Here is a 57671-nt window from a genome sequence, read left to right on the forward strand (position 1 = left end):
ACTTGGTCATCGACAAATCTAAGGAAATCACTTGAATACCCGCTAATATCTCCAAAATGATGCACACATTTTTTTCCCACTACTTCAGAGACCATCCAGCCACATGCATAGGATCCAAGATTTGGAGTCAACATTTTCTCTGTTAATTCTTTGCGAAGTAATTTGGATGATGTTAATGCCTGATCCCAAATAAATAGGTCCTCTGTTGTAGAATATAAACCGTAAGAACCTAATGGAAATGACATATCTGCATACGCCGAATGTATGGGCTCTTCCCAAAATGAATAACCAGAAGCTAAACCTGAAACTAGCTTCACCCCATTATCACAGCCTGTATGATCCATACCTAATGGGTAACATATATGCTGCTGTATGTAATCTTCATAAGACATGTCTGAAACTTTTTCAATAATAGCCGTTAACAACGCATACGCTGAATTTGAATAGCCAAATTTACTACCAGGTTCAAACTCTAATTCCCTTTCTTTAAAGGAATCAATAAGCTGATCTAATGTTGATGGCAATCTCATTGTGCGAAACCAAAAATCAGGCGCATTAGTATAATTAGGTATTCCGGAACTATTCGTTAAACAATGAAATATCGTTATTTGTTGACCATTCGGATAATCATGTAGATATTTTCCTACCCCATCATCTATATTCAATTTTTGCCTTTCATGCAATTGAAATATAGCCATCGCCGTAAATGCTTTCGTAAGTGACCCTATACGAAATTTAGTTGTTGGTACATTTCGGATGCTATGCTCCCAATTCGCCATACCAAACCCTCTGTTTAAAAGAATATTCCCATTAGATGCAATTAATAAAGTACCATTCAAATACCCGTTTCGATTAAAAGAATCTACCCAATTATTTAACCGTTCTTCTAATAGCATGTGCGTTTCTCCTTACTAGAATGAATAATCATACTTTAAATTTTTTACCTGATAAGTTGCCAAATCCGCATATTTTGAAAGTTGTATTGTAGAAACCCTTCCTTCATTTTGTTGTGATTTCTTTATACTTCAATGAAAAACCTCCGAATCCAACTCGTACTGTAATTTCTACGAGAAGATTAGGAGGTGTTAAAATCGTTCATATCTTTCTTTCTATTCATATATTATCCTCTAGTAAGCGTTGACCTTCTATTATAAGTATCGTAGTCATAGGAATGCGTATGATTTCCTTCATTTATTTTAATTCGAATGGACATTCCTTCTCCTACATTGGTATTGATAGAAAACTGACCATTAAAAGCCTGTACCCTATCTTGCATCCCCCTGATTCCCATTGAATCAGAAACAATAATGCCATCCATTTTGCAGCCTACACCATCGTCTGAATAAATAATTTCAAAGCCATCTGCTGTTTCTAACAAATGAATTTCGACAGTATTGGCATACGAATGTTTTAATGCATTGTTTAACAACTCTTGAAAAAGCCGATAAATCATTAAGTTTAAACGCTCATCTTCTAAATAGAGACGATCTATTGTGTAAACTAAAACAAAATCCGCACGTTTATGAACTTTTTGAATAAGCTTTTCAAGAGCAGCATTTAAGCCTAGTGTATCTAATAATGGTGGCTTCAAATTTTCACAGTAGCCTCTTAAATCATTCAACGATGCAATCATATGATCATGAATCTTAGTAAGGTTCACCTGAATATCCGTTGTCCTCTTCGCATGAATACATACATCCATTTCTCGAGCAATATGTAGCTGCTCTTGTAAAACCGTATCATGAAGCTCTTGCGCTAATTGATATTTTTCTTGTTCAAAGCGTAGCCAAAGAAGTTTATTGAGCCATGGTAGCTGACTTTTATCAGCCTCTTTCATATGCTTTAACTGTTCTAATAGATCTTCCACCATTTTCGTGTTTTCAATAAAATTATTTACATATAAAAGTAATAATTCAAGCCATAATAACTCCTCATCCTTTAAATAAATCGATTTATTATGGTCTACGACTAGTATTCTTTTATAATTTACATCTTGGTGGATAAAAGCTATATAAAAATGCTCCGTTTTCTTTACATCCCCCATGCGGAGATTCTCAAGTAATATTTCGTCCATTTGATTTTGAGTATATTCTTTTGATGTACTTGTGGAAGTAACTTGATGTGTTTGCAAATCATAGGTTAATACGTAAACATGTTTAATCTCAAGGTGTAAAGCAATTTCTTGAACAAATTTATCCAGCAAATCTTCAATCTTCACGACCCTACCAATACTATCAACTGTCGTATACAATCGATGGATATAATCCCCCTTTGTTGAAAAAAGAATTTTTCGCATATGATAATCTATTTTCTCTTTAATATAGAAAAGTGCTATTAATGATAAGAAAGCAAAAAAGAATACTTCCGCCATTCTTGAAATAGACAAATCTGTAATTACATACAGACCTACTAATAACCAAATCGTAAAAACAAATGAAAAATTAAAGTAATAGCGTAAACGGGTAATAAAGTATTCCATATCAAATATACGTTCAGTGAGCTGTGTACATATAAAGCTGAAAGGTATTATTACTAAAAAGAGGGAACAAATATCTGCAGAGAGTATTTGTTTATGAAAGATAACTTCTGGTAACGCGTATAGAAAAAGAAAAGGTATAAACGGAATGATTATACTGCTCAATAATATTTTTAATTGTGGTACTTTATATTTAAAATACCCCGAAATCATAATCCCAAGAATGATAATAAGTAATAAGAAAAATGCTCCTAAGATTACATTTGAAAGGACAACATGAATGGCGTTATTTCTAATACCATAAATGCTTAAAAATACTACCGAAAGAGGGAATATATATAGTATCTTTATGTTTTTTATAAACAACCATTTTATCTTTAAAAAATCAAAATAAAGCCTTAAAAAATGTATTAAAAGCACAGGACATAGCAACATACTACTACGATTTACAATGATCCCTACATTATTTAATATCCCAGACGCACCTATACTTACATATGCTAATGACACTGTTAAGATAAATAGAATTAATAGATTTAATAGCGGTGTTTCCTTCTGTTTAATATGCAAATATACAGAAAGTATTAACGATAGGAAATAATAGACAGTAGGTACAACGAATACATAATAAAATTGTTGGGGAATATCGAATGTTTTTATTTGTACATGTACTATATCACCATTAGGTTTCTCTATAGTTAATTTATTTGCTGAGCGTATTACGAATTCATACTTAACATTGGAAATATTTCTTATATCTTTTCCATCTACTTTTAATACTATATCTCCAGGCACTATTTGATGCTTGTTAGCCCAATCCTTATAGTAAGGATTTGTTACTATCCAATTTCCGCCTTTTTCTTCTATCTCAATATTTATAAAAGGCTTACTATGAGATGTAAATAATAAATAAACCCCTATTATTACATAAATGCCCACAGCAAGCCAAAACCATCTAGAATTAGTAGACCTTAGTTCCACAAACGATTTTCTAAACACAGTTCTTCATCAAACGAGTCTAAAATTGCCTTCTGCTCAAGCTCAGTAACACCAACTAGAGAAGCTTTTTTTTCTTTTAACAAAGTTACCATCGACGGATTTTGCTCTAAAAATTGAATCATTTTAATCATAAAATCTCCTCATTTCATTAGTTTTTTTATACCTTTTACACACAGTTACATCATTTAAAGTATTGAATATATCCAAACTTCCATTACCAATTCTTTTCCAAGGAATTAATAACTATTAATGTAACTACAACTTCATTGTACCATTATTTTACATGCATTCAACGATATTTTCTATAAATCGCTAAAAAATAATAGATTATGTAGCATTTTCACATAATGTACTAATTTTCGCAATACTTCGTTATAACGATATTATAAATTTCTACCATTCCAATTTTAAAGTTGGAATAAGCCAATGTTATATAAATATCTTTAATAAAGGGAAACTGCTTTTAAGGATATTCCTTAAAATCCCCAAATCCCTCTCCCTTTCTAACTTTTCGATTTATAAATTACAATGCCTTAAATTTCCTTATAAAATCTTGATATTTATTATTTATAGTTTCATTAACAAAGGTTTTTTCAACAATAGCCATTTGTTGAAAGAACAAAATAACAATGAAAAGGATGATTATATGAAGCAAAAGCTTTCACCCATCTCTGCCAAAGAGCGGATTGAAACACTTGATGTATTGAGGGGGTTCGCATTATTAGGAATCATATTAGCCAATATTGTTTGGCTCCTTTATCCGGCCTATATGCAGGAAGATCTAAGTTTTAAAAATGAATGGACTTCTTTTTGGAATCAAGCCGATTATACCGTTCATACTATTATTACTATGTTTGTCGATGGAAAATTTGTCATGCTGTTCTCTATGTTGTTCGGTTTTGGGATGGTCATTATGCAGGAAAGAGCCGCCGCAAAGCAACTAAACTTCTGGGGAATTTATTTTAGACGACTTATTGCGCTCTTTATTTTTGGTTGTATCCATGCTTATTTCATTTGGTTCGGAGATATTTTAACAGATTATGCAATCTTAGGGTTATTACTCCTTTTCATGCATAAGTTAAAACCTAATGTTATGTTAATCATTAGCGTAACTTTATATAGCTTATATTTTGGATTATTTACGTTAGGAGCTCTATCCTCCGATTCTACGATGATGTCAATGACCATGTCAGAGGAAAGTCGTCAGCTTATGCAATTTACGATAGATGCCCATCAAAATGGAAGTATTCAAGAATTATTAAATGCTAATTTTATGGAAAGAACTTATTATACAATGCGTAATGGATTATATGTTCTTTCTCTAGGCAACCCTATACTTTATTTATTTACAAATCTTCCGTACTTACTAATGTTCTTATTCGGAGCGGCTGTTGCGAAGAAAAAATGGCTTCACCGTTTTGAAGAATATCGAAAAGGCTTTTTCATTACGTGGTTGCTTACATTGATTTTTGGTGGAACATTGTGCTGGATCTTACCTTTCCTTTTCGAAAATTTTTCTGCTGTTCAATATATTAGCTCACCATTCCTAACCATCTTTTATGCTATTAGCTTGATCTTTATTTATCACACGGTGAAAGGGAAGAAAGCTTTACAGTGGTTAGCGTTCCCTGGAAGAATGGCATTCACAAACTATATCGGCCAATCTATCATTTGTACATTGTTATTTGGACCATTTGCATTTGGCGTATACGGAAAACTCCACTTAACGACAGCTATCATCATTGCGATTGTCATTTTTATTTTCCAAGTGATTTTTAGTAAGCTTTGGTTATCCAAATTCCGCTTCGGGCCACTTGAATATGTTTGGAGGTCATTCACTTATTTAGGTATTAAAAAGGAATCTAAAAATGCATAGTTTAGGTGATCATCAACTGCAATTAAGTTAGTTCTCGATAATGAACTTAGGGGCTGTTAATTGTTAATTGACAGCCCCTCTTTGCTTTTCTAAGTTCTACCCTAATGATTTTCCGGCTCTTTTTGCCTTTTATCCTTCCATGCTGGCACCTTAAAGGCAATCCCGTCAGTAGAATTCATTAGCATAATTTATTTAGTTTTTACTTTAGCAACCATCGAAATAAAATAATCAGCTAAAAACTAAAAGTATATTCCCCCATATCCCTCGGCTATTAGAAACCCTACTTTTTAGTCGATAAGACGAGCGTATAATTGGGGCGTCAATCTTTGGTAAATGAAAATGTTGATATAGTTCTGTTACATGATAGTAATCTATTACTTTTTCAAAATCATCTACTAGTTCATGAATGTTAATAATGTTGACATTTTCGCTCTTCCAATAAGCTCAATCTCTTTGTTTAAATACTCATCGCTAAAACAAAATTAATAGAAAATAGTCTCGTTATGACATGAAAAGTCATGGGAGTCTATTTTCTATTTGTACATGGGCTTCGTTTTACTTTTCTAAACTGACGTCTACTTTTTTGAGAATGATCCAGTCCTTAATCCCATCTTCTACTTGAATATTGCTCATAAAAATTATCAATATCTGCTTGGCTTAATATTTTCATATCATTAAAAAGACTATTAAGAATATCTTCAGCAATCTCTACATCTTCTACACAACCTGTATTTTTTGCCAGAAGTTCTAACGCTACTTTTATTATATATCCTCTGTCTGCTTCAGAAAGAGTACTATCATTATAAACTTGAATTATTATTTTTTTTATTAGTTCTTTGTTCTTTTTGTTTTCAATGTAATCTTCCACTTCATTTTTGAATTGATTATTGTAGTAGTTTTTGTAGTAGTTCTTTAAAGAATTTCTAATTTTGTCAATTTCATTTTGATAATCTATTTTCATAATTTAATAACACCTTCCCTTTTTATGAATAGCATAGGCACTTTTAGGTATTTCACCTTGTATTAGAACCTCAGCTGCTTTCTTTGCAAACTTATAGCTCTACTTCGTTTATCCCGATTTTAGGTAATACTTTCAACTCTCTTCTCATAACTTATACCTCATCTACAAATTATTTTCTAGAAAATTTTTTTGTTCTACATTGGTTATATATCCATTGCTCCCTACGTACTCCAACATTTCTCTTATTCCATCATTATATATTGAGAACCAAATTTCCTTTGTACGTCTCGTATATCTATCTCCACAGATTTCTAAAATTTCCATACAACCACTATTCCAAAGCAAAAGGCAGAGACTAATCTTTGGTCTCTGCCACGTTGGGAAATATTTTAAAAAACAAAACCTATCTAAAATGGAGAATAAAACCCAAACTATCCTTGACAATGGGTATACTTTAATTTTTATGTAACCAAAGTATTATTTTGCCGAAATATGTAATTTATACAGATAAATTCAAAACGTTTTACTTATAGACTGATCAAGAACCCCATCGCTCACATAAAAAAGAATGTTTTCAGCTATTTCTCCTAGAGAAAATACAAGAATTTTTGCCAAAAAACCACATCAAAATCTATGAAAAAAAGGGTTACTTTACTCAATCTGCACTATCGCATTTGAATAAAGTAACCGGTAGGTGCGCATTTTACACTCTAATAGCTGGGTTGTTCAAGAGCATTGCCAGAAACCAGCAATGATCTCTCCTGTTTCATTATGCCTATATAGATATAAAGCACCGTACATAAACACATAATCCATATTATCACTATTGCCTTCCTCCTCTATTTGCAGAAAAAAGGAATAATTATCATTTTCTAGCTCTTCATAATAATAACTTTTGGATTGAATAAGACGTGGTTCTCCCAAAACTTTAATAAATAAAAAATTATTCTCTTGGTTTTCCGAATAATCGAGTTCATACCTAAATCTAAAATACTTTTATCAATATTGCTTCCAATTTCGGAGTATTTATGCTCTATAACCCTTACTTCAATTGAAGGATAAATATTATTTTCCAATAAAGTATCAAAATTCTTTTGAATAATAATAGAAAGCATAACATCCTCTTTTTCTGGGTGAACTAGAGTTGCATAAAACCTGTAATCATCAGGTATTTGGTCTTCAATCAATTTTGGAGGATTACCACCTATTCTACCTCTCACATGATCATCAAAAGGAATGCATTGAGCAAACAATTAAAATCCACCTTTTCATTTTATTAGAAGTACCTTTTACATAACCCTGTTCTTTAGCAAAATTAATTGCATCCTCCCTAAATTTCTTCGATAATTCAGAAGCATATCGTTTCGCATGGAACAAGGTCTGTTTCTCCTGTGAACGCTTTTTCTTGTTTGTATTCGGTTAGTTTTAGTTTTTCTCTGCCATATATCTAGTTCTCTTTTCCAGACTTCTTTCCCTTCTTCATCATAGGAACTTACCGGTATGTCAATGGTCGGTGATAATACTATAACTACCTGTACTTATTAGTTTGTATGTAGTGTTCCCATACCTTATAAATTTTGTTGCTTAGACATCATAGCAAGGACAAAATGGAAAGGATGAAACAATTCCATTTCTAACAAAAACACACATAAAGCAGGCTTCTATACCTTCGTTTATGTGTGTTTTTTAAAGATAATTTTAACCTAATCTACTTTCTTACTTTTTCAATTCATTTTTATTTGTACAATCATGTTTTAAATCTTCTGTACTATTGCTCAATTGCTCGATAAAATTCAAGAAATGGATTGTGAGTAGCTACAACTATATTTTCTTTATCAAGAAATTTCCTCATTACATTTATTATTTCCTTTTTTAATTCGTTTGGAACTTCATCAACTCTTTGTTTGATAACTAGACGAAATACACGCATGGAATCCTTATTAGGAGATAACTTTGGAATTGAAAAAATATATCCTAGTTACTTTTTTTCATCTATCAACTTCATGGGGAGAATACCAGATAATCAAAAACCAAAGTGCTTTTTGTAAACATCCTTTATTATTATTTCCTCTGTAATAGCTTTAAAATCTACTGATTTGTGATAACTACTGCTATCGGCAATATACTTTTGTTCTTCAAAGGGTGCGGGAAATGGAATACTATTGATATAAGTATAGTTTAACCCCTTTTTCAACTCATCCATTTTTTCCTTAGTTACTTTTTTTGAAAAACTAGCCACTAAAAAAGAACCGAACATATCATAGACTATATCTGCATAATCTGATGGAAGTATTATCGCAGATATTTTCTTAGAAACAACTCTAATAGAAACTTCCTTTACCCCATTAATTATTTTGGGTTTTGTATCCGGTCGAAATTTATTTTCTTCTGTATTAAACGGAGTTTCATAAAAAAATTTATGTAACTCTGAGTCGAATACTACAAAACTAAGTGTGAAACTATAATCAATTTTATCATCCTTCAAAAGTTTATTGGGAATGAGAATGTTTTCTCTTATATAATCGAAAACATACTCACTAATTTTATACGATACCCTTGGTCTAGCGAGCAGTTCATTCGGCTCATGGCTAAAAAGCCTACTAATTTTATATGTCATAATTTTTTCCTTTCTGTAAATAGGGTTACTCACTCATATTTTTGAGCATGGAGTATTGTTTTTCATTTTTAGCTTCTTTAAATCGTTCACACCATTCAGATAATCATCAACAGGACCAAGGTGTTTATGTCCTAAATTTCCAGCAGGAACTTTTCCATGCTTATCTAAATGTGCTGTGATTTTATCAGTTTCTAATCTACGCATTTCTGCAGTTGTTATATTCTTAAAATGTTCTTGACTAAATTTTACATCATCGAAATTGGAATATGCTTTTCTTAATTGGCTTGTTAAACGAGTTGATGTACCTTTAGGGATTACATGTGTAGTACCGTTTGGTGATACTACTTTAATTGGGTTTTTAGTTACCCGATTTTGATTTTCATTTCCAATTCCATATTTGAATGTTTTTCCATTTATATCTATTTGATATAGAGCACTATTAGCTGTGTTAGTAAGTGAATTCCCATGCAAACCTAGCACATCTATCCAGCTATTTGTATCTTTCACATAGCTGTAAAGAGCCATACCGCCAGCCAAGCCAATCGGGTCTATTTGTATATAAATCCCCATTTGCGGTGAATAATACCTAAATCTATTATAATATAATCCTGTTTCTATATCTTCAAATTGTCCTTGAAACCTGAACGGTATAAAATCCTTTTCTCCTGTAAACTCTTTAACTCTACCATAAATATCAAGCTCTGCTGACCAGACTTTGTCTCCAATTTCGTTGTAAGCTTCAACTGGAGTACCTAGGTAATCTGTTATGATACTAAAGTTACCTTCATTTGTAATTTTAGCCGATGGTATGAACCCATCATTAAATACCCATGTGACCAGATTATCTGGAATTTCGAATTTGCTTTGTGAAGAACTCTCAACTAGGTTCTCTAGTTTACCTGAATTATTCTGGAAAGAATACTCATGCAGAATCGTATTACCATCCCAGACAAATCTCGTTGTTTTTTCATCGGAACGCTTTTCTATTCGTCTGCCTAGTGAGTCGTATTTAAAAGTAACTTCTTTTAAAACTGATTGGTTCTGTGAATAGCATACAACTTTCGACATCATGCCATTGCCATTATATTCGAATTTCCACGTATCACCATTCTTCTCAGTTTTCTGAATCAGACTACCTTCATCATCATAAGAGAAGGTTGCCTCTCTCGTTTCAAGCAATCTGCTGCCGGCACCATAGACACGATCTGTCTTTTCTTTTGTTTCATACAAATTCCCGACAGCATCAACACTGCGGTGTAAGAAATCAAATTGACCGCCTTGATTAGACAAAACGAGATTACTAAAATCATCATAACCATAGGTAACTTTTACACCCGTTAACTCGTTTACCATGCTTCGTAATTGATGGTTGACATCCCAATTATAAACGCGTCTTCGTGTGTCACGGTTTTGACTACTTATTCGGTGGTGTGTTGGTCGCCCCGTCGTATCATACTGCCATTTGCTAATGACATTCCCTGGTAATATTCTTTCAATCTCTTGACCAAGTTCATTATATTGCATTGATGCTGTCCAGTTTTTTTGCTCTAAGCGAGAAGCCGTGATTTGTGACACATTGCCCATTTCATTATGAGCAACATCGATTTTGGCACCTAAGCTACTCGTAATCTGTGAACGGTTGCCTAATTCATCATAAATAATCGCAATCCAATGGTCATTCTGCCACTCCTTAATCACTTGCCCTGACGGGTCTCGTTCCAGCTTTACGGTCACATGCTCATTCTCAGTCTCCATTAACAAGCCATTCTTGTCATAACCAAACGTTTCCCAAGTGTCATCAGAATAATCAGCTCGAATAATATTCCCTAGACCATCATGCTGGTACGCTGTCCAACGATTACCTGGACGTTGAATTCTCTGAACCAATCCTGCCAAACTTCGCTCATAGGTTCTTTCCATCTCATCAAAGCCAATTTCCTTGATGATATTCCCTTTCGCATCACGTTCAAACTGATATGCTTCTCCTTTTTCATTAATGACAGCGGTTAACTGCTCCTCTGTATCATAGGTGAATTTGACCTTTTTCCCACCTTGTTCTCGGGATATTAAACTGCCAAGAATGGTGTAATCAAAGGCTACTTGCGTATGGTTATCTTTCGCAAAAACAATATCTTCATAGGCATCGTACTTTAATTGAACGTCGTTACCATCTGAAAGATTTGCTCGTACAAGGCGATTCAAATTATCGTAATGGAATTTCTCTGTTGCCCCCAAGGGATTTGTCGTTGCTGTACAATTCCCACGAAGGTCATACGTCCAGGTTGAACTCGTCCCGTCTGGCAATGTCACTCGACTTAAGTTCAAATCAGCATCATAAGCTAAGCTTACCATATGGCCTTGCGCATTTGTCACCGTTTTAATTAAACATTTCTCATTATAGGAAAATTCAGTCTTCGTGCCATCTTCTAAAACATTTGCCTGTAATGTACTGTCTTCATTATAGATCCATTGACGACTTCCCCCCTCTGCGTTAACAGCCTGAATCAGCCTATCCCTCTCATCATACTGAGAGGAGAAGGTACTGCCATCTACAAGAGTAATCGTCACTGGATTTGCCCACTCATCATAGCTATATGACGTGACACGACCATCTTCATCTACTTCTTGCAGTAATTCAAAGTCCCCATTATATTCATAGCTAACTTCACTACCATCTGGATGAACAATTTTCGTACAGAGATTATCTTCGTTGAAATAATAATAACTCTTATGACCTAAGCTATTCGTAATTTCATTATAGCCATTGTGATACGAAAGCTCCCCTGCAAGGACATTGCCATCTCCCCATGTTTTGATGACTCTTGCACCTGTAGTTGGACCATCGTAGCGCCAGAAGAAGCTATTTTTATTACGATCTGTTTTTTGCATCATTAAGTGATTCACATATTTTATATGCGTACTTTGTCCTAACGCATCTTGGATTTCGATTAAATCTTGTCCATCATTGTAATCATAGCGGACTAAGACTTCACGACTCATCTGGTTGCGTAAGGCTACTTCTGTCATTCTGCCTACCTCATTAGTAGTAACTTCGAGCACTCTTCCCACACTGTCCGTTACTTGGGATAGGAAACCTTTAAGGTTATACGCAAATTGAATATGATGCGCTTGCTCATTTCTTACTTCTTTTAATCGGTATTTTGTTTCTGTTATTTGTTCAAATACATAAATCAATCTTGTATCATGCTCAAACAAATGATACTCCTCGCCTGTATTGGTTAAAGTCATTCTTTCTCGTTTGTTAAAATACGGCAATTTTATTGGTAAAATTGGAAATCCTACTGCGCGACCATCCGTTACTACAATCCCAATCAGGTCATCTTCTTCAAAAATCTCTAAGGCTAGATCGTATGTAAAGTGCATACCATGACCTGTTAAGCCAATGCGACTACTATCACTGTACCAAGCGCGCTCCCATGAAAGGGGGATCGGTCCAGGTAGTTCAAAGTCGATGCCTTCATAAATCATACGCCCTGTAATTAAATCAACAGGCTCAAATCCTCTTTTACAGAATTTTTTACTTAACCCTTGTGTACAATTAAATTTCTTTAAGACTCCATGATTAAATTTCGTTAGCCCGGCTTTGGCCACAGCTTTCATTCCGTCTACTGCCTTCGACACAGCGAGCAATTCATCCATCGATGAGATGACTTTATCTGCGGCCGTCTTCACACCCTTAGATGCTTTGTTGGCTAGTTCCGCTAGTCCCTTTACTGCATCTAACGTTTTAGATATTTTCGGATAAGCTGCCTTCATCCCTTTTGCTACAGCTTTTGAAGCATCTATTACCTTATCTGCTCCTTTTGCAACATCACCAGCTTTATCTAAGAGTTTTGCCCCTTTTTTGACCTTGTAGGCAGCTTTAGCGGCATCACCAACTAACGGGACTGCACCTACTAAGTTCATGGCTGCATCCATGTAATTCCCTCTTGCCAAGCTAATTCCTGCATTCGCAATATCCGCAAATGTACCGATGACAGGAATAAACCCAGCGATATCCAGCGCTGTACTTACACCATCTAATAAACTACTAAACCAGCCTTCCTTCTCTTTCTTCTCTTCTGCCTTTTGCGGGAAAATTAAGTCAACTTTACTCATAGCTTCGATCGCTTCTTCATTTAACTTCGGTGGTTGACTCTGCTTTTCTATACCTTCTTGCTCAATGAGCGTACTAATTAATTGGGTGTCAGCGGCCATAATCACGTGACTTTGTTCCTTCGCTGATATCGCGATCCATTCTTCCGCCTCTACGGCTAGCTCCTTCATTCCACTAATTTCAAGTGTTTCATCGGCCGCAAGCATAATGGTACTGTTACTTTGAAATGTTACGCCATCCCCATCATCCATCTTTAAGTCCAATACGCCATCTACTGCACTAAAGGTAATATCACCGACGCCTAATGTTACATCTTTCCCAACATTGGTCGCCAATGATTTAACGGTAGTGTCCGCCATTTTCTTCGCCTGCTTTTGTCCACCCTCTGGTGTGGCAGGATTAACACGCACGGAGCTGATTACGATGGCTTCTTCTTCAACTGCACTTGGAAAATGCAATTGAGCACGTGCACCTATTTGGGGCATTAAATACATAACACCATTGGCATCTGCTGAATAGGCAAACCAATGTGCTTCTCCTTGATCCTGGCTTTTATCTATATCTAAATGAATTTTAACGGTGTTTTGCGTAACATCAATGATCTTTCCTGTAAATGCTGCACCAATGAGATCTAGATTGCGTACTAACCGCTGACGAATACTTTTCTCTGGTTGGGCAGTATATTGAAACTTCAGCACCCCTCCCTCAAGAAGGGTTTCCCTAGCCGTTACGATATAGGAACTTCCCTTGAATTGCACCAACGTGCCCAACTCATGGGGTTCCGTACTTTCAAACTCACAAAATGTATAATCGGCTTCACTCACTTCCGTCCCATCGTTTTCTGTAATCAGACGATACGCATCGACGTCCATACGTACTATAGAGGGCAGATGGTCGATCGTTATGCTTTTCCTACTTTGAGGTGTACCAAGCCAAAATCGAGCACCTTTTCCTTTTAAATCAGGAAAAACAACGGCGTGCAAACGGGAGGCCATTCTTTTAATAAATTCCCAATCTGTTTCTAAGTATTGAATCGCAATACTACCAATGGCTTGACCGTTAGAAGCTTGATCGATGTAATCCCCATTAGGATAGGCTTTCACGATGTTATTTATTAACTGCACATACGTCATATTGGCATCTTGAAAAGAACGTGAGCGCTTCGCAATATCCATATTTGCTGTAAATGATACAGCCTCAACGGAGACATAGTGCACCCCTTGAGCTGCCTGCAACTCCGCGTTTTCTATTCTTCCTGAGAACAATACGGCACTGTCTCGTCCAAATTTCACAACTATTTCATCCGTATGATTGACTCGTTGAATATACTTTTGCGCTTGCTCCTCAGCAATCATTCCCGTAAAGTACAATCTCGCATGGTCATTGCCCTTATGTTTGATCGTTAATTTATCTAAATGAATAAGCGGATAATTCCACTCGAGCACAAGATCCTCATACGTACTAATCATGTGTACTTCCTTTTCTTCTAGCGATTTCATTACTTACCTCCTTTCCATCTACCTCTCTTTAAAAACCTTGTATCGGTATTTCTACTTCCTCTTGCCCGTCATGAATAATTTCGATTTTGCCTCCACCTGCTGAGCATTGCGTATGGCAGCGGCTTAATAACGCTTGCTTTCCCTCGATATTGACATTTTCCATGCCTTCCATCCAATCAATGGAGCATGTCGGTGTGCACGGTTTTTCTAACTTTAGGCAAACACCAAAGGTTGGAATGTTTTCTGGGTTTCGATCCCCTACATTCATGACGGCTTTCTCTTTAATAAAAACGCCATGATCTTGCGGCAAATTTAAATAATTGAGGTGGCTACCATGCTCGCATGAAATGATGGCGCCATGTACGACATAACTAAATTGCTCCTGTTCCGAACCTTCTGTTTCCAAACTTTCTACAACTTGAGCCATTAAATATCCTTCCTTTCGTATCGATTGAATACTGTTTCAAACTACGACAATGTTTTGGAATGATTTAGCTTATGATCATAACGTGTAGTTGATTTCCGTTCCGACTGGGCGCTTTGTTGCTGTCGCTACACTTTCGCAGAAAAAACATCCGCTTCTCTAGGGCCAACACGATGTTGGTCACAAAGGAGTCGCCCAGTCTCCACTCCAATCAACTTATATAAATGGCATTCATCCACAACTTTGGATAATGAGCCATGATTTAATTGAATAATCTATCGACTTGCTAGTTTTACTCGCTGCAACTGAATTCCGAGATATGGTCGGCGTAGTATACTTTCTGCCACATCTAAATTGACGATGGTGAACGATTCCTTTTTACCGTCGACTTGAAAAATACAATCTAGTTCCACCTTCTTCGGGTCAATTACGAGCTCCTTTATTTGTCCGTCTGTATAATAAATCGTCTCATCGGAAATACAGTTCTTCTTCACAATATCCATAAGCCAATGTACGCGCTGTGTTCCTTTCTTCACATCCGTAAAGACAATGGCTGTAAATTCTAAGTTATCCTCATATTTCACAAGCAATCCTTTCAAATCATCCGACACGATTCTTCGAGGCTTCTCTAAATAATCCAGATATATCGCATTGTCTTTTTCAATTACTTCCCCGAATACAGATGAACAGACAAAGTTATCATCGAGGTCTGTCTTGAAAGGAATGATTGGATTTGTAATGCTTTGATCTTGCCGAACAATAAAATACTCCATCTTTTCCTCCTGTAACTATCATTGCTATTGATTTCAACGTTAATGAATCCAATGAATGTCTTTTATCTGGTCTGGGCTAAATTGACACTTCTCTTGATCACGTTTAAAAAAAGTTGCTCCTTTTAAATTGGCACCTGTAAAATTGGCGCCTGCAATCTGCGCAAACTCAAATTTTGCATTCTCCAAATTCGCATGACTGAAATCAGTGCCTAAATAACACGCTACTTCATCATCGGGAAGCATCATTGTTTTTCCTTGTGCATGCGTAAAATTAGCGCCTGCTAAATTGGCATTACGAAAATCAGCATCTTGAATGGCTGCATATGAAAAATCAACATTCGCTAAGCTACAATCTACAAAACTAGTACCGATGCAAACACTTTGTTTCAATGAAGCCCCTTCTAAGTCACTGCCATTGAAATTCGCATAAGAAAAGTCCATTTGGTCGAAATGTTTTTGCTGTAATGGTAGGCTCGAGAAGTTTTCAAACGTATACGATTTATCCGTCTCGTTTTTCTCTAACCACGAGAGAAGATTTTCTTCCACCCGTTCCCGGTCATCGATGACCCCAACATCTTCACTAAATCCTTTATATTCCCCAACACGAAATCGCAAGCACACAGCTCGTTGGAAATCTATTTCAGGTACGCTGTCTTGTTGATAGCGGAAAAGATAGCGTACCAATTGAATGATATACTGATGAAACAGAATCACAGTCTGTTGAATAATTCCTCGAACGTCAGCTGCTTGGATGTAGAGGTATGGCTTTCTTTTTTTTTCAAGCGTTGTGTGTAAATCTATAATTGCTTCACTAAGCCATCCCGCTTCATACTGTGCCGTACATTCGCCCCAATCGTAGTACCATTTTTCTCCATACGCTTCTAGCAAATACGTACACTTGTTATCTAGTAATGATGTTCGCAGCAATGAAAAATGAATAAAGGCAACTGGCGCTAACCTCCCTTGCCCCTGCTGCTCTCTAATATTTGCAAACAGCTGTTCAAGTGAGTGAATGATTGGTATTAGTAAGATTTCCTTCTCATGGCGAAACTGGCGATCAACCTTCTGTTGTAATCGGCTGATATGAACTGACACGCATTCATCCATAAAATGCTGTAATGCTTCTTCTCGTTTCATGCGTTCACATCCTCATTAATTTGCTCGTACTTCTGTTCCTTTGATCTCCATTTTGTCTTCCATTTTGATTGAACTATCTTTACAAATCATCTCTATTTTCTCGCTCGCATTAATCATAATTTGCTTCGCATTGATGGCGACTTTATCTGTTGCCTGTAAAGTAATATTTTTATCACTTATGATGGAGATTCCATTATCATCCATAAGCGAAATCATTAATCCTCCACCAGATATGACAATCCGATCCGGTGCAAGTAGAATTTGTTTACCGTGCTTCGTTCTGAGTGTTTTGACATCTGGATCGGCCATCCGCGCTGGGTCTTGGCGTCTATCCTCTGGTGGTGCAGATCTTGACCCTCCGCCACCGCCACTAGCACTGGCACTTCCACCGCCTCCTGGACTAGGCGGATTCGTCGCTGCTAACATCGAACTAGATTGAGGTGGTGCTTTTGATACGGAACTAATCGCAATCCCTTCATCCTCACGATTGCCTGGGAAATAGATTCTCACATTATCAGAAAGCTCCGGCATGAAGTACCAGCCTGTATTATCTTCTGATGCATAGATTGTTGAATATGGAAACCAATACGCTGTATCTTTATCTTGACCCTCGTCGAAATCGACATGAATACGAATTTTATCCCCTGCAACATCGATTACTTTGCCTTGAATAGAGGCGCCAATAATAGCTTGATTATAAGTAGTGTGGACACTGAAGCCGTTCTGAGGTGTTAACGTGTAGATGTGCTTGAACAAGCCATCTTTTAAAGTAGAGTAGATTTTATAGACATACAATTTTTTTGATTGGAATGTCACTTCATTGCCTATTTTGAATGGTTGGAACGATTCTACTTCATAGTACATATAGTCACTATCGGTAATACCGTCGAGATGATTTTTACTGGACACAAGGAAATTGCCGATCGCCTTTTTAACTCGATAATTGATTGCCTCCATTTTTTGCGTACCCCCAGCTTGAAACGGCACACCGAAGTAAAACTTAGCAGCCGGGTGAACCGTATCTGGCACCAGACCTGTATGGAAGCGCGATGCCATTCGTTTAAGAAACTCCCAATCCGTCTCTATATATTGCATCGTAAAGCGGCCAATAGTAGCGCCCTTTGAGGCATAATCCATGAAATCTGCACCTTTTTGATCGGCAATACATGCATTTATTAATTCACTATAGGGCATACTCACATTTTGATAGGTTTGATTTTTCTTCTTCACATCCAGCACATACGTATGCGAAACGGCTTTAACCTCCAAATAATAGGTGCCCAAAACCGATTTCACTTGTACATCTAATGCCAGCCCATTGAAAATAGGAATAGTTTGTCCACCACTGCCGATTTGCACGACTTCAATAGCCGTTTCTGCATCGGTCATATATACATAGGAATCTTCGAGTTCATCTGGAATCATGCCCGTTAAATGCAATGTAGCATGCTCATTCATTTGTTGCGTAATTTCGATTTGATTGACGCGAATATTATAGGGCATCACGATGATATCTTTATACGTCAAGGCTGTTTCCTTACTCATTCAACAACACCTTCTCCATCTAATAATTTGTTTTCAACAAAGATAGATTCCATCATGCCGTAAGCAATTGGTTTCCAAATATCCATCTCTTTTTTCAAACAATTAACCGAGCCCATCGTCACATTCTCGCCCACTATAAATAAAAACATTAAATTATAAATCTTGTTATCTAGTGCTGGCGAAATGAAATCAAAGTACCCCATTTGTAAACCGTTCACTTCATTCATGCCAATATCCAACATTTTTGTAGTTGGCTGCGTTTTTTGAAGGATATTCCTCATAGCCTCTGTGAAGTCTTCTAATTCCTCTTCTTTTACCTGTTGTTCCATAATTTTTAGCGTGACATTGATGGACGTACTTTCACTTGTGTAAATATAATCAGGTCTACGGCTGGATGGATATTTAATATCCATTAATTCAGGCTCCATCACGTCAAATGTTGCAGGCATACACATCCGAATTTGTCCCTCATAAAAACTTATTTCTTTGAACGCAATCGTTTCATCTTCAATCATGAGCTGACCATCTTTAATCGCTTGCACGATATCAGTATGTAATAATTGGTTTTCAATGTTCTCCATTCGTTTCTTCTGCCTTGCATGTTTCGTCATCTCGATAACTTCTTCATCCATAAATTTCATTGCTTTCGCTCCTTCATATCGATTCTGTATTCATTCCATCTCATAACCTTATATTTTTTCGCTTTCCTATTAAATAACTCCGATTACCTAGGTCATTTTGTTATTAATTTAATTTTTTTCAGTAATATTCCAGTAATAAATACATATATGGCAATGTAACCATTAATTGGTTATTTTCATCATTAAATATGCTAATAAACCGTAGATAAAAAGTCAACATCCATAAGTTCTATTATTTGGAATAAACAAAAAAATAATCCCGAAGATCGGGAAAATTTTAAATTTAGTAGTTAGATATACTGTGTGAGAAAAGAATAAAGTGGAACTTTAATCATTGGGGTATAAGAACTTAGTACACTAATTAAAATGCCATCATCTTTTATGAAAATGCGAAAAAGCACCTGTCGCCTGTTATAGGCAATCAAGTGCTTTAGGTTCATATATTTTTTAAGCTTATTAATATTTGCAAGTTTTAATAAGTTATTATTTTCATATGACATCTTTTTTAACGCTTGGCAAGTGTAATATATAAATTCTTTTGCTTATTTAATCTCGTATATTTGGTTCATATGACATCCATAAGTAGTACTTGTAAGTAAAATGTCATCTCACCTATTCTCGCCCTTATTAAAATACAACTATTGATGGCTTGTCTTTATGAGTTATTAACTCAAATCTGATTATTCCATAAAATTTTTATATCCTTGTTTATCGTAACGAGCTTTTTCCCGTATGCAAGAAAATTTAAACTAATCTTATACGTCCTTAATATCAAGGTTGTATTTTGCTCTCCATTATTTTTGAATCCTATTTCCCACGAGTTATAAAATTATTAAAAGGCTTTTGCCAAAAATAAATTTTTAATTGCTATGATTCAAAAGCTGTTCTATCCGGGAACACACCACCTTCATTAACTAGGCAAACTGTCAATCTTTGAGCAGCTCTATCAAAATAGAACTTAGATGCAAAATTTTTATCTGGTATAACTTCTAACTCGGAAAACTTCCTAGTGAATGCACTTCTTGATGGCTCTGCCTACATGAAGTCTCGATTCTCAAACTATTATTGTTCATTGGATCCATTCTGTTCTTCTTCTCGAGAGTGACAATATAGCCAATCAAGTTTTAAAAAGTGTTATCTACCATTCCCCTCTTATAAAATCTGGATCATCTATTTCTTTTATAAATACTGAAATCCATAATACTGTGTTATTCACAGGGTCTGTTTCAATGTAAACTCCTTTAGAGCTACAATACACCTCTTCGAATTCATCATATATAAAACTTGGTTCTAGCTTAAGAACTTCATCAATATGCATTCCTACTCTTATTTTATTAAATAAAGTACCTTTATAGTTTTCTAAAGTAGTTATTTTAAATATTTTATCGTTTAACAAATTGAACCATAAATCAATTGAATTATCTATTTCGTACCTTATTAAAAAGTTTCCTAAAAGTGTTGGTTGTTTACATTGTTGCTCAATTAATGAATATAAATCATTAATGTGACTATACAACTTTATATTTCCCATTCCAATCCAAGGAACGATAGGCGCCTCTAAATCAATCAAATATATCACCTCTCCGTAAAAATAATATTAGCATTCTCTTTTCCATCAGTTTTATAAGTGTCTTTTTTACCATCTACAATTTTAATTATACCTTCGTCAATTGTACTGATTTTTACATAAGGGTTATCCCCATGTCTTCCTCCACCAGGTGATACTTGTACTTGTGTTATATTTCTCCCGTTACCATGATTATTAATTTGAATTATTTGTGCACCAGATCGAGATTTAGTAGATACTTTTATTGTAACATCATAACCTTCACTCTTTAAAACCTCGGCAATTTTATTTACACTCTTACCACTAAATGCACTTGGGTTTGATTCAATTGATTTAACTGTAACTTTACCATTACTAATAATATTACCCTTACCCTTATCAATATTCTTTATATATTCTCCAAGTTCTTTGACATCCTTCTCAGTGACTTCGACTATTGGAGCCTTATCTTCTTTCTTAGAATTACTATTTGGTATATTATTATTATTTGGAACATCATTTTTTTGTTATTACTTGTATACGTTTTTTTACTGTCTTCTATTATTTTCGTTGTTTTTTTATAATATTTAACTGTGTCATATCCTGCATCAATTATTTTAAATGGCTTAGATGTAGGCAACATAGATAGTCCTGCTAGTATCCTTTCACCAGTTGTGGATTTAGGGTCAACAAGAGTAACAATATCTTCAAACAACAAGGTGCATATAAATCGTTCTACTATAGTAGGTTTGTTTTGGGGTAATGTATGATGCCCACCACCCACTACTGATTGTAAATCCTCTAAGGTTTTTATCGGCTCTCCGGCATTCACTGAATTTCTATTTCCGTTTGATACGGACTGTCGGTCTTTTAAGTATTTCTCCAGTTCTGCTTCAGTTATGATTTTTTTCCCAGTTTGTTTAGTTTGCCCAGTAATTAAGTCTTTTCCCGTGCCCATTTCATATAAGGCTTTAACGTTTCCAAATAATAAAAGTCCACTGTTTTTGTGAATGTGTTCCGTCAGGTTCAACGTTAATATATTTCTTACCATTTTTGGTTGTATGCAAAAAAAGACTTATTCCTAACTCACAGTTCTAGTTGGAATAAGCCTTTGAAAGTTTATCAAGCGTGATTGTCAGTTTTTTAAGTGTTCTGAGGGTATTCCTTAAATTCTACTCATTGTTCAAAATGTTATTTTATAACCATTTCATTGCTACTTCACCTGTTAGAATTATGAGTATTTTTTCTATCATCATGAGTTTCATCACCTTTTATTCACACATAGACTAGCAAATATACTGGAGAATACTTCATCTCACTTGGGATAAATTATTATGGTTTTAAAATTTTATATGTTATTTTCTTCGCCGCTATTAAACATCCAAAATTACTTGGATAATCTTTAGGATTAAACTTAAAAATATAATGCAAATACTCAACTTGAAACTTTTCGCTAATTTCTTTTTCAGCTTCTCCTTCAAGGATATTTAAAATGGTTTCTTTTGTATCTGTTTTCCACATCATAGGTAGAGAAAGAAAAATACCTCTTTGAATTTTATTTCAATATCTGGATAACTTAAACTCAATCCACCATATATACACAGTTCGTCATCTATATATTGTTTTATTTCTAAATCAAACCACATACTATTTTTAATGAAATCATTAATTTCTTGAACAACTTGTTTTACTTCTCCTAATTCCATTTTTACACCTCATTCTAATTGTATATGAGTTGCTTTAGCAGCAGCAGCACCGCCTGACTTCAAAACACTTGTATGATACCATTTACCATCGCTCCCTAAATACTCCCATCCATAACCTTGATTTGATCCAGGTTTCGTTCCTTTTTTTCTCCTAGCGCCCTTACTTCAAAATCAATACCATCTTGACTCCATTTTTCTTTTAAGCTATTTAGACTCTTATCTAAATTTTGTCTTTTTAAAGCTTCGTTGTGGGCTGTAAAAGCCGCTATGTCCTTCTGCAGTATAAGGCGTAGCAAGTGAGAACCATGTGGCTTCTTCCTTTTTTTGTGCCTCATCAATGGATAGGTGCAGGCGTACTTGATCCTTTTTGACCTCTAATACCTTCTCCACACCTATAAATCATAGATTAGAAAAAATAAACAGCTCAAACTCACCATACATAGGTTGTTTGAACTATTTGTTTTTAAATGTATAAACTACATAAACCAAACTATACCTTCAAATGCCTTCATACAAAAAAATGTGTCACTCTAATACTTTACATTTACTCTAGTAAACGAGTCAGAATTTTATCATTATTTAGTTTGGATGAGTCATATTTTAAGTATTTCTCACCACATATAAAAACTTCTTATATGCACATCTCATTCAGCATCTTGAATGACACATTGAATTTTTATAGTAGTCTTTTCCAATGATCAATACATTGTTACCTTTGCGCTTAACTATCAAGATTTTCAAGAAATTTAACAATTCGTTTCGATTAGGACTCTCTTCCTCTGTCAATTCAAAATCGGAATTATCAAACAATCCGTCCTTTATCTCATTGATGATGTCTCCAGGCAATTTTTTATTTAGTCTTATCAAGTTCTCAGCGATTGTAGTGTAGACAATCTTTTTTTGCACAAGCCTTGTTTCGAAACCGTCAACTTGCTGTATAATATGGTGTTTACTTACTGCCTCAAAAACAACACCCAGTTCCATTTTCCCCTTGAATTTTGTATATATTGCTGAAGAATAATCCAGGATAAAAGTTCGATTATATTTACCCAGTTTTACAGAAATATAATAACGAGCAAGTACTATTTTGCACAAAGCTGATTGCACATAGTCACTACTTTATATTAATAAAATAGAACCAGCTTCGTCTTTATTACCACTCTGAAAACAAAAAAACAGATCAATCATGGGTAGTATTGACCATAATTGACCTGTTCAACATTAAAAATATGAACTATCCGTTTCAACATAATATTGAATTTTAATTTGATTTCTCTTGATATACTTTTAATAGATTTTTATTAGATTGTTGATACGTTGAGATAAATCTTCTTTTTCTGATTCCGTTAACTGTTGCCCTACGTCATCTATATTAAACTTCTCAAGTTCATATTTTATATTAAGTTCTCCATGATCATGAATTCCTTTATTAATTAATAGTTCAGCTAATGTGACTTTAATAGTAATATTCTCACTAAGCGTATTTTTACAGTCTCTTTCAAAACGTTTCAGCACTTTATCAGAAACTTCTTCTAAGGGGTTAATACTAATAATGTTATCAAAATAAACTTTTACTTCCTTAGTCATCTCATGATAATACCATCGTGCCCTAGGATCGTGATTTAATGAAATCGTTGTATCATTAAATTGACGTAATACGTAATCTCTTCTTTCTAATAGATCCTCTACTTCTTCTGTACTTAACTGCTGTCTGATACTGTTTATATTTAGATTTGTTAACACTTCACACGATAATTCCTTAGCACGCACAGATAATTTTGAATGTGTTAGAGCAATTCTCGCTAAAGCAACACGGATAGTTGCTTTCTCGGCTTCTCCATCATTCATAGAAACTTCAAAATCATAAGTTGTTCTCGCCAATGCTTCATAATCACTAAATTTTTCATCTTTGTATTCCAAGTAAGTATCATAAACGGAGGTTAAAAGCTCGTAATAACTCCAATCCAATTTTCTCCACACTCCTAGATAATTTATTATTTATTAACCTTAATTTTTTGGCTATTATTATGAATAATTTCAATATCAATATTTGGGTATTCTTTGCTAAACGCATTTATAACTCTACTACAACTACCACAAGTATCAAGTTCAGTAAATAACCGAGTGCTTTCACCGGATATTTATGCCTTAACTCATAGACTACTTGCGCTTTGTCCTGTTTGGTGATTTTTCCTTGTTTTGAACTAAGGCATTCAACTTTTTTAAATACTCATTTTCCATTTCTAGTTGTTTAATACGTGCTTCAAGTGCTTCGGTAGAGCCTTCAACTAGTGCTTGTTTCGATTGTTTATTGAATTCTTTTTTCATGGATGGACGCCCCTTTTTCTTTGATTGAAGGGCATCTAATCCTTGTGTTTCATATTGCTTTCTCCAAACACTAATTGTTGAAGGGGCAGGTATCTTAAAAATCGCTGCCGTTTCGTTTAAGGACGTACCATTTTCAATCATAAAATTTAGTACATCCATTTTAAACTCTAGTGTGTAATTTGTATATGGCTGAATAAAAGCTTCAACACCATTGTATTCATATTGCTTAACCCATTTAAGGATTGCTTTATTATCAGTCTCCATAGATTTAGCTATATCATAGGAACTTTCCTTTCCATTTAAGTAACGCTCAACAGCTTGTAATTTATCTTTGGCCGTATATTTTTTGACCATACAAAAACTGCACCTCCAATTGTTAGATGTGTCTAACAATTGGGGCGCAGTTCATATAGCCTCTCAAGGTTTCATTGAAAACTTTACCTTTTTTTAATAGATATCTAACCTTTGACAACAAAAACTTATAAAATCACCTTCATTTATATCTCCTGGTAACAAATTGTTATCCAATTCTAATAATAGTTCACCTAATTTCACTTTTTCATATTGCTTATCAATTAATTTCCCTATTAATCTATAGGCAAAATAATCATCTAATTTTTCAATACTATACTCTGACTTTTCAGCTTTCACAAGATTTGAGACATTTAAACAATAAATTGGCTCTATTAATTCACTTTCTTCCAAGTAATTTAATGGTTGTGCAAAACACATTATTTCAAGTTCTCCATCTGTTACTACTACTTCAGCTTCTAAAGCTTCTTGTGAAATCCAATTTATTTTTTTTATTTTCAATACATCCACCCTTTCCTTACTTCTTTGTTTCTATACCTAAACTTGGTGCTTTTTTAGCAAGTTCTTTAACCGACTTTATATGGAACGTGGTTATATTTCCTGCATTTCTATCTAGCCCAACAAATCCGTATTTTGCACTTCCTTTTCCACCAACAAGTTTCACATATCCATTCATTTCTGGTACATATTGCCCTGTCTGAATAACGTGATTAGCATCTTCAAGATAAGTCTTTAAATTGTATTGGTTTTTACCCATTGCATCCATTATCTCTTTACTATGCTTTTCATAATGAATTATAGCTTCATCACCTTTGAATTTAATAAGTTTATCTGTACCCTATGTTGTAATCTTAAAATCCGCTAATAAAAAACAATCTATCTTAAACCTTTTTAAACTACTACCTTTTCCTCTTTTATTATCGGTAATTCATAAGCTGTTTTGTGCTTTAACATACCAAATACAATGTTTACAAGCCGTCTCATGATACAAACCAATGCTTGTCCTTTTGTTTTGCCTTCTTTTAGTTTTCGTTGATAGTATGCATGGAATACTGGATTCCTTGGCAGCTTACTTCCTTTTGCCACTTGTACTTGCTGTACGGCTAAGTTGTAAAATAAAGCATGTAGCGCCCGATTTCCTTGCTTGCTTTTTTGTTCCCTTCCTTTCCCACCAGAGCCAAAGTAAACAGGCGCAATGCCCGCAAATCGTGCTAATTTATTGGCATTCTGAAAACGGCGTACATCGCCTATTTCTGCAATTAATGCCGAAGCTGTAACGAGATCTATGCCTGGCATCGTGTCTAATTGAAAGTCTAGTAAACTCATTAACCCTTTTAATTCTCGTTCCACATAGCGCATCTCCCGCTTCTTAAATGAAATGTCTCGGACGATACTCTTTACTAGAAAGTCTCGTATTTCTTGGTGTTCTCTTATTGTGGTTCCATCCTCTTTCACCAACTTTAAAATTTCACTCGCTTTTCTCACCGAACATGTATTGTGACTGGCTTCTAATAAAAAAGTGGCCAATTGCTTAACACTTGCATCCTCTAAACAAGGTGGAGACGGATATCGTTCCCAAAATGCCAATGCTGTTTTTCCATCTACTTCTGAAAAAAACTTTTTATAGCTTGGATAGTGGTGACTTAATTGAATATGCAGTTGGTTCTTTAAAGCACCTTGTGCCTTTACTAATGCATTTCTTCTAGTGACTAGCTGTTGTATCGACCAATATAAATCATGTGGTTTAGCATCTGGTAACTGCTCTAGTTTGTTCACCAAAATTCTGGCTACACATTCTGCATCCCAGCTATCACTTTTTTGTGTGGTCATGTGACTTTTACGTTCAGCGTATGAAAGAGCTGGATTAACTTCTTTTACAACTTGTCCGTGCTCATCCAAAAACTGCGCTAATGCTCGTCCATAGCCCCCAACATCTTCTAAACCAAAAATAGGTGTCAAACCATCTTCCACATATTTATAAATATCCAGTAAAAATGTTGAAAAAGCAGAAGGTTTATTTTCAAACTTTATTTCGCCTAACTTCTTATGCCAACAATCAATAATCACCGCAACATGGTGATGCTTATGTAAATCCACTCCAACATATAAGTGTTTCTGTTTTTCGTGCATCATACATTCTCCTATTTATTTTTAATGAATGAAAATACCGGCAACCTTAGTTCGAGCGTTCACCATCTGGTGCGCATTGGTACGAAAGCCTATCTATTTTCACTGTTACATAAGAACTTATAAGAAAATGAGCACCTTTTTTAAGTAGCCATTCAAATTATTGCAGGGTGTTGCCCATTTGCTTGAATTTGCCCATATGTATAAATCCCCCGATAAAAGCTTTCACGGTCTAAAATGCGCTTCACTTGTACCTTTGTAAATCGTTTCCCTTTCTCTGTTCGATGACCTTCAATGTTGAGCTGTTCTGTCAATTGAGACAGTGACCAATACTTAAAAAAGTGTCGTAACTCAAATAGCCTACGTACAACTATTGCTTTCTCTGTATCCACTTCTAATACTTTTCGCCCTTTCTGTACTGTATAACCAAACATGACACCGCCACCTGCATATCCACCTTGTTCAGCTTTTTTCTTTCTGCCCCTACTTAGTTTCAATGCAATCTCTAATCGTTAATATTGGTCTAATAGCTCCAACATCCCATTCACTAAAAAATCATTTGGTTCATGTGTGTATATGCTGTAATTTGGCTGCTCAATCGCTTTAACATCTGCGTCGTATTTTTTTAACTCTCGTTGTATCAATACTTTTGCCATATCAGAGCGCCACAAACGAGACGTATTCAGTACAATTACTTGGCTTACTTGATGATATTCTATATCTGCCAATAGCTCTTGCAAGCCTTCTCGCTCAATAGTTAATCCATCTTCATCAACTGTCGCTCCACTGATTCCTCTATCTTCATATATGTGAAGCAGTTGGAGTTTATTTTCGTCACAATACCTTTCAATTTCTTCTACTTGATACGCTAAACTATACCCTTCACGTACTTGCCCTTCTGTTGAAACTCGTACATAACCAACTACTTTCTCTTTCATAATGCTCCCTCCCGTTACAGCAATTAAAGTCCCTGTAACGCTTACCCGTTTTTTGTGGATAACTTGTGTGTAACGTATATCCGTTACAACATACTGTACGACCTTACCCAAATTCTGCACAACCCTTTATTTTACAGTCGTTTTTTCTCTAGTATGGTCGTACACTATACATAACCGTTACAATCTAACGAAGAGGTGTTTTTATTATGTCTTCTACTATTCGTTTACGTCTCAATGAAATTTTAATTGAAAAACAAATGAGCCGTCGGCAACTGGCCAAGCAAACCTCATTGCGTCCTAATACCGTCAATGATTTATGTACACAACCCATACAACGTCTGCATATGAGTACCCTTTCAGCTTTGTGTGACACATTACATGTCTCTATCCAAGACCTACTTGTATTGGAGATAAACGATTAACTCACTCGCAGAACTATTGAACTTGGTTCTTCTATCAATCTTTTCCATTCCACCCTTGCTAATTGGTCGAAGTCCAATCGATACTGATTCGTAAGGGTCTTTTTTATTTCCCTCCGTATATACTGTGTATACATATCCCTTCCATCTCGCATGCTAGCTACCCGTTCTCGTTGCTTCTTCTTAAGTGTTTTCCAATCTGTCACTACAGCCGCAAAATAATGTTCATTCTGTTTTGGCGGATGTTTCATGAGGTCTTTAAGCAACACTTGCTCATTTACCTTGTACACCACTTCTATTCGGCTTAATTCATGTGCTAAATAAATTCCTTTATTCCTTGCTAGTTCTAGCCGTTTATCATAAATCCTACAGTAACCATTCCGTTTACGTTGGTCGCTTCTACCAAAATATCGTGTTGTATCAAAGTGTGTCATATTCCTCCGTGTATCTGTCGGTATCACCACTATATTTTCTAACCCCGTTTGTATATCATACGCTACATCACAGCTCACAAATTCTACTCGGCTTGCCCGCTTCCCTATCATCTCTAGTATTTCTCTGAAATGCGAGTAATGCTCTGGCCTTGTCTCAATCCTTAGGGTATGTAAGTGACCTTCTGTTTCTCTAAAGTTTTTAAAATACATATGAATGTATACATTATCACTTTTCCATATGTGCAATTCATAGCTATATGTTCCACTATATATCTTCATTTTCACTTTATATTTCTGCATTCCCACCATATAAACACGTAAAAATGTCGAATGTGGTACATCCTTATAATCTATTACAAACTTATCTATCGAAACCTCTATTTCCATCGCCTGTTCTTCCCCTTGTATGCTAGTACTTGTATAAAATTTAACACTTAGTACACTAATTAAATAATCGTAATCTTTTCAATTTACGGATTTAAACATGCAAAAAAGCACTTGTCGCCTGTTATAGACAATCAAGTGCTTTAAGTTTATATATTTTCTAAGTTTATTAATATTTACAAGTTTTATAAGTTATTTTAGTATTGACAGTATGACATCTTTTTTATCACATGGCAAGCGTAACGTTTAAACCCTTTAGCTTGTTTAATCTCGGGTGTTTGTTGCTTATGCCACCCATAAAGTGGTCCCTTGTAAGTAAAATGGCATCTCGCCTATTCTCGCTCTTATTGCTTTATTGTTAAAATAGCACCTCTTGATGGCCTAGCCTTCATGAGTTATTAATTCATATTCAAGGAATCTTTAACCGTAAACAAGTTTTAAATGACTCTGTCATATTATACCTTGTATTTATCGCCACGAGCTTTGTCATCCTCATTAGTTTGTAGTTCTTCCATATCATACTGCACTTAACCTAAAAAATTTCATTTCGCCTAGTTCTCACGTTTTTGATTGCCCATACTCTGCTTGTGTCTGTACAATTAAGCTCAGTATTTCCTCTGCAGTCAGTAATTGTTTTTCCATTTTTCTTTTCCTCCTTTGATTTTGGGCATAAAAAAGGCTCATTCCTCCTCATCGTTCAAGTGGAATAAGCCTTTGAAAGTTTATCAAGTGTTTGAATTGTTTAATGTTTGGTTTGTAGGTTGCATTGTACGATTTTATTATTAGAGTTGTATACCTAGTAAATTAATTCCCCTCTAACAACTCTAGTCTTGACCATCTAATTCAGCGACATATGCAATCTCTCTTATGAAAGATGTTACAGCATGACAATTTTCCAGATCATCCTCATCCAACATCGACCAATAATAAATAGTATTCTTATGAATACTAATGTCTTGAAGAAGATGATATCTAATCAAGCTAGCCGAATTCTCCTCAGCCTTTCCTTCTACTATTGCATCATTGAATGATGAAATAATAATAATCATTAAAGCGAATTTTTCTTCTTTGTTTAATTTGATATTTTCATAGGCGTATAAGAATTCGGTTATTCTTGAAGAATCCGACACTTCATACTCCCAATCTTGTGTAAATTCATCAGGAGCAGGTAGTTTCACTTTCTTTACAAGACCTTCAATAGCACTCTTAGTAACATACTCCGGGTAAACGTTCTCCATAGTTATTTCTCCTTTATATTATTTTCCTATTCCTGAAGGATGAGCACTGCTAAATGGAAAAGCAGACCTAATTCCACCATCCTCTTTCACTATCACTCTAGCCATATCAGGTTTTATTTCAGTACCATCTGGCAAGTATCCTCTTGATTTAATAGATGATGGTAGCGGAACATCATGAACACCAGGTCCCTTTTTCGCCACCTCTGCAATAAAATCCGCTGCACTCTTCTCATCAAGCCATTGGCTGATTTGATGTCCCTTTCCTCTGGCTCTATCTGTAAGCTGATTTGGCTTTTTCTTAGCTCCGTGCTCTGAAAAAGTATGACCATACGTGGGAGTACTTTTAGGATTTCCCCATTTAAAATTACTGGCAGCTTGTCCCGTACCCTTAGGAACATCTAAAAATGTACTTTATAAAAGGATGGCAGTTTGTTCAACCACCACCCATATTGATTAACTAGCTTTTGTTTCTGGTTGATCTGGCATAATATAAGCCATTTTATTTTTCATCATACCATAGATAATTCTGACTAATCTTCTCATAATGCAAAGAAGGGCTTGTGACTTTGACTTCCCTTCACTTAGCTTACGGTTATAATAAGCATAAAAGACAGGGTTTCGAGGTATTTTACTACCTTTACTAACTTGGACTTGTTGGACAGATAGAATGTAAAAGATGTCATATAGCTTTCTATTACCTTGTTTTGTTTTCTTCATCGTTTCCTTACCGCCCGAACCCATCTTAATAGGGGCAATTCCTGCATATCTTGCGAGTTTGTCAGAATTGGCAAAACGATGAATGTCACCAATCTCTGCAATCAATGCGGAGGAAGTAACCGTATCAATCCCTGGCATAGTTTCAAGCTGCATACCTAACGTTTGAATGGTCACCTTTAACTCTTTATCCACCTTCTTGATTTCCTGTTTCTTAAAGCGGATATCTCTTACTATGCTTTGAATGATAAAGTCTCTTGATGTTTGGTATTCACGCTTTACCTCTCCATCAGCTAGAACGAGTGACATTATTTGCTCTGCCTTTCTAGTGGAACAAGCATTGTTACTCGCTTCTAGTAAGAATGTTCTTAAGTCCTCTACTGTTTCCCCCTCCAAATGAGATGGTGAAGGATAGCTTTCCCAAAAGGCTAAAGCTGTTTTCCCATCTACTTCTGAAAAGAACTCCTTGTAACTTGGATAATAATAGTTTAATTGCATATGCAATTGGTTCTTCAAAGCTGTTTGTGCTTTTACTAAGGCGTTTCTTCTGCCTACAAGTTGAGCGATTATCCAATGAATATCCGATGGTGTAGCGTCAGGTAAATATGGTAACTTACGAATTAAAACATCTGCGACACATTGAGCATCCCAACTATCATTCTTTTGTGTCATCGCATAGCTGTTTCGTTCTGAATTGGATAAAGAGGAATTGACAAACTTAACGATATAGCCCTGTTCTATTATGAATAACGCTAAATCTCTTCCGTAACCGCCCACATCTTCTAATCCAAATACAGGGGTCAAACCTTCTGTAAGAAATCTGTTCACATATTCTAGTAAACTTGGAAAAATGGATGGTTTATTTTGAAAGGTCATTTCTCCTAGCTTTTCAAACCAACAATCCACTATTACCGCTGTATGTTGGAACTTGTGTAAATCTAGTCCTATATAAATATGCTTATCTCGTTTCATCAGAAAACCTCACCCCTATATTAGATTGAACGGAAAAAGCAAGACAGAGAATGTCGGCAACCTTAGGTCGAGCGTTAGTCTCTTTAGACTCGCAAGGGTACGAAAGCCTATCCATCCTCTATCTGTTAACCGTTATAAAATGGCTTGATGTTTGCCATTTGCTGTTATGTTTCCATAGCGGTATAACCCACTATAAAAGGCTTTTCTATCTAAAACCCGTTTGATCTGGACTTTCGTAAATAACTTTCCTTGTTTTGTTCGATGTCCGTCATCATTCAGTTGTTCCGCTAGTTGAGTTAAAGACCATGAAGGATACTGTTCCTTTAAGTCAAACACTCTTTGAACCGTCAGTGCTTGTCCCACATCAACAACTAGTCTTTTCTGACCTTTCTTCACTTTATAGCCTAATGCAACATTTCCTCCTGCATAGCCGCCCTGTTGGGCTTTCTTGTTTCGCCCTCTCCCTAGCTTTAAAGAGATTTCTAACCGTTGATATTGGTCTAATAACTCCATTAAGCCATTGATAAAAAAATCGCTAGGGTCTTTCTTGTGGATACTGTATTGCGGTTGTTCAATACTCCGAATGTCCACTCCATACCTTTTCATTTCTCGATGAACTAACACTTTCACAATGTCTGACCGCCATAAACGGCTTGTATTAAGTGTCACAACATAATCCACCTCATGGTGGGAGAGATACTCCAACATCTCCTGAAAACCTAATCTGTCCACCTCTAACGCTTCTTCATCAACTTTAGCCCCACTAATACCCTCGTCCTTAAACAAATGCAATAGCGTGTATCCTTGAGCCTGACAATATGCTTTGATTTCATCTTCTTGGTATGCAAGGCTATATCCATCCCTTGCTTGTCCTTGTGTCGATACGCGAATATATCCAATTACCTTCATGATTTTTCCCCCTCCGTTACGCTAATCTTAATTAATGTAACGCTTAGCCGCTATATTTAATATAAATCCATTGTATGCGGCTTTAGCGATACATTCAACCCCTTTACCGATACAAATTTATTGTGTATCGTAAAAGTAGCATAAAAAAGAGGAAGGGAATTACCATGCCAATATCAATTAAACTAAAGGAAATCCTTAAAGAACGTGACCTTTCACAACGTGAATTAGCACGTATGACAGGATTACGTCCAAATACTATAAGCCATCTTTGTTCAGACAATGTGGACAGGGTTTATCTATCAACATTAGAAACAGTATGCAAAGTGTTAGACATCGACATTCAGGAGTTAATCGAGGTGGAGTAGCCTCTCGCTCTAGTAATCGTTGTATGTACGTAAAAGTTGCGAATAAATTTAAAAGGCAGGGAGAAAGCGAAGGTTAAGTATTTTGGGATGAGAATGATGGTATCTGATAATTTTATAATTATTTTTATAAGATAGAATACATTAAATAGGGCATATGTTTTAAAGTTGTTGTACGTACTATAAAATTTGTTAAAACATCATATAGGGCATATAAGGGTTTTCTCTATGCCATGAATAAAGAGGGGAACGTTCGTCACTCCGTCCCCCAAAAAAGGCGGTTATCTATACGATAACCGCAATACAATTAACTTACAGTATATTTATTCCCATTTATAACAATGCTTTTTGCTTCAACTAATAATAAAGCATTCCATATTTCCAACGCAAAATTAGCATTAGAATAATATTGATTTACCCAGTCCTCTTCTATTGATGAGGGCTTAATTTGTCCTATTCCCCCAACATAAAAGTCAATTGACGTTAATTCTAAATAGTCATCTTCCTCAATAATAGCTTTTGTATTAAGCCTTTCTTCACCAGTATTTTCAACGAAATACCATGCCGTTACTCCTTCAAAAACCATTTTATACTTATTTTCATAACCATTATCTATTGTTTTCAACTCAAAACTAATAGTATTTTTCAAGATATCAAATTCATATCTTTCAATAACTGCAGCCCACAGTTCATTGAGTAAATCGGATAATCTTTCCTCCATATTATCACTTTCCTTTATATGCTTTTATCATTATATCAATCTGTTTTAATGCGTCATCGGTTATATCAATATGTGTAAGACTTCTATCATTGGATATTTTACCATCAAGAGTAAGTGAACCTTTGCCCTCAATACTAACTCTATAATATGGTTCATTTCGACCTCCAGAGCCTGCTTCCATGATCCTTACTGTAATAGTTTTATTACCATTTGGTATTTCAACTTTATAACCTTTACCTTTTGCATTGCTAACAGTACCGCCTAGTTTACTTCCTATATCATCTGTTTATCGGTAATTTATAGTATTAGTATATTTTATTTCTTCGGTTCAAGAAAAAACCTTGAAAAGCATAGCTCCTCAAGGTTTTAAAAATAATTTACTGGAATGTCAACACTAAATTGAACATTTTATAAGGACTGCGATTCATTTTGAGATACTTCTGTTTCAAAATGTCTATCTTTTAAGATACATTTTAAATAAGTTGCCCATTTTTTTAAATGTCCTTTACAAAGGGTACACTTAAATGTGCCTCTATAGGTTTTAAGCGTTATCTCAAAATTTGTTCAATAGCACTTTCTAAATCAATTGTTTCCTGACCAATCACCAGTAAACAACTATCATCATCGGATGCAGGCTCAAAACCGATTCTTATTTTTGGAATATCATATTTGTCTTTTAGAACTAAAAGAGATTCTACTATTTTCTTAGCTTTCAGCTTTATTTCAGTTCTCTCACCTACTAATAACTCTCTTTCTGAAAAATTAAAAGTAATATCCCCTGTATCTTTATCAAAGGAAAATATTATCATAACATTATTTAAGCTACATCCCATTTCTATTTGGATCAGAAATAAATTTCCCGTCCCTAAAGGAGTGAGTATTTCCTGGAAACTTTTAATTTGATGAAATTCAACATCGTCTCCACTATCCTTATCAAAGAAATGAGATGACTTTACTTTTGATGAACTAATCTTAAGTTCTTCAAACACTAGTTTATCTAACTCATCTTTTCGGAAGTCTTCTAGAATAATTTCAAGATTTTCCAAACTATCTACTCCTTTTTTATTAGTCAATAAAGCCCTTAAATGTTCCGTCTTGATTAAGTCTTACTCCACGACCATCAGGCAATCTCTTTTCTATGAATGTGATACCCCTATCGTTTGTAACTTTAATAAAATCTCCTGGAGCATTAATAATTTCCTCCAAATGCTTCTTTGCTGTCTGATTAATTTGGTCTGAGCCTCCCTTAACTTTGCCCCAAATATCGGGATGTCTTCCTCCATGTTTTTGTAGCGCATGGCCTACAACCGTTTCTCCGCCTTTCTTAGCTTGTGTTGCTGAATTAATAATGGTATCACGGTTAACACTGATAGCATTAACCGTCCCCTTATCGATATTCTTTATATATTCTCCAAGTTCTTTGACATCCTTCTCAGTGACTTCAACTATTGGAGCCTTATCTTCTTTCTTAGAATTACTATTTGGTATATTATTATTATTTGGAACATCATTTTTTTTGTTATTACTTGTATACGTTTTTTTACTATCTTCTATTATTTTCGTTGTTTTTTTAGAATATTTATATGTATCATATCCTGCATCAACTATTTTAAATGGCTTAGATGTAGGCAACATAGATAGTCCTGCTAGTATCCTTTCACCAGTTGTGGATTTAGGGTCAACAAGAGTAACAATATCTTCAAACAACAAGGTGAGTATAAAACGTTCTACTATAGTAGGTTTGCTTTGGGGTAATGTATAATGCCCTCCACCCACTACTGCTTGTAAATCTTCTAAGGTTGTTATCGGCTCTCCGGCATTCACTGAATTTCTATTTCCGTTTGATACGTACTGTCGGTCTTTTAAGTATTTCTCCAGTTCTGCTTCATCTATGATTTTTTTCCCAGTTTGTTTAGTTTGCCCAGTAATTAAGTCTTTACCCGTGCCCATTTCATATAAGGCTTTGATATTTCCAAAAATAGGAACACAATTCAACCCCATAGAAATTAGTTTAAGATTTTGGGCTTTTTCATACTTTTTGACTTGTTTGACAGCAGCTTTTGACGCCTTTCCTCCCTTTGTAGTAGCCCTTTTATCAGCTTTTTTCTGTGCAAGTACTGCTTTTTTTACAGCCTTTTTAAACATCTTGGACAATTTTCTCTTGGATAGTTTATTTTTAAGCTTCCTGGCCTTTGTAAAAACCTTTCCTCTCTTTTTCTTAAAGTTTTTCTTAAGCCTTTTGAAGAGTTTCTTTAATTTTAATTTATTTTTCGCCTTTTTGATTTTCTTTTTTAAGGCCTTTCCAATTGCTTTTTTAACATTCCTAACAGCGGGAATACAGCCAAGGAGACTGCCTATCGCTCCAAAAAAACCTATACTCTTACTTTTCCCCTTCTTCGCCATTAAGCGCCACCCCCACCAACAGGGATACTGCCCATGACGTCTAGGGCAGATTCAAGGTCTGCTCCGTCTTCTGGTGCATTGGACATGGACACAGGTGCTTTGTTCGAGCCTTCCATTGTCACAACCTGTCCCTGCATATCGGTGTTGCCGTCAAGAACGAGACTGCTGGAGCCACAGGTTAAATGCATGGATTCTGTAGCACTCATCGAAATGCTTTTCCCTGCAAAGGTGATCGTATTATTGGCTTTTAGTGTAAGCGGATGCTTACTATGTACTTCTACTCCGCTTCCCTGATCAAGCTTTAGGAAAACGGCGCCTTCCTGTGCGGTAAACGTCACCGATTGTGGGTCTAGCTTGATGTCCTTGCCTTTTGGTGTGCCCCAGTAGGATGTTCTCGGATCGGCTGTTTTCGGGTTGGAGTCGCCGCTCTTTCGTACACTGTGACGAACAACGGCTGCTTCCTCCCGATGCGTCGGGAAGGCAAGGTGAACGCTATCGCCTTCCTCTGGTGGGCTGTAAAAGCCGCTATGTCCTTCTGCTGTATACGGCGTAGCAAGTGAGAACCAGGTGGCTTCTTCCTTTTTTTGTGCCTCATCAATGGATAGGTGTAAGCGGACTTGATCCTTCTTGACCTCTAATACCTTCCCCTCAATTGCTATGCCTGACAGGGAAGGAATGTTTAGTCTTTCTCGATGAATGCCTGACTCAGACAGTAAATAATATTCATATGTAAGGACACCTTGTTGCATGCGTGCTATGGATTTGGCCACAACTAGCTTCTTGTTTTGGATCTGGACACGGTCACCGAGCGCTAATGTTTTTTTGGACTCGATTACATAGGATACTGTATCCCGCTCCTCTATTGGTCGCTCAATGTCATTTTGCAGCGTATGTAAATACTTGGAGCGATCCTTGGTGATTGTATAGCTAGTAGCTGACAGTTTTTCTAATCGACCTTCCGGCAGACCGAACCATAGCTTAGGTCTATCGGCATCTACTGCTGGTACGAGTACTGTTCGAAAATGAGAGGCCATGCGCTTTAGAAATTGCCAGTCAGTCTCTATATATTGTAATATAAATTGCTTTAGAGGAGTAGATTTCGATGCAGTATCAATAACATCTGCACCTGGATAGTTAGCAAGTACTTGCTTGAGCATAGTATTATACGTCATCTTGTCATGCTGGAAAGAGCGAGCTTTGCGTTTACAATCCAAGGTAAATGTAGATGACACCGCTTCTAGCTCAATTTGGTACACGCCTCTCACCATACGAACTGCCACTTCGGATACTTGCCCTTTAAAAAGCGGCCGTACACGCTGTCCATTGCGCTTTTCATAGAGCTCTATTTGATCTGAACTGCTGGCAATCTGCATACAGCGATCTTTCTTCTCCTCCAGGATAAATCCCGTAATTGATAACCTTGCATGGTCATTCACTGTTTGGGTCAAGCTGAGATCATGCAACGTTTGAACCTCATAGGGGGATACGAGCTCAAGCTCTCCGTATCCAATAACTTCCTCATACGTGTTCACATGAATACCCTTCTTTCCTCATGGGATGATGGCTTATTCTTGACCATCATCTTCTACCTTTATCGTCCCGCAATATAGGCACATATTCGTAGATTGATTGGTAAGTGCGGGAAAACGCTCAATCAACTGATCAGACTTTCCGTTAATCCATGGCATCGTGACCACTGGAGTACAGGGCATCGGTTTCAAAACACCATTATTAGCCGCTGTTGCTGCTGCCACTGTAGGATTTGATAATGTTTGACATAAACCAAAGGGCTGGATGTTGACATTGGGTTTATAATCCATTGTGTTCATCTGTGCCTTGTTTTTTGTATAAACGCCATGGCTTACTGGCATTTTTAAAATGCTTGTTTGGTCGCCCTGTGAGCAAGATAATTGGGCACCAGCAACTACATAACTGCGCTGCTCATCGCCTTTTGTCTGCATTTCATCCGCCATTAGAAATCACCCTTTCTATAAGAAACGTCCATTCACATCGCTTCACTTTTGCATACTCAAAAACGAAATAATAGGTAATGCCGAAATTACAAACTAATTAATGATTTCGTCGACTTATCATTGCCTCCTTCAAACAACTCTGTATAAATAATGTTTTTCTTGCTACGCTAGTTACCTTGAATGAAGGAGCTCGTTCCATTTACCTTCCGTTTGCACTTTGCGTAATCGAATACCTCGAAACGAACGGCGCAATATACTTTCTGCGAGCTCAATATTGACAATGATATAATCCTCTTTTATCCCTTCAATTTGAAAGAAAGTGTATGGTGCGGCTAAAGTCTCATCAATAACGAGCTTTTTTAGCGTTCCATCTAGATGAAATTCGGTTTGTGCTGAAAGACAGGCCACTTTTGGAGGAATGGAAAGCCAATATAACGTCTGTTTTAATTTCGGCATATCTACGAGAACAACTGGTTTAAACGGTAGGCGTGGCTCATATTTTTCTACTAGCTGCTTTACTGGATCAGCTAAAAGAGCAATTGGCTTTTCGATAAAATCGATATAGTCATTTTCACTTTTATCTAATACAGGAAATTGTCGATCTAGCTCCTCTAGCTCCTCCATTCTTTCCACTGTTAATAGTTCTTTTTTAATAATTTTTGATAGTCCAACTGGTTCTACAGCATTCGAGATACGCTCATCCTGAGATAGAATAAAATAGTTCATCTTGTTTCTCCTTTTTCACGACATCTATTTCCAAATGACACTCGCTATTTGGAATGGATCTAGCTTTAGATGCTCCCGTGCTTCCTTCGAGAACACAGCTTTTTCTAAATTAGCTCCTTCAAAATAAGCATTCTTGACGTTAGCCCCGATAAAGCAAGCACCTCGTAAATTAGCTAGCTCAAAATCAGCACCCTCTAAATTAGCACCAGTAAAGTTCACTGGGAGATAGCCTGGCATTTCCCACTGCTGTCGATTAGTTAGTCCGCTTGCTCCCTGAGTTTGTTGGAAGTTAGCACCTTGCAATTGACTATTGCTAAAATCAGCCTCATGAATCGTGCTGAAGCTTAAATCAACGTCCATTAGTTTACTATTCCTAAGATTGGCGCCAATGAGTAAGCAATTACGCATTTGGCTCTGTGCTAAATTCGTTTTCTGGAAAAAGGCATATCGAATATCTAAGTTTTCATAGTTGCCACCAGCTAGATTTAATTTGCTAAATACTTCATACGAATATTCATCCTCTAATTTTTGAGCCAGCCAAGCTTTGATTTCTTCAATATCCTTCGAGGAGAAGTCCTCACTATAGACAACTTCATTGACGTCCATAAATTCGCCTATACGAATTTCTACAGCATCATCCCGATCAAGTGCTAAATATTCTGGACATCTAATAATGACTGGTAATGCATATCTAGCAAGGCTAATAACATATTGATGAAAATGAGTCGCTTCCTTTAGCTTGATGTGCTCAATATCCGCTTGGGAAATAGCTCCCATGAACGTTTTGCTGTATACATATAATTCTTCAACGAATTGCTCTAAAAAGCTTAGAGCCCAGCTTGCATCATAGGTCGTTAAAATAGGTCGGACGTCAAAGAACCAATCCTCATCTGTCCCCTCTACTAGATAGTGATGGCGTCCTTCCAGTAGTTCTGTGCGCAGCATGGAAAACGTAATATGTCCAATTGGTCCTTTCTGTTGAAGGGATTGTTGCTGCTGTAGCTGCTGACAAATAATTTGGAAGGATTTCCTAAATTCTTCAGCAAGCTCATCCTTTGAGGATTGGAAAAAATCCTCTAATGCTAAGAGATGGGTCAACCGTCTTTTCTCTACTTCCGTTTCATAAAAATGCTGTAAAACTCCCTCTGCTTGCATCTGTGTCTCCTTCTTTCTAATTGGCCTTTACTTCTTTCCCGAAAATTTGCACACTGCCATCCATCGTTATTTTACTTTCTTTGCATTTTAATGAAATTTCCTCCTCTGCAGACAACAGAATTTTCTTGCTTGCATTGACTGAAATGTCTGCCTCGGAAATAAGCTTAATTTCCTTTTTACTAAAAATTTCAATACCGCTCGCTTCATTTAAACGGATAAAAATATCGTTATCCTGTGCTGTAATGACAATTTCTGTTGGGCTCATCTTAATTTCTTTGCCAAAGGCTGTTCTATAATATTTCGTCGAAGGATCATCTAGCTTATTAGTCGCGGTACTGTTTAAATTTTTTCGAATCGAGCTGCTAGCAATTCCCTCTTCTTCTCGATGCGAAGGGAAATACACATGAGCAAAGTCGTTCATTTCAGGCATACAATACCAGCCACTATGCCCCTCAGCTGTGTAAGGTGTTGCATAAAGGAACCAATGCGCTTTACCTTTATCCTGTTTTTCATCAATAGTTAGATGGACTTTAATATGATCCTTGGCAACTTCCAACACTTTACCTTCAATAGAGACACCAGAAATTTCATCGTTGAATATTTCACTCTTGTTCATACCATTCTTCGTTGAAAGTGTATAACAATGCTTAAGTAAGCCATCCTTCATCGACGTAGAGGCCTCACAAACATAGAGTGTTTGCTCATGAAATGTTACGTAGTCTCCTATAGCAAGTACCTTATCGGTTTCTACTTCATAGTATAAAAAGTCATGCTCTCCCATACCTTGATTACCGTTATATGTATAGAGAAGATAATCTGCTAGTTTTTTTCTTGTCGTATAATGATAGTCTTCTAGCTTTCCTTTTGCATGACCAACAGGGACACCAAAATGGAACTTTGGCTTATCAAAAGTAGCAGCAGGAACTAGTCCAGTGTTATAGCGGGAGGCAAGACGTTTTAAAAATTCCCAATCGGTTTCTCGGTACTGTAGAGTAAACTTGCCTAATTTCCCTCCCTTAGTAGCCTCATCGATGACATCTAGACCAGGATAATAAGGACTCATGAGCTTGAATAGAGATGAATAGGTTAGCTCTTTATCTTGATAGGAGCGATTTTTCTTCTGAATATCAAGGAAGTAGGTGTTGGAGGCAGCTTCGACTTCCATGTAGTATATCCCTCTAACCGCATGTATTTTGACGCCTAATATAACCCCCTTAAATAAAGGGGTAGGTGCACCTAAATGATCGAGTTGATTCACTTCGATGGATGAATAAACCTCTGTCATTTCCACGTACTGATCTCGAACTTCCTCAGGTACAATGCCCGTGAAGTGTAAAGTTGTGTGCTCATTCATTTTCTTTGTGAGTGTTAGCTCTTGAATGCTCGCTAGCTTGAATGGCAATATTTGTATATTGTGATAGGCAGTTACTAATCCACTCATCGTAATACGCCTCCCCTTCCGTTAGAAGCGAATTGCATCGTTTCCATCATCGCTCTAGCGATAGGACGCCAAGTCTCAGTATCCTCCTCCGTACAATTGAACGTACCAATAAGTGCTTTCTCATCAATCGATACAAAGAACATTAAATTAAAAATCTCGCCATCAATAGCAGGTGTAATGACCTCAATAAAGCCAACTGTTTTGTCATCTATTTTGATCACATCTGTATCAAACCATTGTGCTGCAGGCTGAGCTTGCTCAAGAACGTCAATCATATTTTCCTGAAACTCAGCTACACCTTCATCAGGTAAGGAATGTGATGTCTTGTTGAAGGCTAAATTGATAGTAGATGATTCATCCGTATAAATAATATTTGGTCTTCGCTCTGACGGGTATTTTAATGAGGCTAACTCAGCTGGCATGATTGAAAAGAGCTTCGGCATTCGGAACGAAATTTTTCCATCCATCACACGCTGATCAATGACCGGCACTTCCTGCTCATCTATATTGACAAAATCCTGGTAAAGGTCAATTGCTTGTAGCTCAGACTGTTCCTCCTGTAAAGGCTCCTCAGGAGGATTCAAAGCAGCTTGCTTTTGAGCTAATTCATGTTGTTCTTGCTCTCGCATTTCATTTCTAAGAGCAATAATTTTTTCATCTAAAAATTTCAACCCATTCACCTTCCGTTTCATGAACGTTTTTATCAGCAGACCAGTAGCTAGTCAACAATCATGCGCTTAGGTCGCCCTTGACTGTGCCCTGTCATACGACCACCGCGCTTTGATTCTAATAAAATACGGTTCAAATATTTATGAATTTGACTATTAGAAAATGTTTGGTAATCAAGCTCTAGCCGATTGCAAATATAGAAATCGATTGCTTCTCGTTGAACGCGCTCTTGATTTAAGCACTCTAAAGCAAAGGCTATATCATACGGATTCACTGGCCGATTTTTTAACAGCTCTCGTGCAAAATAGTGCAAAATGATTGGATGATATGTGCTTTTTTGAAAACCTGCATACTGGCAGTGAAGATAATTGACGGTATTGTATTCTGTCGCAAAATCAAGAAAATCAATATACTCTGAACGCAGTTTGGCACCCGATTTTAATTTAAAGCGCGCTAACTCTAGCTCATTATGTGCAAGCTCTAGCGAATCATCTAGCACAATCTCTGTCGTGAAGTTTCTAAAATCTAATTCATTCACTTCTTCGGCAAATCGTACTTTTAAAATTGTTTCACTTCCTGTTGCTTCATAAGGAAGCTCATAGCTACTATGCAGCATATAAAGCTTTCCATTATGCTTGATAATGCCTTTTGTAATGATGAGGCTTGTATCTGCTACAATAATTCTGGCACCAGAAATAATGCCATTCGAATAATCTTGGAAATATAAATCTAAAAATTCTCTTGGGTAATCTCGCAAATTTTCTAGCATTTCTCGCTTTAAAATGCGGCCTTTTTGAAAATGTGGATATTGATTGGCAAACAAGCTGTCACCCACCTCTTTTCTTGTTTTTCACTGATCAATTATGCCTCGGCGTCATTGCCGCTGTCGCTTTGCTTTCACGCAGAATACATTTGTAGCTGTGGCTTTGCTTTCGCGCAGAAAACATTTGTAGCTGTCGCTTTGCTTTCGCTACAGAATACATTTACCGTTGTCACGCAGATAAACAATGCGTCCGGAATCGGCTTTTTGTTTACACAAAAAACGCCTTTCCGATTCCATGACATCCGCCGGAGGCTGCTTTACTTTAATCCATCAAAGAAATCTAGCTCAGACAAATCGGTCTCAAAGGCAAAGAATTCCTTGCTTCCGATAAACAGCTGCTCGTCTTTCCTTGCTACAGGAACTACATGGAAGCCCCAATGATCTTCGCCTGCAAAGACGAAGAACTTCACTTCCCCATTCGTGATGGAGTCCGTCTCGTCCTGCGGAATTTTATCTTGATAATGCATCGCGATATTCTCATAAAGAACAGGTACAAAATCCTCCTGACGATTAAAGTACGTGTATTTATACGATGTATGATTGTCGCTACCCGTTAGGAAAAACTCAACTTCTTTTACACCCCATGGGCGAGAAATCGTACCGTGAATTTGATTCAGTCGTTCTAAGCTACTTATCAGTAATTTTTCCTGACGGTTATGTGTAAAGGCACTGACAGCATAAGGGACAACTGGCGCATGATTCGTTACTTCTGTTACGATCATGCCAATTTTCTTAGCATTTAAATAACGAAGTGCTCCCCTTAAACAAGCAAGCTTTAACTCTGGAACTTTCCCAATATTTTCAGCCTTTTGTCTAAATTCAATGCTGCGTCCTGGGACAAATTCCTTTAAAGCCTCGCGAAATGCGTCTATTTTACAGGATTGTCCCGTTAATTTAATGATGGAATAGTCACTCAGTATGCCATTCTCATAAAATTCCTCTAAAAACTCTCGCACGATATCATAAATATCCGCCTTTATGAGATGATTGATTTCTTTAATGTTGAAAAAGACATTTGGGAAGTCATAAACTTCTTTAAATTGATTGTTTTCCACCAACGACAGGCACCAGCGGTCTACTGCTGTGACATTTAAATCACTATCATGCTGCATATCGCTATCCGCATAAAAACGACTTCTTAATATACCCGTTTTGCGGAAAAACTCCTTCTTCATCTCTTCTGCCATTTCCCATAAGAAATAATAATTATTGCGGACACGGAGGTATTCATCACGTGTGCGATTTTCATATTCTTTAAAGCGCGTAGGGATAATATTTTCGGCATCTACAAAGGCTTTTTCGAATTGCTCGTACACTGCTTCCACACCATGGTCGTCTACAAATCGATAAATATCCTTACCTGGAATATCGATTAATGCATCGATATCATAATCATTCTTTCCTCGACTATAATAATTGGCAAAGACGATTTTCATAAATTGGAAAATACGATACGTAATATTGTTGCCTCCAAAATTCGTATCCCCATTTTCATAGGTAGTATGAATATCAATTTTGTAAGAAATATGTCCGTCCTCTATCCGAAACTTACAGGAAGAAAGGTCTGTTGTTCCGCCACCACAATCGATCACGAGTGCTTTATATTCCTTGCCATCGAGAAAACTATTATTCTCTATTTGATTGGCAATCGTATTATAAAGAACCGACATTCCTTCATCGAGAGCATGCTCCGTTTCAATTTGATATTCAGGTAAAATCGCACGAAACATATCTAAAAATTGTGTTTTCAGCTTAACAGGACTGGAAATATGTAAATGCTTAAAGCGACATTTAAATTGATGCTCTGCCATTCGAATAATATAAAGCATAAACTCTCTTATAATTTGGCTCCGTGGAACAAGTGCCGTATTCCCGTTAGCATCCATCACCTCTTCCAGCTTGGCATAATTACTAACCCAGCGTTTAATACCTTGGAATTTCGTAGCCAATGATGTATAGCTATTTTTTTTCATCATTTTTAATGCTTCATAACCAAAGTGATATCCTACTTGATCTGCATTGGAGCAATCTGCTACAGTCATGACTGTCGGCACTACTTCAATCCATTCGTTTTGATGAAGTGGATCTGGAAATTGTACAAAATTAATGCTATTTAGCTGAATTCTGTTATTTAATAAATCATGACTACAAGGAGAGGACACATAATCACTCTCTAAATAGACACCAGCCGTTGTATTTGTTGTTCCAAAATCAATAGCAAGAATAGCATTAGTTGTTTCCAGCTGTTTTATTTCTAAATCTGGTATTGGCACCTTATAGTAATGAAGATTTGTTGGCGGAAGTGGGGTTTCCTGATAGTAAGTCTTAAAGATATATTCGGAATCTTGCTTTCTTAAAAAAATAAAGCTGTAGTTTTTATTATTTGTCTTCCGAATACCGATTGCTTGATCAGCTGCGAAATAATATTGATTTGGGACTTCGTCGTCTTTAAGGATATGAAGAATGCCGCAAAGATCTAGCTGCTCATTGACTAGTAGTACATTGGATTCAACAAGAAAGCCGCCTGTTTCAACGAAATACTGATCGGGTTTATCGATTTTCATCCCACTATATAAGCTCATTTTGGCAGGAATTTTAATATCACCATTGTCAGACATCGGTGTTTTTAAATACTCTTGCATAGCCGCTTCTACTCGTTCAAAGCCACCATCCTTTTTTTCCCTAATAAGAGGGTTTTCTTCAGAGCCACGATATCTTAAAATTTTGTCGATTAACTCATCTCTTGTCAGTGTATTAATAAGCCCTGTCACAAGCTTTTCCTTATAGCAAATATTTCTAAGCTGGAAGGTTGTCATTTCCATTAATTCTACTCGTGTATAGGTCATATATTTCTTGTCTGTATTACGCTTATTGGCATACAGCTTATATGAATATTTAGTTGTCATTGGAATGCCTCCTCTGCCCTATTTAGTAAAGAGCTATTCGATCTAGCTTCATTGTTTCCTCTGCATCAATAATGCCGAAGTGATATTGCCAATAAACCTCCATATGAAAGCCTATTGGCAGGAAAATTTCTTGGACAAGCTGGACCTTTCGCTCATTCTGTTCTGTCTGCTTTTGACGGATGTATACAAGCAGCTCATCCTGCTCCTCCGATTTCACATAAATCATGCAATTTTTAAAGAGCCTTTTCAGCGTATCCTTTAATAAGTAAATTTCTTCACCTGTCTGATAAAGCCTGAGCATATTTAGTGCAACTATTTCTTGCTCCTTTTTCGTAAAGGCATACATATTGTCGCGTACCAATTTTCCAAATACATTCGCTTCGATTTCTCTTAAAATAAAACGAATATAGAACTCTCTTTTATTCATGCCTTGCATACGATCAATTTCAGCTAAAAAATGCAATACGGTATCTAAAAGATAATTTCTAAACTCTAAATCTGAAGAATTATCTGGATGGAACAGACCATTAAAAATTCCGTAATAACGATAATACGGATTTACTTCAACATGCTGTTCAACATACAGTGCATTTAATAGTTGTGGACTAAGTTCCATATAAGGTGAATAGGTTTCGGCAAGATGAAAATATATATCCTTGTTAGAAAGGCCTTCATCCTCAGCTTTAATAAGCAAATCCCAAATATAGTTCATAGCCAAACACCTACACATTCATATTCGAAGAAATGTCGTTGCACTTCTGATACGAGGAAGCTTAAAATATCGTTTGCAATAAAGTTTCTCTCCTCATTCGCCTTAAACTTTAGTAGCATCGTTTTTTTATGATTATTTTCTCCTATCATTTCCGTTAAGAAAGTGTTCGCAGAATGAGTAAAGCTTGTTCCAGAATAGGCGTCCACTATTTCGATATCTACAAGCTCAAAGCTGTTAGCAGCCTCGAAGGAATTAATCATACGCGTAATTTCGCCCTTCGTTTTAACAGTAGCCGTATACTTGTTAGCAAATTTGTGTATAAAATGCTCAATTCTTCTATTTGATACAAGCTCGTAATGTAATTTACCGATTTTCTCATCTTCCATTTTTGCAATTTTGATTAGCTGCCAAACCCCCGACTTATCGCGGGGTGAGACTATTGTTAATTCATTGTCTGAGCGTTTTACGTAACGAACATTATCCTCATCAGTCTCAACAAGATAGCCATGCTCGTTGCCGATTTTACGTATGGAAAGGACATGCTCATAATTCACCTTATCGATTGCTGGGATGGGAAAACCGACATTTTTGACCTCATGACGTTCAATATTCCATAGTGGAACCATATTTAAGCGTTTTTTGTCCTCATACTCTTCTAAATCAACGATTATTTCAGTAATTTCAGCATCCTCATTTAAAGGTGGGCAATCTTCTAAATTGACATTAAAAAATTTATAAATGAATGGATGATTAATCGTTTTCCATGGTAGGCCATTTATTTGGAAAAGCGGATATAGCTTGTTCATCTCTTGTAAATAGTCCGTATTTTGGGTAAGGCTGACCTTTATCTCTACTTGTCCTTCTGTCGTTACTAGCTTTCCACTAAAGAGTCGCTGCTCAGCAAGTAACTGTTGAATTTGCATGGAATCACATTTTAGAAATAATGTGAACAGTTCTGCAGATTCCTTGTTTTTAAACGCTTCAAGTATTTTTTTTATATTGATGGATTTACTTTCTAAATCAACTGGTCGCATCGGGAATAAGCATTTATGAATAGGGTCAACATCCTCCTTAGAACTTAGCGTCACATAAATATCAAACCTATCCTCAACATCATCCATTTCGTTGAATATGCGCTCCTCGAGCCTGTTGTTCATGTCATCCTGATAATCGATTAAATTTACAAAAACGCCACTGACAATATCCTTTAGCAGTTGACGTTGCTCTAAATCCTCTATTTTGCGTAACCGTTCAATCATGAGCTCTTTCATCAATTTATTTTCCCTCTTTCATCACTTCAGCATTAGATGGCTCACTGGCAGCTGTCCCTTCATTCGTAGGTGGCGCTGCATTATCAGCAGTTTGCGGTTGAGGAGGAGGATTCAATTTATCATTGGCATTCATAACCTTTCGCTCAAGACCTAAAACCTTCGACAGCAGCTCTGTCTCCTGATAAATTTCCTGTGCAAGTGTATAATATTCAATCGCTTTCCCAAACTCTTGGCGTGCATAGCTCTGATCTCCGCTTTTTTCTAAGCCTTCTGCCTTTAATTCCTTTTGGGCCTTTTTCAATTCAGCAATTTTAGCCTCTGTATCTTCTATTTTTGTCTTTATTTCAGGTTCGCCCGTATAGGCAATTGTCAAGGCTTTTTTTCTAGCCTTTTGATACGTATCAAGAGCCCCATTGTAATCCTCTGCCTCAAATCGGAAATCTCCATCTTTCACAGCTTCAGCAATTTGTACAATAGTATCCATATTGGCGATTCTTTGTTCAACTACTGCTTTCCCAAAGTCTTTAATAAGCTTTCCTTCTTTTTTAGCCTTTTCATATTGCTCAAGCGCATCGTTAAATTTACCTTCTTCCGCTGCTTTATCTCCATTGATAATCAAATCGGTAACTCTTAATTTTTTAGCTAGTAAATTTCTATGTATTGGATCCTTCAATTTTTTGGCCGCATTTCTGCCCTCACTATATTCCAACAGTGCCTTATCATAAGTTCCATCTTGAAAATACTGGTTTCCGCTCTTTTCATGATCTTTCATCTCTACGGTTAATTCAGCCATTTTTTTAGCTTGCTTCACCTGATAAAAAATGGTGCCTCCACCTACGACTAAAGCTAGCACTAATGCAGCTGCAATCATTTTGATGTATTTCATTTTTTTCTTATTTGTTTCCTGATAAACCTTGTTAGCAAATATAGCTGCGATTGTGTAATTATTGACAACTTTCTTTTGCCTACTTAACAGTATCTCTTCTAATAAATCAATGTATTGTTCAGGCTCTTTTGCTTCTTCCAACGCATCTGCCATTTCAATTTCATTGACATCTTCCCAAAAGCCAGCTGTACAAAGCACTAGTACATCGTCATCCATTAATTTCATTTTCTTAGAAACAAAAGGCTGAAAATCTTTTGGTTTACCAAGATAATTTAATAAATTGGTTCTTTCCTCATGCTGGCTAATATCGAGCGAACGATTCCTATTATTCACGATCTCTTGCGCTAAGCTTTGATCCGTGCTTTTATACGATAAAGTACCATTCCGGAAATGATACAGTCTCGAATTTCCGGCAACTGCCACAATCATCTTGGAGTAATCTGAGACGACCATGACAATACTAGCCTTCAATCTCACTCTTAAGCTTTGAGCTTGAAGTATGTCTTGCGCATTTTTCAAATATTTTTTAATGCTTCTTCTAGACATGGATGGCTTTTCCATAAATTTTTCTAAAATTGCCTTCACAGCAAGCTCTGCACTACTTATTTCCTGATCAGAATCTAACCCTTTTATAGCTACCCAGCAGGCTATATCGTCCAGCTCTGTATAGGCAAAGTAATCTTTATTTTGCAAAAATGAGCCCGCTTCGGATAAAAAGCTTGTTTTAAAGTTGCTATTTTCCTTTCTCATGATTACTCCTCCTTATTTACTGACTCATTTAAAGACGACAAGTAAAATGATTACCATGTTTTTTCTAGAATAACGATGGTTGCATTATCTTGATTTTTTAAGCGTTTTTGTTCAACGGCTTTAATAATGTCTTGAGCAATATCATAGGGAGTCGCTTGCTGAGAAAGAATTTTCTCCATTTCAACCTCTGTTAAAGTATCATAGACTCCATCACTAAATAGACATACCTTGTCCCCTCTATTTAGCTGAATCGGACTTTTTCCTATATCCATATTTTTAAAGCCTTCATACCCTAAATAATTGATAAGTCTCTTTTTCAAAGGATTTTCCTGCACCTCAAGCTGAGATATTTCACCAGATATATATCGCTCAGTTAACACTGATTCAAAAATATGCTTTTGATTGATTGCCTTAAATTCTCCATTTCGAAAAATGGTTATGACACTATCTCCAACGGCTCCCCAGTGAAGAAATCCGTTATCATCAATAACGGCTGCTACTAATGTTGTACCACCATTCGAGCCATTTAAATTTTCGACAATCATATGATTACTTGCAAAAGCAGCCTCCTTAAAAAATTTTTCTAGCGTATTTAGACCGCTAAGCTTTTTGAATTCTTCTATAAATGTATTGACAGCAACTGTGCTTGCCATCCTACCGTTGGCTAAACCACTGATACCATCTGCTAGGACAGCAATTGTCCCATCATTCGTTTCAGCTGTAGAGAAATAATCATCTTGCTCATCACGTCTGCCAATCGTTTGTCCATTTCCGATTTCTATTTTATTTTTTTCATTTTGTTGCGCAAGCATGTTTCGGATGATTAATAAGGCAACAAGTACAACGATAAAAATAAGCGAAATTATGTAAGGCAGTAGTTTCGGATCCATTTGTCATCATTCCTCACTGTTGTTGTTTTCCCATTCAAAATGAACACCACATAAGGGAATAAAAAGAAACATACTTCTGCCTAACTGAATAACATCGTATGCAGCGAGCTCTGTTGGCGTATAAACCGCTTCATTATTAAGATAAGCTAAGCCTGATGCATCTCCTGGAAGTAGATAAAAGTTTCTTTTTTTAGGATCATATACAATGACTGCATGGTTACGCTGAGAGATTGAATTATCTCCAACAATGCGAATGTGCATATCCTCTGCTCTACCAATAAAGTTTTTTTCCGATAAAATCCGATAGTCTCGACCCATTTGAGGCCCTTCAATACAAACTAACCATCCCGTTACCGGATCAATGCCATCCATTTCTCCGAGATATGGCATAGTTTTATCATCTACCTCAGCTACAGCTACTTGCTGGCCGCTTGGTCTTTGCTCCTGTTCCACCATTACATTGCAATATGGACAAACATTTCTATGTCTTCTTGAACTAAACATGTGACCATTCGTACATCTAATCAAACTCATTTTCGCTATCCCCCGTCTATGTTACGAATTTACTTGTCTCTATTTCACTAAAATTCGCGTATTTGCTATGTATATCATGTCTCCATTACCGATTGGGTAAGGGCTTTCGTGTTGTATTCTATTTTTAACGCGCTTATGAGCTTTTTTTATACCAACACCATTTACTGAATCAATATCCTCTATGTACCATACGCCAGAAACATTGTTTAATACGGCATGTTCATAGTTGATAAGCGATTCATATTCTGTACCGCTTAAATCGATATCTGCCTTATTGTCAGCTGAACTTTTCCCAATAAGTAATGATGTTTGGTCATCTATCTCCCATTCATCTATTTCAGCTCCTCGATCATTGAGGAGAACTAATTTTCGAATTTTCTTGTTTGTCACATCATCTTTTTTATCTCTTGCTTCATACTTAACAGAGCCATAAACAATTGCTAGTATGACCAACATAAGTCCAATAATTGTTTTCAACATAAAATCCTGATTCATGACAAATACGTAAAGAATGAAAAAGAAGGCGATTATGACAATAATGATATCCATAACTTTTATAATCATTTGTTTCTTTGCTTTTTCAGTGTATGTATCCATTGAATTTTGACCATACATGGTATCACACTCCCTCATACTAGCTATGGCTTCGTTTTACTTGTTAAAAAAACGTTCAAATAAATCAGTTGTATCTAGTGGATTCTTCTTGGCATTCTTGTTAAGAGTCGATCCCATTTCTTTCGTTTTAGGATTAAAACCAAAAAAATGCTCAAAGTTTTTTTCAATATTGTTCATATTAAAATCTGGCTTTTTTTCAGTAGACTGTTGGCGTGAAGACTGTTTTTCAGATGTCTGTCCCTTACCCCAACTTTGACCAGCGCCATCTAGTTGAGCATCGTATGCTTCTCTTGAAGCCTGATCCTTCAGTACTTTGTATGCCTCTGTCACTGCTAAAAAAATCTTTTCAGATTCTTTGTTTCCACCGCTCACGTCCGGATGATGTTTTTTTGATAGTTTTCGATAAGCGAGTTTTATTTGTTCGGGTGTAGCATCTCTACTGACACCTAACGTTTCATAATGCGTTTTCATGTTTTTCATCCCCAGTATTAGGATTATTCAAAATTATCTAAGGAACTATGAAAGTCCCTTAGATAATTTGGAGTGTCTATCAAGCAACAATCTTAGACAGCGTAGCCGCCTTCGATTTTCGCCAAGTCTGTTTTGTCTTTCTTTTGCTTAATGAATAAGAAAAATTCACCAATACCTTCTGTGTCACCATATTTTTCTGAATAGTCAACGACAAAAGCATTTGGGAAATTAATTTTTCTTACTACTTGATCAGCAGAAATTACTTCTAATGTTACTTTACGGTAACAGTCAGATTTTTCAGCTGGTACTAATGACCATAATCCTAATTTCATCGTATCATCAGAATTGTCACCATCAGTTGCAGTAAGGATTTTACCTCTCACTTTTAAAGTTGCTCCTACATCTGTAGAACGTGCGTTAGAGTCATTTGGAGTATCTGTTTCATACTGAACAGTCATAATGCTATCTAACCCTAGTTCAATTGCTTCTGATCCTTCTACTTTTAATACAAAACCCATTTTTAGTACCTCCTATTATTTGTTGACTCTTCTCAAAAACTGCTTTAGGTGAAATTTATAACTAGCTGTATGCATTCCTACATGCTTAATGCAAGTACATGAAGCATGGAGAAATATGTAATGCTTTCACCCTGCAAATTTATGGAAGATTCTTATTTATGTTAAAAGATTTATGAGTAAATCTTAAACATACTACTTAAAAAGTTTTTGATTGTCTGTGTAAACTTGTTAGGCCTTAACAGCACTACTTGCCTTTGTAATCATGACTTCAAGATTCTTCACATTACCGTTAAACACTAAGTCAATCTGACATGTGCTTGTTTTTTCATCGATAATGTAGCCGATATCATCTCCATCGTGAATAATGGAGTTTACAAAGCCTTTCTCTTGAAGCCATTTGCTTTTTTGGCTACTTGGATTATTACTAAAGAATCGAACGATATTTTCGTGCTTAAAGTCACCTGATTGGAATCGTAAAATTCTCTCAATATACGTACTTACTTGTGTTTTGTAGATTGAATCAAATCCATCTTCTTCCATCGCTAGACTTCTAGCTTTATACACAGTAATACGTTTAATATCTTTATCTTGCAGCTGCGCATTTTCAGAAGAGAATACAAAGCCAAAGCTTCTGCTGTTAATAGCATCTTTAATGTTATTAGTAAATCCTGAGATTTCTTTTGCCATTGTTGTAACGGTTTTAAGTGAGTTATCACCCGCTTCGATATCGAAGCGTACACCAGGATAATTTCTTTGAACATTTCTGAATGAGTCTTTCAAATATTCTGGACATTGATAAGCAGAAACGATACCTGCTGCTACATAGCTAGCACCAACATAGACGCCTTCTATCCAAAGCTTTAAAATATCCTCTTTCTCTTTAGATAATCGTGCTCCATTTTCAGTTGTCTGCATTCTTGTATCAATGATTACACCTGATTTATCTTTAGGAATAATCGTGAAGTTCGGTAAACATGGTATCGCAAACTCACTATAATCTTTTCGAACAAGCACTGAGCATTTATCGATTAGGCGATCAATACCTGCAGTAGCAATTCCACTGAATGTCGTTTCTTCTTCCGCCATGAAGTTGAAGAAGATCTGTACTTTATAATCTTTCACAGTATCTAAAAGAATAGATAACGACTCCATTGTATTGCCTTCTTGCTTAGCCACTTTATCGTTCCCTTTAAATCTAGCTCTGCTTACTTTCATTTTTCCAGATGCCTCTAGTTCCAGAGCAGGAACAATTCCATACCAGACTGTATCTGTAAAGTCATTTTTGGCGTTAACTGTGTTTAAATACGTGCGTAATCGTGGTACGTTATTACTTTTAACGAGCATATCTAACTTTGTGTTCGTTACTAGTAACGAAGGCTGCATACCTTTGTTTTTAGTTGTATACTGATCAAAGTACATTTTTACGCCCAATAGCTTTTCCACTAATGGCTTCACTGTTTTTACAAATTCATCCTTAGCATCCTTATAGAATTCTAAGTATGTATTGTAATTTTGTACTTCTGTCTCTACATCAAATTCTGCCTTCACAGCTGGCAAAGGTGAGAAAGTTCTAACGACTAAATCTTTAACATAGGAGGATGGTGATTCTGTAATCGCCTCATAATCCTCTTCAAAAACTGTGCTCAAACCATAGTTACTATTTTCTTCAATAACCATTAGTTCTGAGCTATTATTTTGAGGTGCCTCAATGATTTTTAATTCACCATTATCACCGATAGATAGTGTCCCAATTTGTAATTTTTCAGATTCATCTTCATCTTGATTAACACCTAACAACAGCCTTGTTTTAATATCTTCAATTGCTAAAGGAAGCATCGCCATGACATTGTTGTAATTTCGACTCGCTACTTCAAACATCAAGTTTAGCTTGTCCCCTGTATCCAATTTTTTAGGATCGTCGTCATCTAATTTGTCATATTCACCGTATAGGTAATGGATTTCTTTTCTGACTTGTCGAATATCGTCCATAACCTTTTTAGGAGAGATCATATCGAGCAAATTTTCAAACTTAAAATCAACATTCGCAATGCCCTGACTTCTTTTCGTATCGATAAGTGTAAATAGCATTTTTAAAAAATCATTATTTTGGTCAATGGCTATTTCAGAAATACAGTCATCTTGAATTCCTTCAGGTTTTTTTAATGCATACATAACCTTTTGGTTCGCAGCATTGTAGAATGAGTAAACCGTTGGAGAAAACTTGTCTAAAAATTCATCGAAGCTTTTGACAAGAAGGTATTCATTCATTTCTTTGATTTTTTCATCACTTAGGCTGTCAATCCCTTTTACATCTCCAACAAGCGTAATTAAATCCATTTTTTCCGGATTAATTTCCTCAAAGAGCATGGTTCTGTTTGTTTGACTAATAATCTCCATTCAGTCGGCCGTATGATTATACAGCCATCCCTCCTTTTTGTAACGAATTTCGAGTAAGCATAATCATCAGCAAGCATCAAATAAAAATTAACTTTTTAGTCACAAAATGGTAACTAAAGATAAAGAATTTACAGTTAGTAAAACTAGAATTGTATTCGTACCTCCTACTTCTACATCACTAATGACATTATGTATCACAAAGTAACTATACAATATCTAATTTTATTGTCAATATTTACATTTGAATATTATGTAAAATAAATGTATTTAATTGGGTGTATGGTAAAAAATAAGCATTGAGAAATTTATGATATTTTAACGAAAAAAGTGTATGCATTCGTTTTTTTTTACTAAAAAACAGCTTATAGCGTATTTTTTATACTCCATAAACTGCTTCGTAAGCACCTACCTTTAACTGTAAAATGATAACATAGAATCAAATCACCCAAATTATTGGTCAATTCGAATTATTTTCCTTAAAATGGTTCATTATCCTATTGACAATATCTTCAATAGTAATGACTAACTTCATATATTTTAATGAAGAACATCGCTTCCTCGCATGCACGGCCAGCCCACACATTATAGTTTGAGATAAAAGAGTACTCACCTTATTATTGTATTTTCTTACATTCTTAATATTATCCTCTATCAACCGCTGCGATATATCAGGTGGAATAACATTTGTCAGAGAATAGTAAAATGTTGCTGCTAAACTATAAACATCTGTATATACACCTTGCTCAGATATAGTCGAATATTGCTCAAGAGGAGAAAATCCTGGACTAGTAAATATTTGATAATTGTCGTCTGTTTTATAAAAAGTCGCTGAACCAAAATCTAGTAAATATGGATTGCCTTCAGAATCGATCAAAATATTATTTGGTTTAATGTCACGATGGAGTATCCCTTTTTTATGTAAATAGCTTAAAGCATCAATAAGAGGGAGAAAAATAGTAGTGTATAAATGAACTCTATCATTAATAGGATAATCCTTTAAATATTGATCCAATAACATTCCTTCATAATATTCCATAATGATATAAATCGACTCATTTTCTTCAAAGTGGTCAATATATTTAACCAAATTACGATGATTTATTTGCTGCATAATTAACGATTCATTTAGAAAAATAGCTTTTAAATTCCCGAATTTCTCCTTTGTTGAAGGCAAACGATTAACGACTGTTTTATTATCCAAATCCCGTAAAGCAATGTCATTCGGGAAGAACTCCTTAATAATTACCTGATTCCCTTCATAAGTATTTTCTGCTCTATAAACAAAGGACAATTTACTACTAGCAATAACTTCTTTAATTTTATATGTATCGTTCAAAACGCTATTTGCCGGTAAGCCCAATTCAACTTCAGTCGCTTGCATTTTCGTTCAATCATCCCTTTCAACATTTGAATTATGAACAACTTATTACATTTTTAATACGAAATATATTGTTTTAGCCTCATCATCATAACGTGTGGTTGATTTCTGTTCCGACTAGGGGCTTCCGATATACCACTTCGCTTCACTGCAAGGTCTCGGATCAACAGATGTTTTTTGCACGAAAGCGCAGTGCTAACGTAGCGACCCGCAAAGGTTTTATCCGCGCTATAGCGACGCGGCTTCGGCTTCAGGGTTTTTCTGCGCGATTGCGGCGCGGCTTCGGCTTCAGGGTTTTTCTCTGCGATTGCGACGCGGCTGTGGCTACAGGGTTTTTCTGCGCGATTGCGACGCGGCAGCGGCTACAGAGTTTTATCCGCCCGATTGCGACGCGGCTGTAGCTACAGGGTTTTTCTGCGCGATTGCGACGCGGCTGTGGCTACAGGGTTTTTCTCTGCGATTGCGACGCGGCTGTGGCTACAGGTTTTTTCTGCGCGATTGCGACGCAGTAGCGCAACAGCACGAAGTTGGTCACGAAGGCATCCACAACGTTTGATGACAATCCGTTATTTTAACTAAAATACAAATTAATGTAAGTATATCAATATACACCCTTTTATTAAATAGTTATCTTTTAGTAGATTTACATCGAATAGTGGGGGTAGGCACAATGTGAAGCCGTTGCGTTCTTTTTTCCTGCCACTTTGATGGTTCTATCCATCTTTTTGATGGTTTTATCCATCTTTTTGATGGTTTTATCCATCTTTTTGATGGTTTTATCCATCGCTTCGCCTGTTCTATCCGTCGCTTTGGCCCTTCTTTCCGTCGCTTGGGCCATTCTTTTCGTCTCTTCGGCTCTTCTTTCCGTCGCTCTAATTTCTTTCCTTCACCTTGGCTCTTCTTTCCGTCGCCCCCGACTTTCTTTCCGTCGCCTTGGCCCTTCCTTCCGTCGCTCTCGATTTTCTTTCCGTCGCTTGG

At 36.2% G+C, this 57671-nt stretch carries 51 protein-coding genes and 2 pseudogenes (1 of these 53 only partly in view); 3 read left to right on the forward strand and 50 right to left on the reverse strand.

Annotated elements, in window-relative coordinates; translation table 11 throughout:
• From C7Y47_RS01860 to comX, 3 genes are all read right to left on the reverse strand, one after another.
• A protein-coding gene (locus C7Y47_RS01860; protein WP_142507201.1) for a serine hydrolase domain-containing protein crosses the window boundary here: on the reverse strand, positions 1 to 896 show its 5' portion. 397 nt of this gene lie to the left of the window's left edge; only the first 896 of its 1293 coding nucleotides appear in the window; the start codon lies at positions 894 to 896; its stop codon lies beyond the left edge, outside the window.
• Between the two features lie 224 nt (positions 897 to 1120).
• Positions 1121 to 3415 carry an ATP-binding protein gene (locus tag C7Y47_RS01865; protein ID WP_255504969.1) on the reverse strand — a complete coding sequence of 765 codons (2295 nt, stop codon included), beginning with the start codon at positions 3413 to 3415 and terminating at the stop codon, positions 1121 to 1123.
• A 32-nt stretch (positions 3416 to 3447) separates the two neighbouring features.
• Complete coding sequence (gene comX, locus C7Y47_RS01870; protein ID WP_142507203.1) at positions 3448 to 3606, reverse strand: competence pheromone ComX; 159 nt, start codon at positions 3604 to 3606, stop codon at positions 3448 to 3450.
• A gap of 515 nt (positions 3607 to 4121) precedes the next feature.
• Here comX and C7Y47_RS01875 point away from each other — a divergent pair.
• On the forward strand, positions 4122 to 5351 hold the full coding sequence (locus C7Y47_RS01875) for a DUF418 domain-containing protein (RefSeq protein WP_142507204.1): 1230 nt from the start codon (positions 4122 to 4124) through the stop codon (positions 5349 to 5351).
• A 601-nt stretch (positions 5352 to 5952) separates the two neighbouring features.
• Here the strand turns inward: C7Y47_RS01875 and C7Y47_RS01880 are convergent.
• From C7Y47_RS01880 to C7Y47_RS01975, 20 genes and pseudogenes are all read right to left on the reverse strand, one after another.
• Positions 5953 to 6312: a hypothetical protein gene (locus tag C7Y47_RS01880; protein WP_142507205.1), complete on the reverse strand. Its 360-nt coding sequence runs from the start codon at positions 6310 to 6312 to the stop codon at positions 5953 to 5955.
• Between the two features lie 872 nt (positions 6313 to 7184).
• Complete coding sequence (locus C7Y47_RS01885; RefSeq protein WP_221887658.1) at positions 7185 to 7565, reverse strand: hypothetical protein; 381 nt, start codon at positions 7563 to 7565, stop codon at positions 7185 to 7187.
• A gap of 770 nt (positions 7566 to 8335) precedes the next feature.
• Positions 8336 to 8929 carry a hypothetical protein gene (locus C7Y47_RS01890; RefSeq protein ID WP_142507206.1) on the reverse strand — a complete coding sequence of 198 codons (594 nt, stop codon included), beginning with the start codon at positions 8927 to 8929 and terminating at the stop codon, positions 8336 to 8338.
• Between the two features lie 33 nt (positions 8930 to 8962).
• Positions 8963 to 14545 carry an RHS repeat-associated core domain-containing protein gene (locus C7Y47_RS01895; protein WP_142507207.1) on the reverse strand — a complete coding sequence of 1861 codons (5583 nt, stop codon included), beginning with the start codon at positions 14543 to 14545 and terminating at the stop codon, positions 8963 to 8965.
• Between the two features lie 28 nt (positions 14546 to 14573).
• Positions 14574 to 14972 (reverse strand): DUF4280 domain-containing protein, encoded by a 399-nt coding sequence (locus C7Y47_RS01900; protein WP_142507208.1) that lies wholly within the window; start codon positions 14970 to 14972, stop codon positions 14574 to 14576.
• 272 nt (positions 14973 to 15244) lie between these two features.
• The gene (locus C7Y47_RS01905; RefSeq protein WP_142507209.1) at positions 15245 to 15742 is read right to left on the reverse strand and encodes a hypothetical protein; all 498 of its coding nucleotides are present in this window, start codon (positions 15740 to 15742) and stop codon (positions 15245 to 15247) included.
• Between the two features lie 39 nt (positions 15743 to 15781).
• Positions 15782 to 16879, reverse strand: coding sequence for a pentapeptide repeat-containing protein (locus C7Y47_RS01910; RefSeq protein ID WP_142507210.1), 1098 nt, complete (start codon positions 16877 to 16879; stop codon positions 15782 to 15784).
• 15 nt (positions 16880 to 16894) lie between these two features.
• Positions 16895 to 18424 carry a phage baseplate assembly protein V gene (locus C7Y47_RS01915; protein ID WP_142507211.1) on the reverse strand — a complete coding sequence of 510 codons (1530 nt, stop codon included), beginning with the start codon at positions 18422 to 18424 and terminating at the stop codon, positions 16895 to 16897.
• Positions 18421 to 19065 (reverse strand): hypothetical protein, encoded by a 645-nt coding sequence (locus tag C7Y47_RS01920; RefSeq protein WP_142507212.1) that lies wholly within the window; start codon positions 19063 to 19065, stop codon positions 18421 to 18423. Before C7Y47_RS01920 ends, C7Y47_RS01915 begins: the two co-directional genes overlap by 4 nt.
• Before the next feature lie 1138 nt (positions 19066 to 20203).
• The gene (locus C7Y47_RS01925) at positions 20204 to 20635 is read right to left on the reverse strand and encodes a hypothetical protein (protein ID WP_142507213.1); all 432 of its coding nucleotides are present in this window, start codon (positions 20633 to 20635) and stop codon (positions 20204 to 20206) included.
• A 430-nt stretch (positions 20636 to 21065) separates the two neighbouring features.
• Complete coding sequence (locus C7Y47_RS01930; protein WP_185903369.1) at positions 21066 to 21641, reverse strand: pre-toxin TG domain-containing protein; 576 nt, start codon at positions 21639 to 21641, stop codon at positions 21066 to 21068.
• Between the two features lie 490 nt (positions 21642 to 22131).
• Positions 22132 to 22317: a hypothetical protein gene (locus C7Y47_RS01935; protein ID WP_142507215.1), complete on the reverse strand. Its 186-nt coding sequence runs from the start codon at positions 22315 to 22317 to the stop codon at positions 22132 to 22134.
• 648 nt (positions 22318 to 22965) lie between these two features.
• Positions 22966 to 23424, reverse strand: a complete 459-nt coding sequence (locus tag C7Y47_RS01940; protein ID WP_142507216.1) for a hypothetical protein — start codon at positions 23422 to 23424, stop codon at positions 22966 to 22968.
• Positions 23425 to 23604: 180 nt separating this feature from the next.
• Positions 23605 to 24285 (reverse strand): Imm3 family immunity protein, encoded by a 681-nt coding sequence (locus tag C7Y47_RS01945; RefSeq protein ID WP_185903370.1) that lies wholly within the window; start codon positions 24283 to 24285, stop codon positions 23605 to 23607.
• 26 nt (positions 24286 to 24311) lie between these two features.
• Entirely contained in the window at positions 24312 to 24458 is a 147-nt protein-coding gene (locus C7Y47_RS26035; protein ID WP_142507297.1) for a deaminase domain-containing protein, read from the reverse strand.
• Positions 24440 to 24999: pseudogene (locus C7Y47_RS01955) on the reverse strand (helix-turn-helix domain-containing protein); the annotation flags it as partial. The gene C7Y47_RS26035 and the pseudogene C7Y47_RS01955, both read right to left, overlap by 19 nt.
• A 93-nt stretch (positions 25000 to 25092) precedes the next feature.
• Positions 25093 to 25458, reverse strand: a complete 366-nt coding sequence (locus tag C7Y47_RS01960) for a hypothetical protein (protein WP_142507218.1) — start codon at positions 25456 to 25458, stop codon at positions 25093 to 25095.
• A gap of 16 nt (positions 25459 to 25474) precedes the next feature.
• Complete coding sequence (locus tag C7Y47_RS01965; RefSeq protein WP_255504971.1) at positions 25475 to 25714, reverse strand: hypothetical protein; 240 nt, start codon at positions 25712 to 25714, stop codon at positions 25475 to 25477.
• A 134-nt stretch (positions 25715 to 25848) separates the two neighbouring features.
• Positions 25849 to 27087, reverse strand: a complete 1239-nt coding sequence (locus C7Y47_RS01970; RefSeq protein ID WP_142507298.1) for an IS110 family transposase — start codon at positions 27085 to 27087, stop codon at positions 25849 to 25851.
• Positions 27088 to 27239: 152 nt separating this feature from the next.
• Positions 27240 to 28022 (reverse strand): annotated as a pseudogene (locus tag C7Y47_RS01975) (recombinase family protein).
• A 206-nt stretch (positions 28023 to 28228) separates the two neighbouring features.
• Between C7Y47_RS01975 and C7Y47_RS01980 the strand changes: the two are divergent.
• Positions 28229 to 28444: a helix-turn-helix domain-containing protein gene (locus C7Y47_RS01980; RefSeq protein WP_142507219.1), complete on the forward strand. Its 216-nt coding sequence runs from the start codon at positions 28229 to 28231 to the stop codon at positions 28442 to 28444.
• Here the strand turns inward: C7Y47_RS01980 and C7Y47_RS01985 are convergent.
• From C7Y47_RS01985 to C7Y47_RS02000, 5 genes are all read right to left on the reverse strand, one after another.
• Positions 28441 to 29262 (reverse strand): replication initiation protein, encoded by an 822-nt coding sequence (locus tag C7Y47_RS01985; protein WP_142507220.1) that lies wholly within the window; start codon positions 29260 to 29262, stop codon positions 28441 to 28443. The two genes, C7Y47_RS01980 and C7Y47_RS01985, sit on opposite strands and share 4 nt — an antisense overlap.
• Positions 29263 to 29817: 555 nt before the next feature.
• A complete protein-coding gene (locus tag C7Y47_RS25400) occupies positions 29818 to 29943 on the reverse strand; it encodes a hypothetical protein (RefSeq protein WP_255504972.1) in 126 nt (41 codons plus the stop codon).
• Between the two features lie 140 nt (positions 29944 to 30083).
• Positions 30084 to 30497 carry a hypothetical protein gene (locus tag C7Y47_RS01990; RefSeq protein WP_142507221.1) on the reverse strand — a complete coding sequence of 138 codons (414 nt, stop codon included), beginning with the start codon at positions 30495 to 30497 and terminating at the stop codon, positions 30084 to 30086.
• A gap of 453 nt (positions 30498 to 30950) precedes the next feature.
• Entirely contained in the window at positions 30951 to 32183 is a 1233-nt protein-coding gene (locus C7Y47_RS01995) for an IS110 family transposase (protein ID WP_142507222.1), read from the reverse strand.
• A 132-nt stretch (positions 32184 to 32315) separates the two neighbouring features.
• On the reverse strand, positions 32316 to 33092 hold the full coding sequence (locus C7Y47_RS02000) for a recombinase family protein (RefSeq protein WP_142507223.1): 777 nt from the start codon (positions 33090 to 33092) through the stop codon (positions 32316 to 32318).
• Between the two features lie 164 nt (positions 33093 to 33256).
• Between C7Y47_RS02000 and C7Y47_RS02005 the strand changes: the two genes are divergently transcribed.
• Positions 33257 to 33457, forward strand: coding sequence for a helix-turn-helix domain-containing protein (locus C7Y47_RS02005; protein WP_026089141.1), 201 nt, complete (start codon positions 33257 to 33259; stop codon positions 33455 to 33457).
• 304 nt (positions 33458 to 33761) lie between these two features.
• On the opposite strand, the gene C7Y47_RS02010 is transcribed toward C7Y47_RS02005, so the two are convergent.
• The 22 genes from C7Y47_RS02010 to C7Y47_RS02115 form a co-directional block, all read right to left on the reverse strand.
• Positions 33762 to 34175: a YxiG family protein gene (locus tag C7Y47_RS02010; RefSeq protein WP_142507224.1), complete on the reverse strand. Its 414-nt coding sequence runs from the start codon at positions 34173 to 34175 to the stop codon at positions 33762 to 33764.
• Positions 34176 to 34723: 548 nt separating this feature from the next.
• A complete protein-coding gene (locus C7Y47_RS02015; protein ID WP_142507225.1) occupies positions 34724 to 35221 on the reverse strand; it encodes a hypothetical protein in 498 nt (165 codons plus the stop codon).
• A 19-nt stretch (positions 35222 to 35240) separates the two neighbouring features.
• A complete protein-coding gene (locus C7Y47_RS02020; protein ID WP_142507226.1) occupies positions 35241 to 36578 on the reverse strand; it encodes a pre-toxin TG domain-containing protein in 1338 nt (445 codons plus the stop codon).
• A complete protein-coding gene (locus C7Y47_RS02025) occupies positions 36578 to 38110 on the reverse strand; it encodes a phage baseplate assembly protein V (RefSeq protein WP_142507227.1) in 1533 nt (510 codons plus the stop codon). Before C7Y47_RS02025 ends, C7Y47_RS02020 begins: the two co-directional genes overlap by 1 nt.
• Before the next feature lie 33 nt (positions 38111 to 38143).
• Entirely contained in the window at positions 38144 to 38551 is a 408-nt protein-coding gene (locus tag C7Y47_RS02030; RefSeq protein ID WP_142507228.1) for a DUF4280 domain-containing protein, read from the reverse strand.
• A gap of 171 nt (positions 38552 to 38722) precedes the next feature.
• The gene (locus tag C7Y47_RS02035; protein WP_142507229.1) at positions 38723 to 39277 is read right to left on the reverse strand and encodes a serine protease; all 555 of its coding nucleotides are present in this window, start codon (positions 39275 to 39277) and stop codon (positions 38723 to 38725) included.
• Between the two features lie 24 nt (positions 39278 to 39301).
• The gene (locus tag C7Y47_RS02040; protein ID WP_142507230.1) at positions 39302 to 40432 is read right to left on the reverse strand and encodes a pentapeptide repeat-containing protein; all 1131 of its coding nucleotides are present in this window, start codon (positions 40430 to 40432) and stop codon (positions 39302 to 39304) included.
• 16 nt (positions 40433 to 40448) lie between these two features.
• Positions 40449 to 41873: a hypothetical protein gene (locus tag C7Y47_RS02045; RefSeq protein WP_142507231.1), complete on the reverse strand. Its 1425-nt coding sequence runs from the start codon at positions 41871 to 41873 to the stop codon at positions 40449 to 40451.
• A complete protein-coding gene (locus C7Y47_RS02050) occupies positions 41870 to 42553 on the reverse strand; it encodes a hypothetical protein (RefSeq protein ID WP_142507232.1) in 684 nt (227 codons plus the stop codon). The genes C7Y47_RS02045 and C7Y47_RS02050 overlap by 4 nt, the downstream gene beginning before the upstream one ends.
• A 38-nt stretch (positions 42554 to 42591) precedes the next feature.
• Positions 42592 to 43365 (reverse strand): DNA and RNA helicase, encoded by a 774-nt coding sequence (locus C7Y47_RS02055; protein WP_132356714.1) that lies wholly within the window; start codon positions 43363 to 43365, stop codon positions 42592 to 42594.
• A gap of 257 nt (positions 43366 to 43622) precedes the next feature.
• Complete coding sequence (locus C7Y47_RS02060) at positions 43623 to 46271, reverse strand: molecular chaperone (protein WP_142507233.1); 2649 nt, start codon at positions 46269 to 46271, stop codon at positions 43623 to 43625.
• A gap of 22 nt (positions 46272 to 46293) precedes the next feature.
• Entirely contained in the window at positions 46294 to 46989 is a 696-nt protein-coding gene (locus C7Y47_RS02065) for an iron-dependent peroxidase (protein WP_142507234.1), read from the reverse strand.
• Positions 46980 to 48254 (reverse strand): normocyte-binding protein, encoded by a 1275-nt coding sequence (locus C7Y47_RS02070; RefSeq protein WP_142507299.1) that lies wholly within the window; start codon positions 48252 to 48254, stop codon positions 46980 to 46982. The genes C7Y47_RS02065 and C7Y47_RS02070 overlap by 10 nt, the downstream gene beginning before the upstream one ends.
• 4 nt (positions 48255 to 48258) lie before the next feature.
• Positions 48259 to 49890, reverse strand: coding sequence for a serine/threonine protein phosphatase (locus tag C7Y47_RS02075; RefSeq protein WP_255504973.1), 1632 nt, complete (start codon positions 49888 to 49890; stop codon positions 48259 to 48261).
• 50 nt (positions 49891 to 49940) lie between these two features.
• The gene (locus C7Y47_RS02080) at positions 49941 to 50780 is read right to left on the reverse strand and encodes a PP2C family protein-serine/threonine phosphatase (RefSeq protein WP_142507235.1); all 840 of its coding nucleotides are present in this window, start codon (positions 50778 to 50780) and stop codon (positions 49941 to 49943) included.
• 6 nt (positions 50781 to 50786) lie between these two features.
• Positions 50787 to 51314 (reverse strand): FHA domain-containing protein, encoded by a 528-nt coding sequence (locus tag C7Y47_RS02085; protein WP_142507236.1) that lies wholly within the window; start codon positions 51312 to 51314, stop codon positions 50787 to 50789.
• A gap of 39 nt (positions 51315 to 51353) precedes the next feature.
• Positions 51354 to 51929, reverse strand: a complete 576-nt coding sequence (locus tag C7Y47_RS02090) for an FHA domain-containing protein (RefSeq protein ID WP_142507237.1) — start codon at positions 51927 to 51929, stop codon at positions 51354 to 51356.
• Positions 51930 to 51965: 36 nt separating this feature from the next.
• Positions 51966 to 52400: a J domain-containing protein gene (locus C7Y47_RS02095; RefSeq protein ID WP_142507238.1), complete on the reverse strand. Its 435-nt coding sequence runs from the start codon at positions 52398 to 52400 to the stop codon at positions 51966 to 51968.
• Positions 52401 to 52492: 92 nt separating this feature from the next.
• Positions 52493 to 52918, reverse strand: coding sequence for a membrane-associated protease 1 (locus tag C7Y47_RS02100; RefSeq protein ID WP_142507239.1), 426 nt, complete (start codon positions 52916 to 52918; stop codon positions 52493 to 52495).
• A gap of 228 nt (positions 52919 to 53146) precedes the next feature.
• Positions 53147 to 55315: a transcriptional regulator gene (locus tag C7Y47_RS02105; protein WP_142507240.1), complete on the reverse strand. Its 2169-nt coding sequence runs from the start codon at positions 55313 to 55315 to the stop codon at positions 53147 to 53149.
• Positions 55316 to 55772: 457 nt separating this feature from the next.
• Complete coding sequence (locus C7Y47_RS02110; protein WP_142507241.1) at positions 55773 to 56696, reverse strand: serine/threonine-protein kinase; 924 nt, start codon at positions 56694 to 56696, stop codon at positions 55773 to 55775.
• 640 nt (positions 56697 to 57336) lie between these two features.
• The gene (locus C7Y47_RS02115) at positions 57337 to 57531 is read right to left on the reverse strand and encodes a hypothetical protein (RefSeq protein ID WP_142507242.1); all 195 of its coding nucleotides are present in this window, start codon (positions 57529 to 57531) and stop codon (positions 57337 to 57339) included.
• Between the last annotated feature and the right edge of the window lie 140 nt (positions 57532 to 57671).

The sequence above is a fragment of the Lysinibacillus sphaericus genome, assembly GCF_006864135.1.
Classification (GTDB): Bacteria; Bacillota; Bacilli; order Bacillales_A; family Planococcaceae; genus Lysinibacillus.

What these genes read in the sequence shown, in the direction of transcription:
- C7Y47_RS02060 (WP_142507233.1), bottom strand. Translation starts at nt 46,271, where the DNA reads ATGACAACTAAATATTCATATAAGCTGTATGCCAATAAGCGTAATACA.
- C7Y47_RS01980 (WP_142507219.1), top strand. Translation starts at nt 28,229, where the DNA reads ATGTCTTCTACTATTCGTTTACGTCTCAATGAAATTTTAATTGAAAAA.
- C7Y47_RS02100 (WP_142507239.1), bottom strand. Translation starts at nt 52,918, where the DNA reads ATGGGTTTTGTATTAAAAGTAGAAGGATCAGAAGCAATTGAACTAGGG.
- C7Y47_RS02040 (WP_142507230.1), bottom strand. Translation starts at nt 40,432, where the DNA reads ATGCAAGCAGAGGGAGTTTTACAGCATTTTTATGAAACGGAAGTAGAG.
- C7Y47_RS01895 (WP_142507207.1), bottom strand. Translation starts at nt 14,545, where the DNA reads ATGAAATCGCTAGAAGAAAAGGAAGTACACATGATTAGTACGTATGAG.
- C7Y47_RS02005 (WP_026089141.1), top strand. Translation starts at nt 33,257, where the DNA reads ATGCCAATATCAATTAAACTAAAGGAAATCCTTAAAGAACGTGACCTT.
- C7Y47_RS01995 (WP_142507222.1), bottom strand. Translation starts at nt 32,183, where the DNA reads ATGAAACGAGATAAGCATATTTATATAGGACTAGATTTACACAAGTTC.
- C7Y47_RS02000 (WP_142507223.1), bottom strand. Translation starts at nt 33,092, where the DNA reads ATGAAGGTAATTGGATATATTCGCGTATCGACACAAGGACAAGCAAGG.
- C7Y47_RS02035 (WP_142507229.1), bottom strand. Translation starts at nt 39,277, where the DNA reads ATGAACTATTTTATTCTATCTCAGGATGAGCGTATCTCGAATGCTGTA.
- C7Y47_RS02095 (WP_142507238.1), bottom strand. Translation starts at nt 52,400, where the DNA reads ATGAAAACGCATTATGAAACGTTAGGTGTCAGTAGAGATGCTACACCC.
- C7Y47_RS01990 (WP_142507221.1), bottom strand. Translation starts at nt 30,497, where the DNA reads ATGGAGAACGTTTACCCGGAGTATGTTACTAAGAGTGCTATTGAAGGT.
- C7Y47_RS01920 (WP_142507212.1), bottom strand. Translation starts at nt 19,065, where the DNA reads ATGAAATTTATGGATGAAGAAGTTATCGAGATGACGAAACATGCAAGG.
- C7Y47_RS02010 (WP_142507224.1), bottom strand. Translation starts at nt 34,175, where the DNA reads ATGGAGGAAAGATTATCCGATTTACTCAATGAACTGTGGGCTGCAGTT.
- C7Y47_RS02030 (WP_142507228.1), bottom strand. Translation starts at nt 38,551, where the DNA reads ATGGCGGATGAAATGCAGACAAAAGGCGATGAGCAGCGCAGTTATGTA.
- C7Y47_RS01880 (WP_142507205.1), bottom strand. Translation starts at nt 6,312, where the DNA reads ATGAAAATAGATTATCAAAATGAAATTGACAAAATTAGAAATTCTTTA.
- C7Y47_RS01875 (WP_142507204.1), top strand. Translation starts at nt 4,122, where the DNA reads ATGAAGCAAAAGCTTTCACCCATCTCTGCCAAAGAGCGGATTGAAACA.
- C7Y47_RS02045 (WP_142507231.1), bottom strand. Translation starts at nt 41,873, where the DNA reads ATGAGTGGATTAGTAACTGCCTATCACAATATACAAATATTGCCATTC.
- C7Y47_RS02080 (WP_142507235.1), bottom strand. Translation starts at nt 50,780, where the DNA reads ATGGATCCGAAACTACTGCCTTACATAATTTCGCTTATTTTTATCGTT.
- C7Y47_RS01970 (WP_142507298.1), bottom strand. Translation starts at nt 27,087, where the DNA reads ATGCACGAAAAACAGAAACACTTATATGTTGGAGTGGATTTACATAAG.
- comX (WP_142507203.1), bottom strand. Translation starts at nt 3,606, where the DNA reads ATGATTAAAATGATTCAATTTTTAGAGCAAAATCCGTCGATGGTAACT.
- C7Y47_RS01900 (WP_142507208.1), bottom strand. Translation starts at nt 14,972, where the DNA reads ATGGCTCAAGTTGTAGAAAGTTTGGAAACAGAAGGTTCGGAACAGGAG.
- C7Y47_RS02090 (WP_142507237.1), bottom strand. Translation starts at nt 51,929, where the DNA reads ATGTATGGTCAAAATTCAATGGATACATACACTGAAAAAGCAAAGAAA.
- C7Y47_RS02115 (WP_142507242.1), bottom strand. Translation starts at nt 57,531, where the DNA reads ATGGCCCAAGCGACGGAAAGAAGGGCCAAAGCGACGGATAGAACAGGC.
- C7Y47_RS02085 (WP_142507236.1), bottom strand. Translation starts at nt 51,314, where the DNA reads ATGAGTTTGATTAGATGTACGAATGGTCACATGTTTAGTTCAAGAAGA.
- C7Y47_RS01905 (WP_142507209.1), bottom strand. Translation starts at nt 15,742, where the DNA reads ATGGAGTATTTTATTGTTCGGCAAGATCAAAGCATTACAAATCCAATC.
- C7Y47_RS01965 (WP_255504971.1), bottom strand. Translation starts at nt 25,714, where the DNA reads ATGGGTAAAAACCAATACAATTTAAAGACTTATCTTGAAGATGCTAAT.
- C7Y47_RS02110 (WP_142507241.1), bottom strand. Translation starts at nt 56,696, where the DNA reads ATGCAAGCGACTGAAGTTGAATTGGGCTTACCGGCAAATAGCGTTTTG.
- C7Y47_RS01935 (WP_142507215.1), bottom strand. Translation starts at nt 22,317, where the DNA reads ATGGAATTAGGAGAAGTAAAACAAGTTGTTCAAGAAATTAATGATTTC.
- C7Y47_RS01890 (WP_142507206.1), bottom strand. Translation starts at nt 8,929, where the DNA reads ATGACATATAAAATTAGTAGGCTTTTTAGCCATGAGCCGAATGAACTG.
- C7Y47_RS02020 (WP_142507226.1), bottom strand. Translation starts at nt 36,578, where the DNA reads ATGGCGAAGAAGGGGAAAAGTAAGAGTATAGGTTTTTTTGGAGCGATA.
- C7Y47_RS25400 (WP_255504972.1), bottom strand. Translation starts at nt 29,943, where the DNA reads ATGAGCCTTTTTTATGCCCAAAATCAAAGGAGGAAAAGAAAAATGGAA.
- C7Y47_RS02075 (WP_255504973.1), bottom strand. Translation starts at nt 49,890, where the DNA reads ATGAGAAAGGAAAATAGCAACTTTAAAACAAGCTTTTTATCCGAAGCG.
- C7Y47_RS01915 (WP_142507211.1), bottom strand. Translation starts at nt 18,424, where the DNA reads ATGAGTAAGGAAACAGCCTTGACGTATAAAGATATCATCGTGATGCCC.
- C7Y47_RS02070 (WP_142507299.1), bottom strand. Translation starts at nt 48,254, where the DNA reads ATGAAAGAGCTCATGATTGAACGGTTACGCAAAATAGAGGATTTAGAG.
- C7Y47_RS01985 (WP_142507220.1), bottom strand. Translation starts at nt 29,262, where the DNA reads ATGGAAATAGAGGTTTCGATAGATAAGTTTGTAATAGATTATAAGGAT.
- C7Y47_RS02105 (WP_142507240.1), bottom strand. Translation starts at nt 55,315, where the DNA reads ATGGAGATTATTAGTCAAACAAACAGAACCATGCTCTTTGAGGAAATT.
- C7Y47_RS01910 (WP_142507210.1), bottom strand. Translation starts at nt 16,879, where the DNA reads ATGAAACGAGAAGAAGCATTACAGCATTTTATGGATGAATGCGTGTCA.